The sequence below is a fragment of the Serratia sp. 4542 genome (assembly GCF_016805595.1).
Lineage (GTDB): Bacteria > Pseudomonadota > Gammaproteobacteria > Enterobacterales > Enterobacteriaceae > Serratia > Serratia nevei.
Genome location: NZ_RXKV01000008.1, coordinates 55,814 through 113,484, shown reverse-complemented (window position 1 = coordinate 113,484; position 57,671 = coordinate 55,814). Strand labels below are relative to the sequence as shown.

46 protein-coding genes and 1 tRNA gene (2 of these 47 running past the window's edge) are annotated in these 57,671 nt (G+C 59.9%); 34 read left to right on the top strand and 13 right to left on the bottom strand.

Going from position 1 to position 57,671, the window contains the following annotated elements; translation table 11 throughout:
* A protein-coding gene (gene acs / locus EKL15_RS10730) for an acetate--CoA ligase (RefSeq protein ID WP_084826977.1) crosses the window boundary here: on the bottom strand, window positions 1-731 show its 5' end (the start). Its footprint begins 1,228 nt before the window's first position; only the first 731 of its 1,959 coding nucleotides appear in the window; it begins with the start codon at window positions 729-731; its stop codon lies off the left edge, out of view.
* Between the two features lie 900 nt (window positions 732-1,631).
* Here acs and gltP point away from each other — a divergent pair.
* Both gltP and EKL15_RS10720 read left to right on the top strand, forming a co-directional pair.
* Window positions 1,632-2,948 carry a glutamate/aspartate:proton symporter GltP gene (gene gltP / locus EKL15_RS10725; RefSeq protein ID WP_015376334.1) on the top strand — a complete coding sequence of 439 codons (1,317 nt, stop codon included), beginning with the start codon at window positions 1,632-1,634 and terminating at the stop codon, window positions 2,946-2,948.
* A gap of 275 nt (window positions 2,949-3,223) precedes the next feature.
* On the top strand, window positions 3,224-4,567 hold the full coding sequence (locus tag EKL15_RS10720) for a condensation domain-containing protein (protein WP_084826976.1): 1,344 nt from the start codon (window positions 3,224-3,226) through the stop codon (window positions 4,565-4,567).
* Window positions 4,568-4,609: 42 nt separating this feature from the next.
* Here EKL15_RS10720 and EKL15_RS10715 read toward each other — a convergent pair whose 3' ends face one another.
* Together EKL15_RS10715 and EKL15_RS10710 are read right to left on the bottom strand one after the other, a co-directional pair.
* Window positions 4,610-7,705 carry an amino acid adenylation domain-containing protein gene (locus EKL15_RS10715; protein WP_203089455.1) on the bottom strand — a complete coding sequence of 1,032 codons (3,096 nt, stop codon included), beginning with the start codon at window positions 7,703-7,705 and terminating at the stop codon, window positions 4,610-4,612.
* A gap of 64 nt (window positions 7,706-7,769) precedes the next feature.
* Window positions 7,770-9,380 carry a condensation domain-containing protein gene (locus EKL15_RS10710; RefSeq protein WP_203089453.1) on the bottom strand — a complete coding sequence of 537 codons (1,611 nt, stop codon included), beginning with the start codon at window positions 9,378-9,380 and terminating at the stop codon, window positions 7,770-7,772.
* A 534-nt stretch (window positions 9,381-9,914) separates the two neighbouring features.
* Between EKL15_RS10710 and EKL15_RS10705 the strand changes: the two genes are divergently transcribed.
* From EKL15_RS10705 to EKL15_RS10695, 3 genes are all read left to right on the top strand, one after another.
* The gene (locus EKL15_RS10705) at window positions 9,915-12,008 is read left to right on the top strand and encodes a TonB-dependent receptor (RefSeq protein WP_025304960.1); all 2,094 of its coding nucleotides are present in this window, start codon (window positions 9,915-9,917) and stop codon (window positions 12,006-12,008) included.
* A gap of 78 nt (window positions 12,009-12,086) precedes the next feature.
* Entirely contained in the window at window positions 12,087-14,996 is a 2,910-nt protein-coding gene (locus EKL15_RS10700) for a condensation domain-containing protein (RefSeq protein ID WP_203089452.1), read from the top strand.
* 47 nt (window positions 14,997-15,043) lie between these two features.
* Window positions 15,044-16,276 (top strand): YncE family protein, encoded by a 1,233-nt coding sequence (locus EKL15_RS10695; protein ID WP_038879328.1) that lies wholly within the window; start codon window positions 15,044-15,046, stop codon window positions 16,274-16,276.
* A 56-nt stretch (window positions 16,277-16,332) separates the two neighbouring features.
* Here EKL15_RS10695 and EKL15_RS10690 read toward each other — a convergent pair whose 3' ends face one another.
* Window positions 16,333-18,615, bottom strand: a complete 2,283-nt coding sequence (locus tag EKL15_RS10690; protein ID WP_060425198.1) for a TonB-dependent siderophore receptor — start codon at window positions 18,613-18,615, stop codon at window positions 16,333-16,335.
* 284 nt (window positions 18,616-18,899) lie between these two features.
* Here EKL15_RS10690 and fes point away from each other — a divergent pair, with 284 nt between their 5' ends.
* The 11 genes from fes to EKL15_RS10635 all read left to right on the top strand — a co-directional run bounded on the left by fes (window position 18,900) and on the right by EKL15_RS10635 (window position 33,178).
* Window positions 18,900-20,279, top strand: coding sequence for an enterochelin esterase (fes, locus tag EKL15_RS10685; RefSeq protein ID WP_072271055.1), 1,380 nt, complete (start codon window positions 18,900-18,902; stop codon window positions 20,277-20,279).
* Window positions 20,254-20,460 carry an MbtH family protein gene (locus tag EKL15_RS10680; protein WP_048325765.1) on the top strand — a complete coding sequence of 69 codons (207 nt, stop codon included), beginning with the start codon at window positions 20,254-20,256 and terminating at the stop codon, window positions 20,458-20,460. The genes fes and EKL15_RS10680 overlap by 26 nt, the downstream gene beginning before the upstream one ends.
* Before the next feature lie 32 nt (window positions 20,461-20,492).
* A complete protein-coding gene (locus tag EKL15_RS10675; protein ID WP_203089451.1) occupies window positions 20,493-24,437 on the top strand; it encodes an enterobactin synthase subunit F in 3,945 nt (1,314 codons plus the stop codon).
* 176 nt (window positions 24,438-24,613) lie between these two features.
* Window positions 24,614-25,870, top strand: coding sequence for an enterobactin transporter EntS (gene entS, locus EKL15_RS10670; protein WP_047729313.1), 1,257 nt, complete (start codon window positions 24,614-24,616; stop codon window positions 25,868-25,870).
* A gap of 212 nt (window positions 25,871-26,082) precedes the next feature.
* The gene (locus EKL15_RS10665; RefSeq protein ID WP_203089450.1) at window positions 26,083-27,288 is read left to right on the top strand and encodes an isochorismate synthase; all 1,206 of its coding nucleotides are present in this window, start codon (window positions 26,083-26,085) and stop codon (window positions 27,286-27,288) included.
* Window positions 27,289-27,295: 7 nt separating this feature from the next.
* The gene (locus tag EKL15_RS10660) at window positions 27,296-28,924 is read left to right on the top strand and encodes a (2,3-dihydroxybenzoyl)adenylate synthase (RefSeq protein ID WP_100397132.1); all 1,629 of its coding nucleotides are present in this window, start codon (window positions 27,296-27,298) and stop codon (window positions 28,922-28,924) included.
* 3 nt (window positions 28,925-28,927) lie between these two features.
* Window positions 28,928-29,788, top strand: coding sequence for an isochorismatase (locus EKL15_RS10655; protein ID WP_100397131.1), 861 nt, complete (start codon window positions 28,928-28,930; stop codon window positions 29,786-29,788).
* A 60-nt stretch (window positions 29,789-29,848) separates the two neighbouring features.
* Entirely contained in the window at window positions 29,849-30,913 is a 1,065-nt protein-coding gene (locus EKL15_RS10650) for a YncE family protein (RefSeq protein ID WP_060425210.1), read from the top strand.
* A 121-nt stretch (window positions 30,914-31,034) separates the two neighbouring features.
* Entirely contained in the window at window positions 31,035-31,652 is a 618-nt protein-coding gene (locus tag EKL15_RS10645) for a DUF2238 domain-containing protein (RefSeq protein ID WP_100397130.1), read from the top strand.
* 229 nt (window positions 31,653-31,881) lie between these two features.
* A complete protein-coding gene (locus tag EKL15_RS10640) occupies window positions 31,882-32,706 on the top strand; it encodes a winged helix-turn-helix domain-containing protein (RefSeq protein WP_232734452.1) in 825 nt (274 codons plus the stop codon).
* Window positions 32,687-33,178, top strand: a complete 492-nt coding sequence (locus tag EKL15_RS10635; protein WP_100397129.1) for a hypothetical protein — start codon at window positions 32,687-32,689, stop codon at window positions 33,176-33,178. The genes EKL15_RS10640 and EKL15_RS10635 overlap by 20 nt, the downstream gene beginning before the upstream one ends.
* 72 nt (window positions 33,179-33,250) lie before the next feature.
* Here the strand turns inward: EKL15_RS10635 and EKL15_RS10630 are convergent, their stop codons facing one another.
* Window positions 33,251-34,006, bottom strand: coding sequence for a winged helix-turn-helix domain-containing protein (locus EKL15_RS10630; RefSeq protein ID WP_100397128.1), 756 nt, complete (start codon window positions 34,004-34,006; stop codon window positions 33,251-33,253).
* Between the two features lie 418 nt (window positions 34,007-34,424).
* Here EKL15_RS10630 and EKL15_RS10625 point away from each other — a divergent pair, with 418 nt between their 5' ends.
* The 9 genes from EKL15_RS10625 (at window position 34,425) to EKL15_RS10585 (ending at window position 42,503) form a co-directional block, all read left to right on the top strand.
* Complete coding sequence (locus tag EKL15_RS10625) at window positions 34,425-34,985, top strand: fimbrial protein (protein WP_100397127.1); 561 nt, start codon at window positions 34,425-34,427, stop codon at window positions 34,983-34,985.
* A gap of 85 nt (window positions 34,986-35,070) precedes the next feature.
* Complete coding sequence (locus EKL15_RS10620; protein WP_100397126.1) at window positions 35,071-35,616, top strand: fimbrial protein; 546 nt, start codon at window positions 35,071-35,073, stop codon at window positions 35,614-35,616.
* A 29-nt stretch (window positions 35,617-35,645) separates the two neighbouring features.
* Complete coding sequence (locus tag EKL15_RS10615; protein WP_100397125.1) at window positions 35,646-38,210, top strand: outer membrane usher protein; 2,565 nt, start codon at window positions 35,646-35,648, stop codon at window positions 38,208-38,210.
* 30 nt (window positions 38,211-38,240) lie between these two features.
* A complete protein-coding gene (locus tag EKL15_RS10610; RefSeq protein WP_100397142.1) occupies window positions 38,241-38,990 on the top strand; it encodes a fimbria/pilus periplasmic chaperone in 750 nt (249 codons plus the stop codon).
* A gap of 122 nt (window positions 38,991-39,112) precedes the next feature.
* Window positions 39,113-39,652, top strand: a complete 540-nt coding sequence (locus EKL15_RS10605; RefSeq protein WP_369804004.1) for a fimbrial protein — start codon at window positions 39,113-39,115, stop codon at window positions 39,650-39,652.
* The gene (locus tag EKL15_RS10600; protein WP_203089449.1) at window positions 39,645-40,235 is read left to right on the top strand and encodes a fimbrial protein; all 591 of its coding nucleotides are present in this window, start codon (window positions 39,645-39,647) and stop codon (window positions 40,233-40,235) included. The genes EKL15_RS10605 and EKL15_RS10600 overlap by 8 nt, the downstream gene beginning before the upstream one ends.
* A gap of 4 nt (window positions 40,236-40,239) precedes the next feature.
* On the top strand, window positions 40,240-40,743 hold the full coding sequence (locus EKL15_RS10595; protein ID WP_100397122.1) for a fimbrial protein: 504 nt from the start codon (window positions 40,240-40,242) through the stop codon (window positions 40,741-40,743).
* Between the two features lie 136 nt (window positions 40,744-40,879).
* Entirely contained in the window at window positions 40,880-41,866 is a 987-nt protein-coding gene (locus EKL15_RS10590) for a PapG chaperone-binding domain-containing protein (protein ID WP_157800504.1), read from the top strand.
* A 91-nt stretch (window positions 41,867-41,957) separates the two neighbouring features.
* Window positions 41,958-42,503, top strand: a complete 546-nt coding sequence (locus EKL15_RS10585; protein ID WP_100397121.1) for a response regulator transcription factor — start codon at window positions 41,958-41,960, stop codon at window positions 42,501-42,503.
* Between the two features lie 946 nt (window positions 42,504-43,449).
* Here the strand turns inward: EKL15_RS10585 and EKL15_RS10580 are convergent.
* The 6 genes from EKL15_RS10580 to aspA all read right to left on the bottom strand — a co-directional run bounded on the left by EKL15_RS10580 (window position 43,450) and on the right by aspA (window position 49,297).
* Window positions 43,450-43,525 (bottom strand) — tRNA-Phe (locus EKL15_RS10580).
* Window positions 43,526-43,685: 160 nt separating this feature from the next.
* A complete protein-coding gene (locus tag EKL15_RS10575; protein ID WP_016929381.1) occupies window positions 43,686-44,261 on the bottom strand; it encodes a transcriptional regulator in 576 nt (191 codons plus the stop codon).
* Between the two features lie 39 nt (window positions 44,262-44,300).
* The gene (locus EKL15_RS10570; RefSeq protein ID WP_203089448.1) at window positions 44,301-46,025 is read right to left on the bottom strand and encodes a protein-disulfide reductase DsbD; all 1,725 of its coding nucleotides are present in this window, start codon (window positions 46,023-46,025) and stop codon (window positions 44,301-44,303) included.
* Entirely contained in the window at window positions 46,001-46,324 is a 324-nt protein-coding gene (gene cutA / locus EKL15_RS10565; protein WP_004929657.1) for a divalent cation tolerance protein CutA, read from the bottom strand. The genes EKL15_RS10570 and cutA overlap by 25 nt, the downstream gene beginning before the upstream one ends.
* A gap of 109 nt (window positions 46,325-46,433) precedes the next feature.
* Window positions 46,434-47,735 (bottom strand): anaerobic C4-dicarboxylate transporter, encoded by a 1,302-nt coding sequence (locus EKL15_RS10560; protein WP_038879248.1) that lies wholly within the window; start codon window positions 47,733-47,735, stop codon window positions 46,434-46,436.
* 125 nt (window positions 47,736-47,860) lie between these two features.
* On the bottom strand, window positions 47,861-49,297 hold the full coding sequence (gene aspA, locus EKL15_RS10555) for an aspartate ammonia-lyase (protein WP_004929659.1): 1,437 nt from the start codon (window positions 49,295-49,297) through the stop codon (window positions 47,861-47,863).
* A gap of 369 nt (window positions 49,298-49,666) precedes the next feature.
* Here aspA and EKL15_RS10550 point away from each other — a divergent pair, with 369 nt between their 5' ends.
* The 5 genes from EKL15_RS10550 (at window position 49,667) to EKL15_RS10530 (ending at window position 54,703) form a co-directional block, all read left to right on the top strand.
* Entirely contained in the window at window positions 49,667-50,155 is a 489-nt protein-coding gene (locus EKL15_RS10550) for an FxsA family protein (protein WP_019453406.1), read from the top strand.
* Between the two features lie 189 nt (window positions 50,156-50,344).
* On the top strand, window positions 50,345-50,638 hold the full coding sequence (locus tag EKL15_RS10545; protein ID WP_004952634.1) for a co-chaperone GroES: 294 nt from the start codon (window positions 50,345-50,347) through the stop codon (window positions 50,636-50,638).
* 44 nt (window positions 50,639-50,682) lie between these two features.
* Window positions 50,683-52,329, top strand: a complete 1,647-nt coding sequence (gene groL / locus EKL15_RS10540; protein WP_004929662.1) for a chaperonin GroEL — start codon at window positions 50,683-50,685, stop codon at window positions 52,327-52,329.
* 225 nt (window positions 52,330-52,554) lie between these two features.
* Window positions 52,555-54,180, top strand: a complete 1,626-nt coding sequence (locus EKL15_RS10535; RefSeq protein WP_084826952.1) for a methyl-accepting chemotaxis protein — start codon at window positions 52,555-52,557, stop codon at window positions 54,178-54,180.
* Between the two features lie 178 nt (window positions 54,181-54,358).
* Window positions 54,359-54,703, top strand: a complete 345-nt coding sequence (locus EKL15_RS10530; protein WP_025305007.1) for a DUF4156 domain-containing protein — start codon at window positions 54,359-54,361, stop codon at window positions 54,701-54,703.
* A gap of 82 nt (window positions 54,704-54,785) precedes the next feature.
* On the opposite strand, the gene epmB is transcribed toward EKL15_RS10530, so the two are convergent.
* Window positions 54,786-55,814, bottom strand: coding sequence for an EF-P beta-lysylation protein EpmB (gene epmB / locus EKL15_RS10525; protein WP_033636765.1), 1,029 nt, complete (start codon window positions 55,812-55,814; stop codon window positions 54,786-54,788).
* 42 nt (window positions 55,815-55,856) lie between these two features.
* Between epmB and efp the strand changes: the two genes are divergently transcribed.
* The 4 genes from efp (at window position 55,857) to sugE (ending at window position 57,387) form a co-directional block, all read left to right on the top strand.
* The gene (efp, locus tag EKL15_RS10520) at window positions 55,857-56,423 is read left to right on the top strand and encodes an elongation factor P (RefSeq protein WP_004929666.1); all 567 of its coding nucleotides are present in this window, start codon (window positions 55,857-55,859) and stop codon (window positions 56,421-56,423) included.
* Between the two features lie 70 nt (window positions 56,424-56,493).
* On the top strand, window positions 56,494-56,625 hold the full coding sequence (locus EKL15_RS10515; protein ID WP_004929667.1) for an entericidin A/B family lipoprotein: 132 nt from the start codon (window positions 56,494-56,496) through the stop codon (window positions 56,623-56,625).
* A 121-nt stretch (window positions 56,626-56,746) separates the two neighbouring features.
* Window positions 56,747-56,878 carry an entericidin A/B family lipoprotein gene (locus tag EKL15_RS10510; RefSeq protein ID WP_033636766.1) on the top strand — a complete coding sequence of 44 codons (132 nt, stop codon included), beginning with the start codon at window positions 56,747-56,749 and terminating at the stop codon, window positions 56,876-56,878.
* 191 nt (window positions 56,879-57,069) lie between these two features.
* The gene (gene sugE / locus EKL15_RS10505; protein WP_004929669.1) at window positions 57,070-57,387 is read left to right on the top strand and encodes a quaternary ammonium compound efflux SMR transporter SugE; all 318 of its coding nucleotides are present in this window, start codon (window positions 57,070-57,072) and stop codon (window positions 57,385-57,387) included.
* On the opposite strand, the gene blc is transcribed toward sugE, so the two are convergent.
* Window positions 57,381-57,671: the 3' portion of an outer membrane lipoprotein Blc gene (blc, locus tag EKL15_RS10500; protein ID WP_087763025.1), read on the bottom strand. It continues 243 nt past the right edge of the window; the window shows 291 of its 534 coding nt (coding positions 244-534); the start codon falls outside the window, past its right edge; its stop codon occupies window positions 57,381-57,383. The genes sugE and blc overlap by 7 nt on opposite strands.

Sequence of the window (57,671 nt, the reverse complement as noted above, 5' to 3'; positions counted from 1 at the left end):
ACGCCCTGGGTCAGTTCATGCCACCACAGATCGCGCCCTTCCTGCCAGTAACCCGGTTTGCCGGTGCGTTGGAATACCACCACGTTGGCCACGCTGACCACGCCGGGATTTTTCAGCGCATCGTCGACGTTCTTTTTCAGCGGCACGGCGCGGCCGGCGCGCAGGCCTTCATCGGCGGTAATGACCAGTTTGGCGTTGGAGTCGATAATGCGTCCGGCGACCGCTTCCGGCGAGAAGCCGCCGAAGATCACCGAATGTACGGCGCCGATGCGCGCACAGGCCAGCATCGCGACCGCCGCTTCCGGCACCATCGGCATATAGATAGCCACCACGTCGCCTTTTTTCACGCCAAGCTTTTTCAGCACGTTGGCGAACTGGCAGACGTCATGGTGCAGCTGTTTGTAAGTCACGTTCTTGGATTGGGTTGGGTCATCGCCTTCCCAGATAATGGCGGTCTGGTCGCCGCGCTCAGCCAGATGGCGGTCCAGACAGTTGGCAGACAGGTTCAGCGTACCGTCTTCAAACCAACGAATGCTGACGTGGCCGGGATCGAACGACGTGTTTTTAACTTTGGTATAGGGTTTGATCCAGTCCAGGATTTTGCCATGCTCACCCCAGAAAGCCTCTGGGTCTTGAACCGACTGTTGATAATACTGTTGGTATTGTGCCGGATTAATCAGGGCGCGCTCTGCAATTGCAGAAGGAATAGCGTGTTTATGCAGTTGGCTCATAGCTTTTCTCCTTGAAGTTGTTAATGATATGTCAACTGAAGGTTAAGTATAGTTTGCTACGATTCTTTGTTTCTTTTTTGCGCGGCAGATCACGCAACAAAGATATTGATTTGTAATAGTTCTGTCGCATTTGCGGGACGTATCTATCTCTTTGGCGTTTAATTCATCATAAACCCGCGTTTTTAGCCAAAAACACTTATCTAAAGAACAAAAAAGAATAAAAAAAGACGAGACTGTTTGCCTCGTGATTAATCGCGTGGGAAAGGCCTGCGTTATTTCACGCTATAAATCTTTTTGGATTATTTTCCGCTATTAATATTCGAAGTTGGTATTAACGCGATATAACGATGGACGGCATATCGTGAAATAACGTTTTATTAACCTTTAATTCCTGATGAAAGGTCGGGTGATATCCTAGGGCATTCACTCTGCGCCATCGTTCGATTTTTAAGCTAAATATAAAGCGGTGCTGCATTTATGGTCGAAAATGTCACTCGGTCAATTCTCATTTATTTGACTTTTGCATAACAAAATATAAACATTTGATGCGGATTAAATATGCAGAATGGACGAAAAATAACGCATTTTAATGGCGTTCAAAAAAACGTCGTCGGCGCGGTTATGTGCTTCATTGCATGAGAAATTATGTTTTTAATAACAAGCAATTATGCCATTTGAAATAGTAACGCGAAATTTTTGTTATTCGATTCAGCGCTCAACCCTGACAAATCAAGGCTTGCAGAGTATGCCGCCCGGATGATACAGATTTATACTGCGTTGCACCCAGGGCAGGTGAACGCTTCCACTGAATTAACATAAGCCTGTAATAAATGATTAAGTATTCTTTTCTCCGTGTTGCGACTTTGTACGGCGAAAAGAGTCTTTGAGGACTTTTTGGGTATGAAAAGTGTAAAAATTAGCCTGGCTTGGCAAATCCTGATCGCGTTGGTACTGGGTATTATTGTTGGCGCGGTATTGCACAACCAGACAGAATCTCGTGAGTGGCTGGTCAGCAATATTCTCAGCCCGGCGGGTGATATCTTTATTCGCCTGATCAAGATGATTGTGGTACCGATCGTTATTTCCACGCTGATCGTCGGTATTGCCGGCGTGGGCGATGCGAAAAAGCTGGGCCGCATCGGATTGAAAACCATTATTTACTTCGAAGTGATCACCACCGTTGCCATCGTGGTGGGGTTGACGCTGGCCAACGTATTCCAACCCGGCCACGGCATCGATATGTCGACGCTGACCACGGTGGACATTTCGCAGTATGAGAAAACCACCGAACAGGTGCAAAGCGGTTCGCACAGTCTGGTGGCGACCATTCTGTCGCTGATCCCGTCGAACGTCTTCTCGTCGATGGCCAAGGGCGACATGCTGCCGATTATCTTCTTCTCGGTGCTGTTCGGTCTGGGGCTGTCGTCGTTGCCGAAAGAGACCAAAGAGCCGCTGCTGAAGGTGTTCAAGGCGGTGTCCGAGAGCATGTTCAAAGTCACCCACATGATCATGCGCTATGCGCCGATCGGGGTGTTTGGCCTGATTGCGGTCACGGTAGCCAACTTCGGTTTCGCCTCGCTGCTGCCGCTGGCCAAGCTGGTGGTGCTGGTGTACTTCGCCATCGCGTTCTTCGCCCTGGTGGTGCTGGGGGCGGTCGCCCGGCTGTGCAACCTGCGCATCTGGACGTTGATCCGTATCCTGAAAGACGAACTGATCCTGGCTTATTCCACCGCCAGCTCGGAAACGGTGCTGCCGCGCATCATCGAAAAGATGGAGGCCTACGGCGCGCCCAAGTCGATCACCAGCTTCGTGGTGCCGACCGGCTACTCCTTTAACCTGGATGGCTCGACGCTGTACCAGAGCATTGCCGCTATCTTTATCGCCCAGCTGTACGGCATCGAGCTGTCGTTGGGGCAGGAGATCGTGCTGGTGCTGACGCTGATGGTCACCTCGAAAGGGATCGCCGGCGTGCCGGGCGTCTCGTTCGTGGTGCTGCTGGCCACGCTGGGCAGCGTCGGCATTCCGTTGGAAGGCCTGGCGTTCATCGCTGGCGTGGACCGTATCCTGGATATGGCGCGCACCGCGCTGAACGTCGTGGGTAACGCGCTGGCGGTGCTGGTGATTGCCAAGTGGGAGCACCAGTTCGATCGCAAGAAGGCGCTGGCCTACGAAACGGAGTTTCTGGCGCAGAAGGTGAAGCCGGCCAATCAGGCCTAATCACCGAGCGTCGCCGACGTTAAAAACGCCCCGGGCAGCGGTGCCGGGGCGTTTTGTTTTTAGCCGTCTTCTCTCCGCCACTTTCTTCTCTCCGTCCCCACTGCGCGACTTGCATCCCCGCTTAACAGAATCTAAAGTGTTACCAAATTAATAGAAATGATAATAGATGTTATTATCATTTTCATTTGATGATGTATGGAGACACGCAAAAGCCGCTGAACGGCGGGGTTACGCCCGTTCGGCGTCTTTATTCGGGCTTATCAAAGGTAGGTAACATGTCGGACACTGCTTTGGCCTCTGAATGGTTGCCGCTGGCGCCAGCGCAGCTTGATTTCTGGGAAGAACACACCTTGCACCCCGGGCAGACCCTGTCCACCGTCGCACACTGCACCGAACTGTGCGGCGCGGTAGAGGAAGAGACGCTCTGCCGGGCGATCGCCACCACCCTCGCCGAGACGCAGGCGTTTGCCCTGCGCTTTGGCGAGCGGCATGGCGACTCTCCTCCGCCGTTACGGCACGATCCACAGCGTATACCGCCATTGCAACGCATCGATCTACAAACGCACGGCGATCCCTGGCAGGCGGCGCAAAACCTGATGCGCGAAGATATCGCGCAGCGCCGGGCGCTGCACTGCGAGCCGTTAGCCGCCGCCTGGCTGCTCAAGCTGGGGCCGGAGCGCTACCTCTGGTACGTGCGTGCGCACCATATTCTGGTTGATGGTTTCGGTATGGCGCTAATTGAACACCGCTGCGCCGCGTTGTATGCACACTATCTGGGTGAAGGCAGCGCGGGTATGCCTCTGGGTGCCTTCGACGCCTTTCAACAGGCTGAGCTGGCCTACGCGGGTTCTGAGCGATGCGAGCGCGATCGGCGCTTTTGGCAGAGCTATCTGCCGCCGTCGCAGGCGCTGCCGACGGTGCGCAAGGGCGGTGAGGCCTATGGCGTGCGGCGTCTGAGCACCCACCACCGGCTGCCGGCGGCGGTATCGCAACGACTGGCGCAGCTGGCGGAGCGCAGCGGCATCAATTGGCCCGACTTGCTGGTGGCGCTGTCGGCGGCCTGGCTATTTCAGGTAATGCCCCGCGACACCCGGCAGGGCGAGGCGTTGCCGATGTGGATGCCGGCGATGAATCGCCGCGGGCAGGCCGCCACCAACGTGCCTTCGTTGGCGGTCAACACCCTGCCGCTGCTGGTGTCACCGCCGCAAGCGGAGACGCTGGGGGGCTTTCTCACCACTCTGACGCAGCAGCTGCGCGAGCTGCGCAGCCACGCCGGCTACCGCCTGCGCCAACTGGCCGCCGATCGCGGTGTGGATCCTGACTCGCGCTTCTTTATTTCCCCCTTCATCAACGTGCAACCCTTCGATGCGCCTCGTTTTGTCGGCTGTAGCGGCACCCGCCGCGTATTGGCCGGCGGCTCGGGCGACGGTTTTAACCTGACTTATCGCGGCCGCACCGACGCCCGCGATCTGCAGGTGGATATCGATATTTATCTGGAGCAGTTCCCGACGGAGGATGCGCTGGACTATGGCGAGGCGCTGCAGGAATTCCTGTTGCGCGCGCTGCAGTGGGAAGCCTGGGAGCAGCCGCTGGCGGCCCTGACGGCGTTGCCCGCCTGATAAAATGTGGGCGGGGGATGTCCCCGCCCGAGTGGTGTGGTTTCAGTTGGCCAACAACGCCGCCACTTCGCGCGCGTTCTTGCACGGCAGGAGCGAACTGCTCACCAGCCGGGTGCCGAAAGCGTCATTGAGGCGTTCCGCCACCTGTTTGATATGCGGCAGCTTCAGCCCCATGGCGATAAATGCCGTCTCTTCTCCCCATTCCGGGCGCGGCGCCACGCCGATCGCCTGCCAGTAAATGGTCAGGATCTCTGCGCTGCGCGCCAAAGGCGCGTTCGGCGGTGGGGCCGCACAGGCGTTCAGCGCCGGCGCGGTTTGCTGGTGGCTCAGGTCGGCACGGATGCGATGGCGGTCGGTTTTGCCGTTGGCGGACAGCGGCAGCGCCTCGGCATGGATAAAGCGTGTCGGAATATGGGTACAGGGCAGATAGCCGGTGGCGAAGGCGCGGATCTCGGACAGCGGCAGCGGTTTGCCGTCGCGGGTCAGATACAGGGCACCGAGCGCCGCCTCGTTGTTCTCTCCGCTGGGGTAATCCACCACCACCATGTCCTGGATCGCCGGATGGCGGCGCAGCACGTCTTCGATTTCCGGCAACGAGACGCGCACGCCGCGGATCTTCACATAGCCGTTCACCCGGGTGGCGAACATAATGTTGCCGTCCGCCCGGTAGTAGCCCTGATCGCCGGTGCGAAAAGCGCGCAGCGGTTGCCCATCCGGCCCTTCGAGGGTAACGAAATCGTGCTGCTTCAGCTCCCCCTGCTCCAGGTAGCCCAACGCCAGGTTGATCCCGGCGGTATGGATGCGGCCGACCACGCCGGCCGGGCAGTGGCTGCCGTCGTCATGGCAGATGAAGTAGCGGTTGGCCGGCAGTGGGCGGCCGTAAGGCACGGTGCCGTTCTCCTGCGGGGCGATCGGGTGCCAGATGCTCCAGATGGTGGTTTCGGTCGGTCCGCCGAGCGAGAACAGCGCGAGATCCGGGCGCAGGGTACGCAGGGTTTGTACCGTCGCCGGCTTGATGTAGTCGCCGCCTTGCGCCACCAGGCGCAGCGAACGCAGGCTGTCGGCCGTTTTGCAGGTGAGCAGCATCTCCAGAATCGCGGGCACCGAACACCACAGGGTGACCCGATGCTTTTCCACCAGCTGGTTCCAACTGATGGCGTCCTTTTCCTGATGCGGCGCCGGCAGCACCAGCGTGGCGCCGGCGCACAGCGAACCAAACAGATCGAACATCGACATGTCATGGTGCGGCGGCGTGACGGAAATGAAGACGTCGTCGGCGGTGACCGCCCAGCGCTGCTGGGTCTGGTGGACGACGTTGGCGGTGGCGCGGTTGTTGAGCACCACGCATTTGGGTTTACCGGTGGTGCCGGAGGTATACAGGTAGTAGCTCGCGGCCTGGCTGGCGCTGCGTTCAACCAGCGTCTGCTCATCCGGCAGCGCAGGCGCGCGATCCGTCGGCGCCAGCAGGGTCGCCGGCGTCACGCCGATCGGCGTCTCCAGATCGCCGCCGTGCACCACCAGCGTCGGCCGGCAGTTTTCCAGCAGGTAGGCGGTGCGTTCCGGCGGCGAGTTGATATCGACAGGCACCCAGATCACGCCCTGCAGGGCGCAGGCGAGGCTGAAGATGATCTGTTCCGGGCTGCGCGGCAGATACAGCGCGACCACGTTGCCCGGCTGCACGCCGAGGCTCTCCAGATTGGCGATCGCCGTGGCGATCCGCTGGCCCAGCTCGCGGTAGGTCAGCGTCTGTTCGCCGCAGATCAGCGCGTTGCCGCCGCCTTGCGCGCCGAACAGCCGCTCGGCCAGCTGTGCCAGATAAGGATAAGGTACGTAATTCGCTTCGCTGTCGTTGTGGCGGTAATGCGCCAGATCGATGAAGTCCCGCGGCGCGATCGCCAGGTCGGCCCGTTGGCAGCTGTGCAGGATGCGTCGCTGCAATGCCGCCAGCATGGCTTCTACCTGTTCACCGTGCAGCGCCTGCTCGGCGTAGTCCACGCACAGCTGCAGGTTTTTTTCGCTGTCCAGCGTCAGGCGAATGTCGATGGCGACCTGCGGCGTTTGGGTCAGGCCGTCGTGGAAGCGCACCGGCGCCTCGGCCGGCAGCGTCTCCCAGCCCAGGCAGTTGGTCAGGATCACCGGCAGCGCCGGGCCGCCCTGGCTTTGGCCGAGCAACTGCCGCGCCAGATCGACGCCGGAAAACGTCAGGTGGTCGAGCGCGCCGAGCACGTCGTCCTGCAAGGCTTGTGCGCGCTGGATAAAATCTTCGCCGTGGCGCGAATAGCGTACCGCTACGAAGCTGGAGGCGTTGCCCAGTGCACCGTCGGCGGCGGGGAATGCCACCGGCACGCCGACGCACAGCTCGCCGTCGGTGGTCCAGTGGGCCAGCGTATCGAGGATCAGCGCCGACAGCAGGCTGTTACGCAGCAGCGCATGTGGCGATCCCAGGCGGCCGAGCTGTTTTATCGTATCGCGCGGCAGCGTCAGGGTGGCGCGGCGATAGCGCGACGAGGTGAGATTGGCGAGCGGGGCGCGCCACGGTAACGCTGACGGGGTGGTGACATCCTGCAGCTTGTCGCGCCAGTAGGCGGCATCGGCCTGGCGCTGCGCCGCAGGTGCAGCAGGGGGCGGCAGCGCAGCGGCGGTCGGCGCCAGAGGGCGATCGTCAAACAGGCGCGCGATCACGGTGGAGATCCCCTGGCCGTCGAGGATCAACGCATCGAAGCTGGTGAAGATCAGCGTATCGTACGGCGATCCCGTCGGATCCTGCTGTTCGGCAAGTTGGAGCACGGCGATGCGCCACAGCGGTTGGCTCGGATCGTGGCGCTGGTGGGAGTAACGCGCGCGCAGCTGTTCGATCTGGCGCTGCGCCGCTTCGCCATCAAGGGCGCGCAGATCGTGGCGATCCAGATGCAGCGTCACCTCCGGGCGTACGTGCTGCGTGCCGCGCTGCACATTGATGCAGGTGCGCAACGCCGGGTAATGCTGTACCAGCTCGGTCAGGCGCGCTTCAAGGCGCGGTACGTCCAGCTGCCGGGCGTGGTATTCGCGAAAGTCGTGCATCGCCACGCCGCCGAGCGGCCATCGATCGCTGCGGCCCAGAAGATAGGCCTGCTGCAGTGCGGTTAAAGCTGTCTCCATGGTACTTCCCTATAGTCGCTAACCGATTAAAACGAGCCGGGCGCTGCGCGCCCGGAAACCGATCTCAGTGCTGCGGCGCCAGCGCGGCGAGCAGCGTTTTCGCATGCCTTCCTGCCTCGGGCGAGCGTTGGCAGATCAATGCCGCCAGCGCTGCAGGGGAGGAATGCGCCGCCAGATCCTGCGCCGTCAGCCCCGCCGTCAGATACTTGTTGAGCACCGTCAGCAGCGCGTTCACCCCGGCATCCGGCAAGGCCAAGCGGCGGATATCGTCGTGGTCGCGCAAGCCGGCCTCGGGGGCCACCCGCGCCAGCAGCCGATGCAGCACCTGGCGCACCGGCGCCTGCTGCGCCAGCGCCTCGGGCGTGCATTGCGCCAGCAGGTGCGACAGCGGGCGATCGAACGCCGCCGTTTGCCGCGCGGCCAGGTGCAGCAGCGCCCGGTAACAGGCCAGCAGGCGTGGCAGCACCTGCTCGGGGAACGCGTCGAGCCGCACGTCCCAGTTGATCAGAATGCCGTCGTCGACGTGGGCGACCTGCGCATCCAACGCCACCTGCGGCCCCTGAGAGATGACCCAGCCGAGACGGCCGAAGGTGTCGGTGACCCGTTCGGAAAACAGCGTCTTGCCGCGGATGCCGAAACCGGCGGTAAACACCACCGGCGAAGGCTGCAGGCTGCCGTGCAGGCGCGACAGATCGCGCATCACGCTCACGCCGGGGTAATCCGCATGCTCGATCAGCTCCGCCAACTGGGTCATCAGGCGCCGGCAGAAGGCGCTCAGGTTTTCCGTCGGGTTCAGCTCCACGCCGAGCAGCACCAGGTTAGAGAAATCGCCGATGAGGCGATGCGCGTCCTCCCGTTCGCTCTCGCGGTGGAACAGCGGCACGTTGAGCCGAAAGCGCGTCATGTTCCACCCCTGGCCGACGGCCAGGGCGAACAGTGCGAGAAACAGCGTCGAGAGCGAGGTGTGGTGCCGTTTGGCGACGTTCTCCAGCGCGCGGCTTTCCTCTGCGTCCAGCTGTATGGCCAGGCGATCGCTGCGGCAGCGGTCCGGCGTGCGCAGCAGGCGCGGCGCCGGTGGCACCTGCGCCAGGCGCTCACGCCACCAACGCTGGCCGCGTTCGCGCCGCTGGCGCAGCGCCTCGTCGGCGTCACGTTGTGCGAGGTGATCGAAGTAGGCCGGCGGCGCGTCATGGGAGGGTACCGGTGGGCACTGGTGATAAAACGCCGTCAGATCTTCCATCAACAGGCGAAAGCTCATGGCATCGCCGGCGATCATATCGAGATCGACATGCAGGCGGCTGCGCCCTTCCGGCAACAGGCTCAGGCTGATATCGCAGGGCACGCCCTGTTCCAGCGGCAGCAGCTGGGTACTTTTTGCCTGGCGTTTGGCGGCGAGCGCGGCTGCCAGCGTCGCTGTATCGGCGTGCCGCCAGTCGTCGAGATGCAAGGTGTGCCGGGGGCCGGGAGGCGCGATCGTCTGCCGGCCATCATCGGTAATGCGCAGGCGTAACAGCGGATGACGCAGGTACAGCGCATCGACGGCCTGGCGCAGTCGGGCGAGATCCAGCTCGCCGCCGTCGAATTCCGCATACAGGTGGGCGGCCATGCCGCCGAGGGGAGGAGCGGACTGTCGGCCTACCCAATAGGCGGCCTGCATCGTGGTCAAAGCTTTCATCGGGTATCCATTTTGATTCAGCCAACGAGACTGCAAGAATATATCCAAATGTTAATAGGAATGAAAATTATTATTATTTAATCCATTTGACGCGAGGGTGCTATCTATAAGGGGTTTTAGCGAGGGCGGACGGGCGTATCGTTGGGTGTGAATAATTTATCTATATTATTCTTAGCATTGTAATGATTGCTTGTTATTGCAGCGCCTGTTTTACCTGCGAAAGTATAAGGTTTTCTGTCTGTTATCGCGGCTTTCCTCACACCTTTATTGATAATGATTTGCATTAGAAAATGCAAAATATTATCATTCTTAACATTATTTTACGTTTTTATACAAGCCGCCGGCCGCTCCGCCGGCGGCTTGGCCGTGGACGGGGCCGCGCCCGTTCGGCCGCGCAAGGCATGGGTTTGCCGCAGGGATAAGCAACAGAAAGGTCGGGAAGGCCGGAGCGTCATGGTCTGTGTGAGTGTCGATGTAGGTTGTGTAAAAAAAATCAAATTTTGTGCACCTCTGGGATGAAAGGAGAAGACATCTATGGGCAAGCATTTTGCGGCTCAACGGCATGAAAGCGTAGGAAACGGGGAAAAAGCGGGGTTGAAAGCCATTGGGGCGTTTTCCTCCGTATTTTTAGGGGTATGTTCACTGGCGATCGGTAACGTCAACGCGGCGGAAACCAAGAGCAACGAAACCTACCAGGACGCGGAAACGCTGCTGGTCACCGGTGAGAAGATCAAACGTTCCATTTTCGACACCGGTTCCAGCGTGCAGGTGTTCGACAGCAACCGCATCGCCTCGATGCCCGACGCAGTGCAGATCCCCGATCTGCTGCGCATGACCCCCAACGTGGTGGATCTGGGCATCGGCAACGAACTGCCGACCGTGCGCGGCATCGACGGCTCCGGCCCGAACGTCGGCGCCAACGCCTTCCTCAGCGGCACCCGCCCGCGCCTCAATCTGTCGTTGGACGGCCGTTCGCTGACCTATAACGAACAGGCGTTCGGCCCGCAGTCGCTGTGGGATCTGGATCGCGTCGAAGTGTTCCTCGGCCCGCAAAGCTACATTCAGGGGCGTAACGCCATCGCCGGCGCCATCGTTATGGCCAGTAAAGATCCGACCTTCGAATGGGAAAGCGCCTTCAAGGGCGGGGCCGGCAACCAGCACTCTTCACAGCTGGCCGCCATGGCGTCCGGCCCGCTGGTGGAAGATCAGCTGGCGTTCCGCGTCAGCGTCGATCGCCAGCGCCGCCGCAGCGAAGCCGATCTGCCGGCCTATGCGCCAGTGGGCGACCCGCGCGAAGTGGAAGCCACCACTGCCCGCGCCAAGCTGTTGTTCAACCCGGCCGGCCTGCGCGATCTGACCACCAAGCTGACCTTTAACCACTTCGGCAGCACCGCGCCACAGAACGAAAGCCTCAACCCGCAGCCGCACCCGACCAATCCGCGTCACGATCCGCGCCGCGCCGTGTTCAAAAGCAACATGAACAGCACCATCTGGGATCTGGCCTGGGAGGCCTCCGATGCGCTGACGTTTGAAAACCGCGTTATCTATACCGACTTCAATATCAATCGGCCGACCGCTTACAACATCCAATACGCCGAGATCGACGGCCAGGAAGTGCACGTAGAACCGGTGGTGCGCTTTGGCGGCGCGGACAGCCGCCTGCATGGGCTGGCGGGGCTGCGTTATTTCCACGGTACGCAGGATGAGTTCGTCAACATCTTCGGCGGATCGACCTTCAAAGATAAAACCGATACCCATTCGGCGTTCGCCGAGCTGACCTATGCGCTGACGCCGCAGGTGGACGTGACCGCCGCCAGCCGTCTGGAACGCGAACACCGTCGCCGCGACGGCGGCAGTCAGGCGGTGCGCATCGACTTCGACGAAACCTACACGGTGTTCTTGCCGAAGCTGGACGTGGCCTGGAAACCGACGGATACCCAAACCTACGGCGCCAAGATCGCCCGCGGCTATAACGCCGGCGGCGGTGGCATCACGATCGGTACGCCGGTGGTCAGCTATACCTACGGTTCCGAGTATGTGTGGAACTACGAGCTGTACACCCGCCATCATCTGAAAGATGCCAACGTGGTGCTGACGGGTAACATCTTCTACAACGATTACAAGGATATGCAGCTGCCTTATTCGTTGGGTGAGAACTCCAGCGTGATCCGTAACGCCGACAAGGTGGAAACCTACGGCGCGGAAATCGGCGCCACCTGGCAGCCGCGTTGGGACTTCGAGCTGTTCGGCAACCTCGGCCTGCTGAAAACCGACATCAAGAAGTTCTCGGGCAGCGGCGTGGAAGGGCATGAGCTGGCGCGCGCACCGGCTTACACCGCCAACATGGGTGCTAAATATCAGTTCCTGAAAGGATGGGAGCTGAGTAGCAACGTGGCGTTTACCGACTCCTACTATTCGCAATACGACAACGACTCGCGCGGGCGCATCGGCTCCTATTGGACGGCCAACGCCCAGCTGGCTTACACCTTCGACTACGGTCGCGCCACGCTGTATGCGAAAAACCTGTTTGATTCAGACCGCCGCGAGATGGTCAGAAGCAACGACATCTACACGGCGACTCTTCAGCGAGGCCGCTTGGTCGGTGCAGCAGTTGAGCTGAATTTCTAACGCTATCGCGATGACGGGGGACGAATGTCCCCCTTTTTATGCGCTATCCCGGCACGGCCGGGCAAAGGAGATAACGCAGTGATCGGTGATTTTGACAGCATTCTGAGCGATGAAGAGGCCCAGCGGCTGGAGAGCGCGTTTCAGGCGCTGGGCGCGGCGTCGGCGGACGGCGAACGGCCGGTAAGCGAAGCCGAAGAGCGGGCGTGGTTCGCCCATCTGCAGCAGGGTGACGCACGCGGGCAGCGGGCGCTGGCCTGGCGCCTGACGGGGGACGTGGATATCGCCCGGGTGACGGCGGCGCTGCAGGCGCTGGTGCGGGAAACGCCGGGAGTGGACGTGCGCTACGTTTTTGATGACGAAAACGGTCTGGTGAAACGCCCAGCCGGTTCGGCGCCGTTGCCGGTGAGCCTTCGTCAGGTCGCGGACGAACAACATGCCATGGGTTGCCTGCTACAGGCGCAGGCGGTGCCGTTTGAACTGGAAAGCGAAGCGCCGCTGCGCTGCCTGCTGTTGCTCACGCCGGGCGATGACGTGATTTTGGGCGTGGTCTTGCATGACATCCTGGCGGAAACGCTGCCGTGGCGCCACCTGCCGGCGATGCTGTCCGCCCGTTACAACGGGGATGTGATGCCTCTGCCTTTCGCGGTGGCGCCGGTCGAGCTGGCGGAAACCCCGGAGCCGCAGCTGCCGTGGGTGCGCCAGGCCGTCTCGCTGCAGGATTACCGCAGCCCGGCGCAGCGCGCTGAAGCGTTGCCGCCGGTGGGCTCGCGCGTGGTCACGCGCATTGCTCGCTCGCTGTTGCCCGCCAACGACACGCCGCGGACCTTGCTGGCGGCGGTGGCGGCACGGTTTGCCGAGTTCGTCGCCGCGCAGGCCGGCGGCCAAGCGGTGCAGCTGTGCGTGCCGGCCGCAGAAACGGCGGAGTTCGTCGGCCTGGAGCTTGGCCTGACGGCGCCGCCGCTGATGCGCCTGACCGTGCAGCATGGCGAGAGCGACGTCGGGCAGCGGCTGCTGGCGCAGGCCGTGGCTGAACAGCCGGACTCGCAGCGAGCGCAGCTGCTGGTGGCCTGGCGCGACGATCTGGCCGCAGAGTGGCGGCTGGAAGGGGTTCACGCCGAACGACTGTTGCTGCCGCCGCTGCATACGCCGTTTGAACTGGCGCTGCTGCTGGGCTTGCCCGAGGCGGAAGCGCTGACGCTGGAGCTGGTCACCGACCCGCGCCTGTCTCCCCATGTGGCGCCTTTCCTGCTGGAGCAGTTCAGCGCGTTCCTGGCCGGGCAGCGGATTGCCGTCGCCTTGCCGGCGGCTGAGGCCGCTTCTCCGGCGATGGCCGCGCCGGCGGCGAACGGCGACGCGGACGAAAGCGTTGCACCGCTGATTTTGCAGGAGTTCCGTGAGGCGCTGGTGGCGCCGGAAATGACCCTGGATGAAGACTTCTTCGATCGCGGCGGCCATTCGCTGGTCGCCACCCGGGTGATCGGCCGTTTGCTGAGCCTGCATCAGATCGAAATCAACATTAACGATCTGTTCAGCCATCCGACGGCGCGCGGGTTGGCGGGCTACGCCAAACGCCTGAACGTCGCGCAGCCGAATGCCGCGGTGGCCACCGCCGACGATCATGATCGCGCGCAGGCGCCGCTGTCGCTGGCGCAGGAATCGCTGTGGAAGGTGTATGAAGCCTTCGGCCATGACGAGATTTTCAACCTGCCGTTCTCTCTGCGCTTCTTCGATGCGGTGGATGAAACGGCGCTGCGTCAGGCGTTTATCGACGTCATGACTCGCCATACCGTGCTGCGTTCACGCTTCGTCGAGCAGCAGGGTGAGGTGGTGCAGGTTGTGGTGCCGGCTGCCGAACTCTCGGACTACTCGTGGTTCCGCTTCTCCCACGAGACGCCGGCGGGCAACGCCGCCGCCCTGTTGGCCGATGCCGGCCAGCACCGGTTCGATCTGGCCGCCGAGCTGCCGCTGCGCGTCACGCTGCTGCGCGATGCGGACAACGGCCAACAGCTGCTGTCGCTGTTGTTCCACCATGTGGTGCTGGATGAATGGTCGCTCAACCTGATGATGGATGAGCTGGGCGTCGCCTATCGCCATCGCGTCGTCGGCCAGGCGCCGCAGTGGAGCGGGCAACCGCCGCAGTTCCACACTTTCGCCCGGCAGCAGCGGGCCTCCGGGGTGCAGCAGCAACATCTGGACTACTGGCTCGACGCGCTGCGCGGCGCGCCGGTCGGCCAGCCGATCTTCCGGCAAGAGCCGTCCACCCATCCGGCGGTGCCGGCACCGGCGGACGTCAACGGCGGCTGGCTGGAGTTCGAGGTCGACCCTGCCGTGGCGGAAGGCCTGTATCAGCTCGCCCGCCGCAACAACGCTTCGCTGTTCAACGTGGTGTATGCCGGGATTACCTCGGCGCTGCGCCTGCTCGGCGGCCCGGCGGATCTGCTGGTGGGCACCTCGACCTCCGGCCGTAACGACGCCGAGTTCTTCGATACCGTCGGCTACTTCACCACCGTAGTGGTGCACCGCGTGCGCTTCGACGAGGGGCTGACGGTGGCCGGGTTGGTCAGCCAGGTGAAAAACACCATCAATGGCTCGCTGCCGTACACCGATATTCCGATCGATCTGGTGGAGGAAGGGCTGTTCGGCGTGGACGCCGACCGCAAGAACCACATGTTCGAAGTGTTTATCCAGATCCACAGCCGCATCAAGCTGAACGGCGAGTTCCGGCTGCAGGACGGCAGCGCGATCGCCTACCGTCAGGTGGAGCCGGAGAAAGCCGAATCGCTGCTCGGCCTGCAGTTTGAGGTGATGGAAGACGATCTGGCCGGGAAGAAATCCCTGCGGGTGATGATGACCTACCGCCAGGACCACTACAGCCGGGAGCAGGCCAATCTGATCGCCGACGGCGTTCAGCACGTCTTTACCCAGTTTGCGCAGCACATCGCTGGCGATATCGCTCTGGCGGCGCTGCCGCCCGGGCCGCAGGCATGACGTTGTTTCACTCTAACCGAAAGCATGATTTTCAAGGAGATAAAAGGATGTCTGGAACCCTAGCAACCCCGCGCGCGTTACTGTCGCTGCTGGTGGCGGCCTCTCTGGTGGTCGCCGGTGCCGCGCAGGCGGACGATGTCGGCATCAAACCGCAGGACATCAAGCGCGAGGCGCTGTCATCGACGGTGGTGGAGATGGCCTACAGCACCTCGCAACAGGCGCTGTTCGTCAGCGCGCCGGACTGGAAGGAAGAGGCGCGCTCCCGCGTGCTGCGGCTGGATCCCAACACCCTGGCGATCAAGGCGGAGATCCCGCTGCAGGTGAAAGGCTTCGGCGTGGCGCTGAACGATGCGGGCAATCGCCTGTACCTGACGCAGGCTTTCAACGGCGAAGTCGGGGTGGTGGACACGACCACCAACCACGCGCTGGGCAGCATCAAGCTGCTGGACAAAGCGGTGCTGGAGCAGGCTTACAAGCAGGCGGGCATCAGCGGCAAGCGTCTGGATTTCCTGTTGGCGGAGCTGAAGAAGTTTAAAATCACTGAGGACTATCTGTACCGCCTCCGCGAGATCAAATATGACGCGCAAAGCGGCCGCCTGTTCCTGCCGGGCCTGGGCTTCGGCGTCGACAGCGTGCTGTACGTGGTCGATACCAAAGCCGGCAAGCTGGAGAAAGTGATCCCGGGCTTCGGCTACAACGCGGTGGGTATCACGCTGGATGAGAAGGGCCGCCGGGTGTTCGTCTCCAACATGCAGGGGCAGGTGATCACCCTGAACGCCGACACGCTGGCGATCACCGCCACGCATGAAGTGCAGGCCGATCAGCTGCTGAATCTGGTGTATGACCCGGCAAGCAATCGCCTGTTGGGCGTCGATCAGGGCATCGATCGCGACGACTACCGCAACCATCATCTGGGGCACGACTACGTGAAGCGCAGCAGCGGCCACCGGGTGTTTGCGCTGGATGCGGACAGCGGCAAGGTGCTGGCCAGCGAGCTGACGGATGAGGTGCCGATCGGCCTGCTGCTCGACGAGCGCAGTCAGCGGCTGTATGTCGCCAACCGCAAAGGCGTGCGCGTGGATCATGGCGCCGGGACGCTGACGGTGTTCGACGCCAAGACGCTCAAGCGCCTGCAAACCGTAGACCTGCCGCCGCACCCTAACAGCCTGGCGTTGGATCCGAAAGGCGACGCGCTGTTCGTGACGGTGAAAAACGACGGCGCTTCCACCAAGGCCGGTAAGCCGGAAAGCGTGGTGCGCATTCAGCTGCATACCAACTAACTGAATATCAATATAAAAAAGGGCGCCTCGGCGCCCTTTGTCGTTGGGTCATGTCATCAGAAGTGGGTGTTGATGCTCATGTAGTAGGTACGGCCCGGTTCGTTGTAGGTGGCCGCGCCCGCGCCGGCGATGTTGATCGCGCCGGTAATCGGGTCGCCCACGTTCTGCGCGTTACCGGCGCGGAACTGGCGTTTGTCGAACAGGTTGTCGATGCCGGCGGTGACGCTGACGTTTTTGGTCAGGTCATAGGTCGCGCTGGCGCCGACGACGGCATAAGGGCTGACCTCGCGGGTTTCGCCGCCGGTGGCCGGTTTACCCTGGTAGTTGTACTTCTTCGGCTTCTGACGGCCGTACCAGGTCAGGGTGGACTGCATCGACAGATCCTGCGTAGCCTGCCAGCTGAGGGTCGAGTTGACGGTGAACTTCGGGATCACCGACAGGTAATCGCCGGTGGTCTTGTTCTTGTTCTCGATCATGTAGGTGGCGTTGTTGCTCCAGGTGACGGTCTCGCTGACCGGCACGTTCAGCGAGCCTTCCAGCCCCTGCACCACCGCTTTCGGTACGTTCTCCCACTGATAGACCGCCGTACCGGTGCTGCTGGTGGCGATGCGCGAGTTACCCGCTTCAATCTTGTTGTGGTAATCGTTGCGGAAGTAGGTTACGCCGGCCAGCCAGCCTTCGTTATGGAACTCCAGCCCGATCTCTTTGTTGACGCTGGTCTCCGCCTTCAGATCGTCGTTACCCAGCAGGTAGCAGCCGTTTCTGACATCGCTGCCCGCACACCCTTGGCCTTTGCTGTACAGCAGGTAGTTGCCGTTGGTCTGGTACAGGGTCGGTGCCTTGTAAGAACGGGCGATGCCCATTTTCAGCGTGAAGTAGTCGCCCAGTTCCTGCGACAGGTTCAGCGCCGGGCTCCAGTTGTTGCCGGATTCTGAATGCAGATCGTAACGCAGACCCGGCGTCAGCATGGTGGTGTCGGTCAGCTCAATGTTGTCTTCGGCGAACAGCGAGAAGATATGCGCGGAAGCGTAAGGGCTGCGCGTGCCGTTGCCCATGCCGGGAATAGTGCCGCCCATCAGCGTTTGGCTGGTGGAGGTGCCGTCTTTCATCCGCTGTTGGGTCCACTCGGTACCCAGGGTGGCGGTCTGTGAAACGCCCAGCTCAAACGGCACGCTGACTTCGCTGTGCGCCAGGAAGTCGTCCAGCTTGGTGGTGCCGAAACCGGTATTTTTGGTGTCGAAGATGCCTTCGGTTCCGCCGGCCAGGCCTTCGTTCAGGCGGGTATTGCGGGTGCGCTCGAACTGCACGTAGTTGTTGGTGCTCACGCCGTTGTCCCAGGCGCCGCGGTGGGTCAGGCCGAAGGTTTCACGGTAGATGCGGTTAGTCTCTTTGCCGTAGTTGCTCTGCACCAGGGCATTGGTATTGGTGTTCTGGGTATCGCCGGAATACAGGTTGCCCTGACGGCCGTAGGCATACTCGAACTCCAATGACTGCAGATGGGCGAAGTCCCAGTGCAGCAAGGCGTCGATGTTTTTATCGACCACCCCTTCGCGCCCGGCGGGCAGGCTGTTGGCGTAGGCGCCTACGCGTTCGGATTTATGCGATTCGTTAATGTCCCAGGCGTCGGCCTGCGTTTTGCTGTAGCCGCCGAACAGGCGGAAGCTCAGGGAATCGCTCAGCGGGCCGGACAGGCTGAAGTCGGTGCGCTTGGTGGCGCCCTCCTGCTTGTGCTGCGGCACGTTGAAGTAGCCGTTCAGCGAGCCGTGCAGCGCATCGCCGGCCTTCTTGGTGATGATGTTGACCACGCCGCCCGCGGCGCCGTTGCCGTAGCGCGCGGCGGCCGGGCCGCGCAGCACTTCGATGCGTTCGATCATTTCCGGCGGCACCCAGGCGGTATCACCGCGCGAGTCGCGCTCGCCGCGCCAGCCCTGACGCACCGAGTTGCGGCTGGAGGCCGGTTTGCCGTCGATCAGAATCAGGGTGTTTTCCGGGCCCATGCCGCGGATATCGATCTGGCGATTGTTGCCGCGCTGGCCGCTGGTGGAGTTGCCGGTCAGGTTAACCCCGGGCATGGTGCGGATCAGTTCGCTGATGTCGCGCGCCGGCGGGCGTTTTTTGATCTCTTCGGCGGTGATGGTGGACACCCCCGGCGCCTGCAGGTTCTGCCGGGCGGCGGTCACGACGATGGTGTCTTCGCCGCGCGGCTTTTTATCCGTGGTGCCGCTGTTTTCTTCCGTGGTGGTGGTGTCGGTCTGCTGCGCGGCGTTGGCGAACGCGGACGCGCCCAATCCCAAGCCGATAAGAGTGGCTAAAGAATAACGTGATAGCTTGCTTTTCATCTGAGTGTCCTACCTTGCTGCCATCCCTCGCCGAACGGGGGGAAGGGCGGTTGTAGTTTTTGTGTAGTCGGAAATAGAAAATCGGCTGCGGCAAGGGATGCCATTGATGTATCCCCGATCCCTGTCCGTTGCGCGCAATACCAGCACGATCTCCAAGCCTTACACACTATTGCAAATGCAAATTATTATCAATAGTATTTGGCGTACAGTGCGTTCGGGCGGTGGCCGGCGATAGGGAAAAGTCGACGTTCCCGGTGCCGCCAACTACAAAATGGGTAGGCGTTGTGAATACAGAACTACAGTCAGAAAGCAGCAGATTATTGGCCAGCAGCAATGCGGGCAGTCCAGGGTGGTGGTTGACGGTGGCACGACGCGGTACGCCATGGGTAGAACCGGCGGGTAACGGCCGTTGGCGAACCACCTTTTTCTGGCGCGATCCTCAGGGATGCGAATTGACCTCCGCCTACCGTCGCGTGTGGATCAACATCAACTGCCTGACCGACCATCATCAGCCGAATCCGCCGCAAAGCCTGCAGCGTTTGGCCGGCACCGACGTGTGGTACTGGCAGACCGAGCTGAGCGGCGCCTGGCGCGGCAGCTACTGCTTTATCCCCTGCTTTGACGAGCGGCCGCCGGCGTTCAGCGGCGACGATGCGCACGCCAACATGCACAACCTGCGCCACTGGTGGCACCAGGTGTTCGCCAGCGCCACCCCCGATCTGCTCAACCCGTATCGCTCCTGGCAAAGCGCCAGCGGCCACAGCGTCTCCGGCCTGCACATGCCGGATGCGCCGCCGCAGCCGGTATGGCGCTCGTTCGACGAGTACGAGATCGCCAGCGGGCGCTGTACGCCACCGCTGCCGGCGCGTTTGCAGCGCCATACCTGGCAAAGCGAGCGCCTGGGCAACAGCCGCGATGTCTGGATCTACACCACCGGTGACAGCAAGCCGGCCGAGCGTCCGTTGGCTATTCTGCTCGACGGCCAGTTCTGGGCGAAGCAGATGCCGGTTTGGGAGCCGCTGATGCAGCTGACCCGTGAAGGGGCATTGCCGGAAGCGGTGTATGTGCTGATCGACATTATCGATCTGCCGCACCGGTCGCGCGAACTGACCTGCAAGGACGACTTCTGGCTGGCGGTGCAGGAAGAACTGATGCCGCAGCTGGCCGACTGGGCGCCGCACAGCGACAAACCGGCCGATACGGTGGTGGCGGGGCAAAGCTTTGGCGGCCTGGCTTCCCTGTATGCCGGGCTGCGCTGGCCGCAGCGCTTCGGCGCGGTGATCACCCAGTCCGGTTCCTACTGGTGGCCGCGGCGCGACATGCTGCAGTTGCCGAGCATTCCCGACGATGCCTGCTGGCTGATGCAGCAGGTGGAACGACACGGCCTGGGCAACCACGGCGCGCTGAAGGTATTTATGGAAGCCGGTTCGCAGGAAAAGCTGGTGCACCGGGTCAGCGGCGAAATGGCGGCGCGCCTGAGCGACGCCGGCCATCGGGTGCACTACCGGGTGGTGGAAGGCGGGCACGACGCGCTGTGCTGGCGCAGCGGCCTGACCGACGGGCTGCAGGCGGTCTGGGCTTCCGCTTTCGCCACCGCTTATCCGGCATCGGCGACGGCAACGGCACGAGGAACACATGATGGAAAGCCTGAATCCGTTCGATGATCAACAGCAGCGCAGCCTGGTGCTGCGCAACGTACAACAACAATACAGTTTGTGGCCGGATTTCCGCGCCATTCCGTCCGAGTGGACGATCGTCTTCGGCCCGGCGGCGCGCACTGCGTGCGCCGAATGGCTGGAGCAGCATTGGCAAGACATTCTGCCGGTCGCAGCACGCGAGGCGTGACCGGCGCCAGGTAATCACGGGAGCAATAAGCAGTGTCACACACCCCTAACTCTCTCAGCGGCCCGGCGCTTGCGGGCGAATGGCCGCTGGTCGCGGCGCAACCCGGCATCTGGGTCGCCGATCAAATTTCCCCGCATCCCAATGCCTACGCGGTGGCCCACGCCATCGAACTCAACGGCCCCATTGCCGTAGAGCCTCTGCTGCAGGCCATTACCCAGGGCTTGGGCGAGGTGGACATGCTGCGCCTGCGTTTTGCGGAACGCGACGGCGTGCCGGTGCAATGGCTGGACGACGCGCTGGCGGTGCACGAGCCGGAACTCGTCGATCTGACGACGTCGCCGGACCCCGAAGCCGCCGCGCGCGCGCTGATGGATATCGATCTGGCGAGCGATCTGCGCGCCGGCAGCGGCGCGCCGCTGTATCGCCATGTGGTGATGCGCCTCGCGGATGACCGCTGGTTCTGGTATCAGCGCTATCACCATCTGCTGGTGGACGGTTTCAGCTTCACCGCCATCGCTCGCCGCGTGGCGGCGATTTACACCCATCTTTGCCACGGCGACGCGCTGGAACCGACGCCTTTCACGGCGTTCAGCGACGTGGTGGCGGAATACCAGGCTTACCGGGAGGCGCCGGCCTGGCAGCGCGACGCCGATTTCTGGCTCGAAAAAGCGCGGCAGCTGCCGCCGCCGGCGACCCTTTGCCCGCAGCCGCTGGCCGGGCAAACCCCCACGCCGCGCATCCACCGGCTGGAACAGCGCTGCGATCCGCAGGCCTTTGCCGAACTGGTGCAGTGCGGCGCGCAGCAGAAGCTGAACGCCGCCGATATGGCGGTGGCGCTGGTGGCGCTGTGGGTGTCGCGCCTGAGTGGCCAACCGAGCTTCAGCGCCGGTTTTATCTTCATGCGCCGTACCGGATCGGCCGCCCTGTGCGCCGCCGGCCCGGTGATCAACGTGCTGCCGATGGAGATGCACCTCGAGCCGCAGGCCACGCTGTATGAGGCCGCCGCCCGCATCAGCCGCGAGCTGAAAACGGTGCGCCGCCATCAGCGCTACGACGCCGAACAGGTGCAGCGCGATCTGGGGCGCATCGGCGACGGCGAACCGCTGTACGGCACGGTTTTCAACTTCAAAATGTTCGATTACCAGCTGGACTTCGCCGGTATCGAAGGCATCACCCACGATCTGGCCTCCGGGCCGGTGCGCGATCTGGAGATTGCGCTGTTTATCGACGAGCACCATCACCTGAAGGTGGAACTGCTGGCCAACGCCGAGCGATACAGCCGCCAGGAACTGCAGGCGCACCTGCAGCGGCTGCCGCTGCTGCTGGCGCAGTTCGCCGCGCAGGCAACGTTGCCGATCGGCGAAGCCGATATGCTGACCGCCGACGATCACGCGCTGCTGGCGCGGGTCAACGACACGGTGCACCCGGTGCCGGCGACCACGCTGAGCCAGCTGCTGGCGCAGCAGGCGCAAACCACGCCAGACGCGCCGGCGCTGGCGGATGGGCATTTCAGCTTTACCTACCGCGAAACGCGCGAGCAGGTCACGGCGCTGGCGCGCGAGCTGGTGGCGCAGGGCGTGCGGCCGGGCGACATCGTGGCGGTGGCGCTGCCGCGTTCGGTGTTCCTGTCGCTGGCGTTGATGGCGATCGTGGAAGCGGGCGCCGCCTATCTGCCGCTGGACACCGGTTATCCGGACGAGCGGCTGGCGATGATGCTGGAAGACGCCGCGCCGCGGCTGGTCATCACCAACCCGGCGCAGCAGGCGCGTTTCGCCGACAAGGGCGAAATCTTGCTGTATGACGCGCCGCTGACGGCCGATCACGCCGCCGGGGTGGCGATCGCGGGCCCGACGCCGGACCATGCGGCCTATATCATCTTTACCTCCGGCTCCACCGGGCGCCCGAAAGGCGTGCTGGTCGGCCATCAGGCGATCGTCAACCGCCTGCTGTGGATGCAACACCAGTATCCGCTGGGGGCGGACGACGCGGTGCTGCAGAAAACGCCGTGCAGTTTCGACGTCTCGGTGTGGGAATTCTTCTGGCCGCTGATGGTGGGCGCCCGGCTGGTGATGGCCCCGCCGGAGGCGCATCGCGATCCGCAGCAGCTGCAACAGCTGATCGCGCAACACCGCATTACCACGCTGCACTTCGTGCCGTCGATGCTGGCGGCTTTCGTGGCCGCCCTGGACGACGACGCGGCGGTGGCGAGCTGCGCCGCGCTGCGCCAGGTGTTCTGCAGCGGCGAAGCGCTGCCGGCGGAGCTGTGCCGCCTGTGGCAAAGCCGCACGGCGGTGCCGTTGCACAACCTCTACGGCCCGACCGAAGCGGCGGTGGACGTGAGCTGGCATCCGGCCTACGGCGAGGCGCTGGCGAAGGTGACCGGCGCCAACGTGCCGATCGGTCTGCCGGTGTGGAACACCGGGCTGCGCATTCTTGACGCGCGCCTGCGGCCGGTGCCGCCGGGCGTGGCGGGCGATCTGTATCTGACCGGCGTGCAGCTGGCGCACGGCTACCTTGGCCGGCCGGATCTGACCGCCAGCCGCTTTGTCGCCGATCCGTTCGGCGAGGGCGGGCGCATGTACCGCACCGGCGACGTGGCGCGCTGGCTGCCGGACGGCGCGGTGGAATATTTGGGCCGCAGCGACGATCAGCTGAAGATCCGCGGGCAGCGTATCGAGCTGAGCGAAATCGACCATGCCTTGCTGTCGCTGCCGGGCGTGCGCCAGGCGGTGACGCACGCGCTGGTGCTGCAGGGCACGCCGGTGGACGCCGGCGGCGATGCGCGCCAGCTGGTAGGCTATCTGGTGATGCAGCCTGGCGCGAACTGGGATGCGGAAGCCCTGCGCGCGGCGCTGGCCGACCGCCTGCCGCCGCACATGGTGCCGGTGGCGCTGGTGGAAATGAGCGATTTGCCGCTGAGCGCCAACGGCAAGCTGGATCGCAAGGCCTTGCCGCAGCCGCAGGGCGGTGAACGCAAGGCAGGACGGCCGCCGCAGGCCGGGCTGGAAAGCGAGATCGCGGCGGTGTTCGCCCGCTTGCTGCAGCGCGAGCAGGTGTTCGCCGACGACGATTTCTTCGCGCTCGGCGGCCATTCGCTGCTGGCGATGCGTCTGGCGGCAGAGCTGCGCCGCGATCTGGGCAAGGCGGTGTCCGTCGGCCAGGTGATGGTGGCGTCGCGCGTTGAGCAGTTGGCGGCCTTGCTGGCGGAAGATCGCACGCAGGAAGAGGCCGATCGCAGCGGATTCGACAGCGTATTGCCGCTGCGCGTCACCGAGGGGCCGACGCTGTTCTGTCTGCACCCGGCGTCCGGTTTCTCGTGGCAGTTTAGCGTATTGCCGCGCTATCTCGATCAGCACTGGTCGCTGGTCGGTATCCAGTCGCCGCGGCCGGACGGCCCGCTGGCGCTGAGCGAAGATATGGATCAGGTGGTGGATGCCCACCTGCAGACGGTGTTGCAGGTACAGCCGCACGGGCCGTACCACTTTATCGGCTACTCGCTGGGCGGCACGCTGGCGCAGGGCATCGCCGCCCGGCTGCAGGCGCGCGGTGAGCAGGTGGCGTTCCTCGGCCTGCTGGATACCTATCCGCCGGAGACCCAAAACTGGGACGTGATGCTGGATGACAACGTGTTGAAGGAAGTGCAGCGCGAGCGCGAGCAGTTCCTGGCGGTGTCGCAGGATACGCTCGATCCGGCGCTGGGCGAGACGCGCACCGCGATGTTCGACAACATCGAAGCCAACTACGCCGATTCAGTGCGGTTGCTGTCGCACACGCGCACCGCCCGCTTCCGCGGTCAGGCGACGCTGTTCGTCGCCAAACGTACGTTGCAGGAAGGCATGGACGTGCAGCAGACCTGGTCGCAGTACGTCGATGCGCTGCAGGCGCACGAGCTGGACTGCGCGCATGTCGATATCGTTTCGCCGGCGTCGTTCAAAGTGCTGGGGCCGCTGCTGAACCGGATCTTGCGCACGCTGTAATCGCGCCGGTCATCTCGCCGCCAGGCACGGGGATTACCCCGCGTGTGGCGGCGTTTCTTGCGGTTGCTCACAGTTGAATATCAATGAGTTTTATTATCATTATTGATTTCGCCATCTGTGCTAGCATAGCGCCCCGCAACTGCAGAATCCCCGTTTAAAGATGTGGTGAACAACCGATGAGTAGCAAACCCTCCATCCTGCTTGATTTTAGCCTGCTGAAAACCAACCGGGCTTTCCGCGCGGTATTCTGCGCGCGCTTTATCTCCATTGTGGCGCTGGGGCTGATGGCGATCGCCATCCCGGTGCAGATCCAGGCGCTGACCGGTTCCACCCTGCAGGTCGGGCTGGCGGTGACGCTGGCCGGCGGCGGCATGTTCGCCGGGCTGCTGATGGGAGGCGTATTGGCCGATCGCTATGAGCGGCGCCGGCTGATCCTGTTCGCGCGTTCCACCTGCGGCGTCGGCTTCGTCGGCCTGTGCCTCAACGCCCTGTTGCCGTCACCTTCGCTGGCGGCCATTTATCTGCTGGCGGTGTGGGACGGCTTCTTCGGCGCGGTGGGGGTGACGGCGCTGCTGGCGGCCACGCCGGCGCTGGTGGGCCGCGAAAACATCGTGCAGGCGGGCGCCATCAGCATGCTGACGGTACGCTTCGGCTCGATTCTTTCCCCGGCGATTGGCGGCCTGGTGATTGCCCATATGGGCATTGCCTGGAACTACGGCCTGGCGGCGTTTGGCACCCTGTTGACGCTGCTGCCGCTGCTGAGCCTGCCGCAGCTGATGCCGCCGCCGCAGCCGCGTGAACACCCGCTGCGCGCGTTGGCGGGCGGCTTCGCCTTCCTGTTCCAGAACAAGGTGATCGGCATGGTGGCGCTGATCGGCGCGCTGCTGACCATGGCCAGCGCGGTGCGCGTGCTGTACCCGGCGATGGCGGAGAGCTGGCACATCGACGCTGCCCACCTCGGCTATATGTACGCCGCCGTGCCGCTCGGCGCGGCCATCGGTGCGTTCACCAGCGGGCGCGTGGCGCACGTGGCGCGCCCCGGCTGGGTGATGCTGCTGACGGCGATCGCGGCGTTCGCCGCCATTGGCCTGTTCGGCCTGATGCCGTGGTACAGCCTGGCGTTGCTGTGCCTGGTGGCGTTCGGCTACCTGAGCGCGCTGAACTCGCTGCTGCAATACGGCCTGATCCAGAGCCTGACGCCGGACAACTTCCTCGGCCGCATCAACGGCCTGTGGACGGCGCAGAACGTGGTGGGCGATGCGCTGGGCGCACTGCTGCTGGGGGCGATGGGCGCCTTCATGCTGCCGGCGATGAGCGCCAGCGGTTTCGGCTTCGGCGCGGCGGTGCTCGGCATCCTGTTGCTGTTCGCCATGACCGGTTTGCGCCAGGTGACGCTGCACAAACCGGAGCCGCAGCCCGCCACAGAAAAGTAGTCGAACGCGTTAAGACAACGCTGTGGGATCAAATAGCAATGCTTATCATCGGCATGCGTAAAACCCACAGCGTTTATGTCATGATTTCGAAATGAAAGAAGTGCTTACGTTTATTGACATAGCAAATATCGGCGAGTAATTTAGCGCGGAATTAACTCAAATGATAATCATTATTATATTGGTTATCACTTCAAATCCTTGAGGGCGAAGCGATGGATACTGCCGTGAACGACATCAATCGAAAGGAAATGCAGGAGCGCGAAGAACATCGGTTCGCCGCTGATTTTTCTCCGGCGTCGGGCTTCTTCTTTACCTCTCCTTTCCGCAGCTTGACCACCACCGGTTGTTTCAGCCGCATTCGCCTGCCGGCCGCAGACGGCGCCGACCTGAACGGCGAGTTCCAGCGCAGCGTGCGGCAGGCGTTTGCCGAGGCCCGTCAGGCTGGTATCAAAAAACCGCTGCTGTGCGGCGCCATCCCGTTCGATACCCGGCAGCCTTCGGCGCTGTTTATTCCGCAGCAGAGCCGCTGGTTCGATCGCGCCGCCTTTATGGCCGGCGTTCGGCCGCCGGCGAACGGCCCTGAACTGGCCGGCGTGACGGAGCTGCCGCCGCAGCAGCCGTTTATGAAGATGGTCAGCGACGCCGTCGACGCGATGAAGGCCGGTGAGCTGGATAAAGTGGTCTTGTCGCGCCTGCTGGAGATCGAAACGCGCCAGCCGGTGGATCGCCATGCGCTGATGGCGCGCGTGATTGCCCAGAACCCGCACGGTTTCCATTTCCATGTGCCACTGGAGCAGGGTGCGCTGTTGGGCGCCAGCCCAGAGCTGCTGCTGCGCCAAGACAACGGCCGTTTCTATTCTAACCCGCTGGCCGGTTCCGCCCGGCGCGAGGCCGACCCGCAGCGCGATCGCGAAGTGGGAGAGCGGCTGATGGCCTCGGCGAAAGATCGCCACGAGCATCGCATCGTCACCGAAAGCATGCGTGACGTGCTGGCCGGCCGCTGCCGTTACCTGAACGTGCCGCACACCCCTGAATTGTTGACCACCACGACGCTGTGGCATCTCTCTACGCCGATCGACGGCGAGGCGGCGTCTCCAGACGAAAATGCTCTGTCGCTGGCCTGCCTGCTGCACCCGACGCCGGCGCTGTGCGGCATGCCGACGGCCGAGGCGCACGCCCTGATCGGCAAGCTGGAGCCGTTCGATCGCGGCCTGTTCGGCGGCATCGTCGGCTGGTGCGACGACGAAGGCAACGGCGAGTGGGTAGTGACTATCCGCTGCGGCACTGTTGACGGCAACCGGGTGCGGCTGTTCGCCGGCGCCGGCATCGTGGAAGACTCTTCACCCGAATCTGAATGGCATGAAACAGGCACCAAACTCAGCACCATTCTGCGTGCCTTTGGTATGAATCAAGGATAACGACAAGATGAGCATTGCCTTTACCCCCTGGCCGGCGGAGTTCGCCAGCCGCTATCGCGAACGCGGCTACTGGACTGACAAGCCGCTGACCGAGATCCTCGATCGCCAGGCCAACAACGACGCCCCGGCGATTATCGACGCCCAGGGCAGCCTGACCTACCGCGAGCTGCAGCAGCGCGCCGATCGCCTGGCGGCCGCTCTGCTGCGCCGCGGCGTGAAATCCGGCGACACCGCGTTGGTCCAGCTGGGCAACGTGGCGGAGTTTTATATCGTGTTCTTCGCGCTGCTGAAAATTGGCGTGGCGCCGGTCAACGCGCTGTTCAGCCATCAGCGCAGCGAGTTGAACGCCTATGCCGAGCAGATCAAACCGGCGCTGCTGATCGCCGATCGCCAGCATGCGCTGTTTGCCGACGATCAATTCCTGAACGCCTTCCGCGATGCGCATCCTTCGCTGCGGGTTGTGGCGCTGCGCAGCCAGCCCGAGGGCGAGCTGGCGCTGGCCGCCTGGCTGGACGAGGCGAGCGACGGTTTTGTCGCGCAGCCTTCCGCGGCCGATCAGGTGGCGTTCTTCCAGCTTTCCGGCGGCAGCACCGGTACGCCGAAGCTGATCCCGCGCACCCACAATGATTACTACTACAGCATTCGCCGCAGCGTGGAGATCTGTCGTTTCGACGCGCAGACCCGTTATCTGTGCGCGCTGCCGGTGGCGCACAACTACCCGATGAGTTCGCCGGGCGTACTGGGCGTGTTTTATGGCGCCGGGCTGGTGGTGTTCGCCGCCGATCCGGACGCCGGGCAGTGCTTCCGCCTGATCGAACAGCACCAAATCAACGTGACGGCGCTGGTACCGCCGGCGGTCACGCTGTGGCTGCAGGCGATCGAAGAGTGGGGCGGCAATGCCCAGCTCGCCAGCCTGAAACTGCTGCAGGTGGGCGGCGCCAAGCTGGGCGAAACGCTGGCGGCGCGCATTCAGAACGAAATCGGCTGCCAACTGCAGCAGGTGTTCGGCATGGCGGAAGGGCTGGTGAACTACACCCGGCTGGACGACGACGAACGCCACATCCTGACGACGCAAGGGCGGCCGATGTCGCCGGACGACGAAGTATGGGTGGCGGATGACGACGGCAATCCGTTGCCGGCGGGCGAGGTCGGGCGGTTGATGACGCGCGGGCCTTATACCTTCCGCGGTTACTACCAGAGCCCGGCGCACAACGCCGACGCCTTCGATGCCGACGGTTTCTACTGCTCCGGCGATCTGATCAGCATCAGCGAAGACGGCTACATCACCGTGCAGGGGCGGCAGAAAGACCAGATCAACCGCGGCGGGGAAAAGATCGCCGCCGAGGAGATCGAGAACCTGCTGCTGCGTCATCCGGACGTGATCAACGCCGCGCTGGTGTCGATGCCGGACGCGCTGATGGGGGAGAAGAGCTGCGCCTATATCATCGCCAACGCGCCGCTGAAGCCGGTGGTGCTGCGTCGCCACCTGCGCGAGCAGGGCGTGGCGGACTTCAAACTGCCGGATCGCTTTATTCAGGTGGACAGCCTGCCGCTGACCCCGGTCGGCAAAGTGGACAAAAAACGGCTGCGCCAGCAGCTCGACGCGCAACTACAGACTCAGGCTCAGGGAGATTAATCGATGGCCATTCCAAAACTTAATGATTACGCGCTGCCGACGGCGGACGAACTGCCGCAAAATAAAGTCACCTGGCAGGTAGAACCGCAGCGCGCCGCGCTGCTGATCCACGACATGCAGCAGTATTTCCTCAATTTCTGGGGCGAAGACAGCGCGCTGATTAAACAGGTGGTGGAGAACATCGCCAACCTGCGCCGCTACTGCAAACAGCAGGGCATTCCGGTGTTCTATACCGCGCAGCCGAACCAGCAGAGCGATGAAGATCGCGCGCTGTTGAACGACATGTGGGGGCCGGGCCTGAACAAACACCCTGAGCAGCAGGCGGTGACCGCCGCGCTGGCGCCGGACGAAGACGACACGGTGCTGGTGAAATGGCGCTACAGCGCCTTCCTCCGCTCGCCGCTGCAGGAGATCCTGCAGGAGTCCGGCCGCGATCAGCTGATCATCTGTGGCGTGTATGCGCACATCGGCTGCCTGACCACCGCCATCGACGCCTTCATGCGCAATATCCAGCCGTTCATGGTGGCCGACGGCCTGGCGGACTTCTCGCGCGACGAACACCTGATGGCGCTGCGTTACACCGCCGGCCGCTGCGGCCGGGTGGTGACCACCGCCTCTCTGTTGCCGGCTGCCGGTATCGCCAGCATCGATGCGCTGCGTCAGCAGATCCTGCCGCTGCTTGACGAAGACAGCGAAGACATGGGCAACGATGAGAACCTGATCGATTACGGTCTGGATTCGGTGCGCATCATGGAGCTGGCGACCCGTTGGCGCAAGATCCGCGGCGACATCGACTTTATCGCGCTGGCGCGCAACCCGACCATCGACAGCTGGTGGGCGCTGCTTTCCGAAGAGAAAGCCTGATTTTAATAACGAAAGAGGGCGGCCGAGCGGCCGCCCCGTTGGCTCTATAAGGAGATTACGATGAATACTTTGATAACCAAGGGAAAACGTGCGGCATTTCCGCTGATGCTACTGTCCACGCTGTTGTTCTCTAACTCGTTGCTGGCGCAGACCGCGCCGGAAGTGCTGCGCAAGCCGGTTGGCAAGGGCGCCTATGAAATGGCCTACAGCCCGAGCGAGAACGCGCTCTACCTGGCGACGTCGCAGAGCCGTAAGCTGGACAAGGGCGGCATCGTTTACCGTCTGGATCCGACCACGCTGGACGTGACCCAAATTATCCATAACGACATCAAACCGTTCGGCGCCGCCGTCAACGCCAAGACCGGCACGCTGTTCTTCGGCAACACCGTCAATAACTCGGTGACCGCCATCGACGCCAAGACCGGCGACGTGAAAGGCCGCCTGGTGCTGGACGCGCGCAAGCGTTCCGAGACCGTCAAGCCGCTGGCGCCGCGCGAACTGGTGGCGGATGCCGACAGCGATACCCTGTACATCACCGGGCTGGGTGAATCCAGCGTGGTGTGGGTGGTGGACGGCAAGGATCTGACCCTGCGCGCCACCGTGACCGACACCGGCAAATACGGCACCGGCCTGGCGCTGGACGCCGCCGCCAAGCGCCTGTACGTCACCAACGCCGACGGCGAGCTGGTGACCATCGACACCCAATCCAACAAGGTGCTGTCGCGCAAGAAGCTGGATGAGTCCAAAGAGCACTTCTTCCTGAACATCAGCCTGGATACCGCTACCCATCGCGCGTTCATCACCGATTCCAAGCAGCCGCAGGTGCTGGTGGTGGATACCCGCAACGGCAACATCCTGAGCAAGATCGACGTGCCGGAGTCGCTGGCGGTGCTGTTCAACCCGGCGCGCAATGAAGTTTACGTCACCCATCGCCAGGCGGGCGAAGTGAGCGTAATCGACGCCAAGAGCTACAAGGTGCTGAACACTATCAAGACGCCGACCCACCCGAACAGCCTGGCGCTGTCGCCGGACGGCCAGACGCTGTACGTCAGCGTCAAGCAGGCTTCCAGCCGCGAGAAAGAAGCCACCGCGCCGGACGACGTGATCCGCGTAGCGCTGAAATAATCCCGCTCAGGGTAAGCGCACACCGAACAGGCGAAGCGGCGACGCTCCGCCTGTTTTTTTTCGCCCCAGGATCTGCGGTATAAAGTGTGCATTGATCCGTTAACCCGAAGGAACGTTGGTTATGCCCGCCTCGCGCACCCCGCTGTTGTTGTCCATTATCACCCTGCTGCTGCTGGCCGCGCTGATCCACAGCGGCATCCGCCCTTACGATCGCACCACCTGGCTGATGGAGGTGGCGCCGGTATTGATCGCCTTGCCGCTGCTGTGGCTGACCCATCGCCGTTATCCGCTGACGCCGCTGCTCTATACGCTGATTTTCTTCCATGCGCTGATCCTGATTTTCGGCGGCATGTACAGTTACGCCCGCGTGCCGCTGGGGTTTGAGGTGCAGCAGTGGCTGGATCTTGGCCGCAACCCGTACGACAAACTGGGGCATTTCTTCCAGGGGCTGGTGCCGGCGCTGGTGGCGCGCGAGATCCTGCTGCGCGGCGGCTATGTGCAGGGCCGCAAGATGCTGGGCTTTGTGGTGTGCTGCATCGCGCTGGCCATCAGCGCCGTGTATGAGCTGATCGAGTGGTGGGCGGCGCTGGCGCTGGGCCAGGGCGCCGACGAGTTTCTCGGCACCCAGGGCGATCCGTGGGATACCCAGTCCGACATGTTCTGCGCGTTGCTCGGCGCGCTAAGCGGTTTGCTGCTGTTCGCCGGTTGGCAAGACCGGCAAATTCGCCGCCTGCGCTGAGTATTTTCCGACGTTGCTCAGGCCCGCCTTATGGCGGGTTTTTTTATTTATGCTCAGTTTGTTAATCCACTTTATGCGTGCATTGAATTAGAAAAAGGCTGCAAAATTCACTCTGTGAATTGTATGGTGAGATTGAATATGTATTTGTTTTTATTGTATTTTATTCCTTCTGTTAAGAATTTTCTTATCATTTGCGCTATGCTAATATTGCCACGTTTGATAGGGGCTAATGGGCGTTAACCAGTTTATCGCGCAGGGAATTATGAGATACATAATTAATAATAATATTAAATATCATGAAGATAGATCGGAGCTGATCTCGCTGCATGACGACATTCCGCCGATTGTGCTGACGGCCACGCTGAACCGCCTGCTTTCCGCCCTGGTGCGCAACAATAACCTGGTGCTTTCCCGCGATACGCTGCTGACACAGGTGTGGGAGGCGCATGGCCAGGTCGCTTCCGGCAACAACCTCAACAACACCATTTCGATTCTGCGCAAAGCATTCTCTTCGCTCGGCGAGGAAGAGATTATTGCCACCCTGCCGCGGCAGGGTTTCATGTTTACCGCCCGCGAGCTGAAGACGACAGATAGCCAGGCGGAGGCGCTGATGGTGCAGAACGCGGCGCTCGTCGGCGAGGCCGCGCCTGCTGCAGAGCCTGCGGCTAGATTGACGCGCTTCAAACGCATTGGGCTGAGCGGGTTGCTGCTGTTGGCCGCAGGAAGCGGGATCTGGGCCTGGCAGGAAACGGGATATCCTGCGGCAAGTTTGATGACGGTGGGAAAAATAGGAAGCTGCGATGTGCAATTTATTACCTCCTATCACAGTGTCGGTCCCGGCGAGATCGACCTGAACCACCTGAAGAGGATGTTGCAAGAAAAGAAAACGGCAACTTGCGGCGAACCGGCGACGTTGCTTTATTATGACAGTCAGGCATTGGTGCCCAATGCCAGCGGGCGTGTCAGGGCGTCTTATTTCTATTATTGTCCGCAGGAGGCGATGACCTCTGGCAGGGTACAATGCGAGAACTACTATGAAAGCTGGGGTTTATAGCTCGGCATATCGCCATCGTTACGCCATAGTTGCGGCGGTGGCTGTGCTTGTTTGCTGCGTTTCTACTTATTTTTTATTTTTTAAACCGCAAATTCCGCAATGTACGGCGGTTGAACGTTTCGTCAACCAATATGAAGGAAAAATGCTGGAGAGAACGCTGTTGGTGAGTGTGGTTCCTGATGGGGTGAGGCATGCCACCATATTGTTTAATGGTAGCGTGTTGTACGATGGTAAGCGTTATATCATTGAGCGTTCCCTGGGGATAGACTACCGAAAGTGGGGGGGGAACTACGAATTTCGGGTCCGGGAAAATATCAAAAAACCGCCGGACACGCTACAAGACGAGGCGTTGAACCGCAGTTTGCCAATGGAAGGGCAGACGATTCACTTGCGTATTGAAAAAATGGACGCACGCCATTATCTGTTTGTGGATAACCATGCGCCATATTATGTCTGCGTGACATCCTCATAAGAACAACCTGTACCCCCGGCACGATCGGGGGCAAGGTTATGATTCATAATCCCGGGTGATTTATTAATTAATTTAGATGTCGTTATTATCTATAAGCTTATTGACACAGGGGCCGTTGATATCTCGTGGGCAAAAGGTCAATTGTTCCTTGCCGCTTTTTGAGTCTTCACTGCGGATATTATCGTAGTAATAAACGTCGGCGCGCGTTTGGCAACTGAAACCAGCGCGTTGTATGACCCGTTTGATTTGACCTAAATCGCCACTGCCTAACGTCATGCTGTAAATCTGGCAATTCCCGAAGCTTCCCAAAGGATAAACATTAATGCGCGTGCTGTTTTGATACAGTACGATGGCAGCAAAAGGTACCAGACAGGCCGCCATGATCATAATTAATCTCTGTAGCGAGCGCCGGATACCCGGCTGTTTATTTTCCGGTGGCGGAATGGTGGTGGTTTCCAACGTGTTTTTATGATCTTTCTTATATTTCCCCTGATTTGAATCTGTCTCGTGAATACTAATGGCGCTGAATTTAAACCCCTGGCGGGGATAAGTCACGATAATATCTTCTGTACCGCATTGCGCCAAAGACTTCCGCAAACCGGAGACGTAATTATTAAGGTTGTTATTCGAAGCCTTCAGGCCATGTTCGACCCACACTTCATTAAGCAATCTCTCCCGCAGCAACAGATTGTTATTATTACGAATGAACATCGATAACAGCCTGGCGCTGGGCTTAAGTAAAGCTATTTTATTGCTGGCGTTATCGATATGCGCCAATGTGCCGTCCTCCTCATTATAAAGGACGATGTCATTTATGATGAAAATCATTTCTCTTTCCCGTCAACTTTCCTGTCGAGAGATTATTCTGATGGCTGCATGTCTTTTTTTCAATCCTCTTACCTGGTCGTAAATAGGATTTTTCTCTCTATTGTTATAATAGAGGTGAAATATTTGTTTGTTTACAAGTTTTTTAAAATAAATATCGATAATTAAAATCTATTTTTTGGATTTTAAATCTATTTAATTTGTATTTTTTAGATTTAAAAACTGTGTTTTTGTCTATTTTAAGCATAACGTTTCATTTGACGATGTGAGGATGTAAATTTGTTCCCACTGATACGGGGCGCCAAATGCAGCGTATTAGCCATCGAGGCAACGCACAGAAAATGAAAACACTGCCGCATTGCCTCGGTGACTTACGGATTTAATTTACTCCACTGTTTACTAAGGAATGTAAGGGACTTATATGAAACTGAACAAAATTATGATTGCCGCCGTGCTAGCTTTCGGCACTTCTTCCATGATGGCCCAGGCAGCGAACCAGGGTAGCGGTACCATCACTTTCACCGGTGAAATCATCGATGCGCCATGCTCTATTGCACCGGGTAATATCGATCAAACCATTCCTATGGGGCAAATCTCTAACCTGAGCCTGAAAGACGGTCGCGCATCTGAATTAAAACAGCCGGTTAAGATCGAGCTGGAAGACTGTACCAGCGCCACGCAGAAGACAGTGCAAACGACCTTCACCGGCCAGCCTGGTGGCGCAACCGGCACCGATAATAAAATGATCGGGCTGGGCAGCGGCAGTACTGCCAAAGGCGCAAGTATCGTTATGACCGATAATGCAAACAGCAATGCCGTGGTTGAGCTGGGCAAAGCGACTGCGGGCCAGGGTATTAAGGCAGGTCAAGAGAAAGCAGTTCTGGAATTCACCGCCTTCCTGAAGGGTAACGGTGGTGCTTTGGATACCATCGTCCCTGGCGCATTCAGCAGCGTAGTTAACTTCGCGCTGAACTACCAATAATCGCTTTATTTGGATAATGCCAGCATGCGGGCTAACCCGCATGCTTTTTCCCTGAATGAATTCCTGTTTACAAGGGATAATCTCTATGGCCCTTATTGGCAAAAAATTAGTGGCGCCTTCCCTATTGGCAGCGATTTTTACGGCTCAGGCGATGCCGACGATGGCCTCGGTTATTGGCTGGGGAAGAGTCAATATGGAAGGCGCTATTGTTAATGCGGCCTGTGCCATTGAATCGGGCAGCCGCGATCAAACCATCGACATGAAAACTTTGCCGGTGGAGGAAATTTCCCGTGACGGGCATGGGTTGACCCGCCCTTTTACGCTGAAATTAGTGAACTGCGGGTTATCGGGTGATAACACCGCTAATTCCGGGCGTCAGCATTTCCGCATGATATTTGACGGCAATGCCGAGGGGAAATCCTTTGGCGTCATCGGTAATGCTCGCGGTGTTGCATTACGTATTGCCGACAGTATCGGTCAAGAAATTTATCCCGGGGTGCCGATGTCAATAGAAAACTCCCTGACAAAAGATTATCGCTTGAATTATTCAATGCAGCTGGTGGCTAACCGCCAGGTATTGCGCGCAGGGGATTACCGCTCCGCCATTCGTTTTAAATTGGATTACTACTAATTATAAATAAGTTAAAGGTTGGCGGAATCATGGATGCGAGAAAATTTAAATCGGGTGCGCTCCCGCTAAGTTTATTAGGGATATGTATTTCTCTGGCTCTCTGCGGCATGACATTTCAGGGGCGAGCGGATGATGCGATTCAATTCAACACCGACATCCTGGATATCAACGATCGCAAAAATATCGATCTCAGTCGCTTTTCCAAAGGCGCTTTTATTATGCCGGGCAAGTACAGCATGACGGTATTGATGAACAAACAGTCATTGGATGAACAGCAGGTGGCTTTTTATCCGCCGGAAAATGATCCCGAGGGCAGTGCGGCCTGCGTGTCGCCGCAGCTGGTTGAAAAAATGGGCTTTAAAACCGAGTTTCTCAAGCAGCTGCGCTGGTGGCATAGCGAGCAGTGCCTGGACTTGACCAGCCTTGAGGGTATCGAGGCCAGGGGCGATCTGGCGGTGTCGGCGTTGTATCTGAACATTCCCCAGGCTTATTTAGAGTACTCCTCGCCGGATTGGGATCCGCCGGCGCGCTGGGATAACGGCATTCCCGGTTTGCTGCTGGACTACAACCTGAACGGCCAGGCTCAGAAGAGCCGCAACGGTGGGGGGCAGACGCAGCGTCTGAGCGGCAATGGCGCAGTGGGCGCCAACCTGGGCGCCTGGCGGCTGCGGGCAGACTGGCAGACCAGCCTCAATCACCAGACCGGCTCAGGGGAATCGAGCCAGAAAACGTTTGACTGGAGCCGCTATTACGCCTTTCGCGCGTTGCCGAAGTGGGGCGCGCGTCTGGCGCTGGGGGAAGATTCTCTGCAGAGCAATCTCTTCGACAGCTTCCGCTTTACCGGCTTCAGCCTGGTATCGGATGACAACATGCTGCCGCCTAATCTGCGCGGCTATGCGCCGGAGGTGGCCGGCATCGCCAAAACCAACGCTAAAGTCACCATTAGCCAGCAGGGGCGAGTGCTGTATGAGGCGCAGGTTGCCGCCGGGCCGTTCCGCATCCAGGATTTGAGCGACTCCGTGATGGGCAAGCTGGACGTTAAGGTTGAAGAGCAAGACGGCAGCGTGCAGCAGCTCCAGGTGGATACCGCCAGCATTCCTTACCTGACGCGCCCCGGCATGGTGCGCTACAAGTTCGCCGGCGGCCGGCCGTCGAATTGGGAGCACAATTTGCAGGGGCCAACCTTTGGCACCGGCGAATTCTCCTGGGGGGTCAGCAATGGCTGGTCGCTGTACGGCGGGGCCATCGCCGGAGGGGATTATAACGCGCTGTCGCTGGGGGTGGGGCGCGACTTGCTGGTGTTTGGCGCGCTGTCGTTCGATACCACGCACTCGCGGGCAAGGTTGCCGATCGAAGACGGTACCAAAAAAGGCGGCTCGTACCGGCTGAGCTACTCGAAAAGCTTTGATGAATACGACAGCCAGGTCACCTTCGCCGGTTATCGCTTCTCGGAACAGAACTTTATGACCATGAGCGAATACCTGGACGCGCGCTATCACGGCTTGCAGAACGGCAAAAGCCGGGAGATGTACACCATCACGTTCAACAAGCAGTTCCGCGATTTGGGGCTCAGTACGTATATCAACTACGACCACCAGACCTACTGGGATAAGCCGACCGGTGAACGCTACAGCCTGGCGCTGTCACGCTATTTCGATCTGGGTTCGTTGAGAAACATGAGCGCCTCATTGACGGCCTACCGCAACAAGTCCAGGGGGACCAACGACGACGGCATGTACCTGAGCCTGACGGTGCCGTGGGGGGTGAATACCAACCTCAGCTACAGCAGTTCGTGGAACCGTAACAATAACAGCCAGCGGGTGGGGTATTACCAGCGGTTGGATGAGCACAACAACTATCAGCTGACCGCCGGCAGGTCGCGCAGCGGCGAATCCGCCAGCGCGTTTTACAGCCACGATGGCGATGCGGCGCGTATCGACGCCAACGCCAGCTATCAGAGCGGCGAGTATTCCTCGGTAGGCATGAGCCTGCTGGGCGGCGTCACGCTGACTGGCCAGGGGGCGGCGCTACACCGCAGCGGGGGCGTTGGCGGTACTCGCCTGTTGCTGGACACCGATGGCGTGGCCGGGGTGCCGGTGCGCGGTTATGGCGCCACGACTCGCACCAATATGTTTGGCAAAGCGGTAGTGACGGACGTCGGCAGCTTTTACCGCAGCCGGGCGAGTATCGATCTGACGCATTTATCTGACGACGCCGAAGCGATGCAGTCGGTGGTGCAGGCGACGCTCACCGAAGGCGCCATCGGCTACCGGCGCTTTAACGTGATTTCCGGCCAGAAAGCGATGGCGGTGATCCGCCTGGCGGACGGCAGCACGCCGCCGTTTGGTGCCGAGGTGTTCAACCGCCGCAAGCAGCAAACTGGGATTGTGAACGATGGCGGCAGCGTCTACCTCAGCGGTATCCGCGCCGATGAACAAATGACGGTGCATTGGGAAGGGAAGGCGCAATGCGAAATCACCCTGCCGGCGGTGCGTACGGATATCGCTCTGAACGATTTATTGCTGCCGTGCCGGCGAGTGGCCGCAGGCGCTGGAAATGAAGGCCAGGCGGCGGATGCCCCGGAAAACCCGTAAATGCAATTTTTGACCAAATGGAACCTTATTATGCGAAACAACACTGTAAAAACGCTGTCGGTAGCCGGCCTGCTGACCACCACTTTGCTGAGCGGCCAGGCGCAGGCCGCCATCGCGCTGGATCGCACCCGCGTGATTTTAAACGGTGGCGATAACTCGGTCAGCATGAGCATCACCAATAAAAACACGCAGCTCCCTTATCTGGCTCAGGGCTGGCTGGAGAATGAGCAGGGGGAAAAAATCACCAGCCCGCTGATCGTGTTGCCGCCGGTGCAGCGGGTAGAGCCGGGCGCACAAAGCCAGGTCAAAGTGCAGGCGCTGCCGGCCGCCAAGGCGCTGCCGCAGGATCGCGAGAGCTTATTCTACTTCAACCTGCGCGAGATCCCGCCAAAGAGTACCAAGGCTAACACGCTGCAAATCGCGCTGCAGACCCGTATCAAGCTGTTCTATCGCCCGGCAGCGATCGTGCCGAACAAAAACGCCGCGTTCAGTCCGTGGCAAGAGCAGTTGACTCTGACTCGCCAGGGCGAGGGCTTTAGGGCCAACAACCCGACCCCGTATTACATCACGCTGGTTGATGCTCGCAGCAGTAAGAATGGTAAAACCGCCGCCGGTTTTGAGCCGCTGATGGTGCCGCCAAAAGGCAGCGTCGCGTTAGGGGCCTCCGGCTTGGGCAGCGCACCGGTGCTGACTTATATCAACGACTACGGCGGTCGCCCGGATCTGACCTTCAAGTGTGGCGCCGGCGATTGTCAGGTCGTGCCTGAGAAGCAAGGGTAACCGGCGCAGGTAGCGGCGTCCCATCAGTTGAGGCGGCAGGGAAAACAATGCAAAGAATCGGTACGGGCTGCAACAGCCAAGGGAGAGGCGCTTTAACGCGACGAGCAGGCCAGGCGGCGCTATTGGCGCTGGTTTTGATGGCGAGCCAGCAGAGCCAGGCAGAGCAGGGTAATAGCGGCGTGTTGTTTGTGCATGGCGCATTAACCGAAGGCGCCTGCCGGCTGGAGATGTCTTCGGCTTATCAAGATATCTGGCTGGGTGAAACCACCACGGGCAGCCTGGCGGTGCCCGGCAGCCGCGCGCAGCCGGTGGCCTTCAAGCTGCGGCTGCGCGACTGCACGCGCATGGGGGCGGCCATCAGAGATCCTCGCTTGGGTTACCGGCTGTGGGATGCCTATCAGCCGGCCGTGACGGTGAGTTTCACCGCCCCTGCTGATGCGGATAATCCACAGTTGGTACAGGTAAAGGGGGCCAGTGGCTTGGGATTGCGCGTGTTGGATGCCGATCATCAAGATGTGCGGCTGGGAAGCCGCAGTCGGCCGCAGTTGTTGACGCAGAGTGACAATGGTCTGCAATTTTATGTGATGGCGGAGCGTACGCGGGCCCCTTTGTTGGCCGGTGCGTATCGCGCCGCGATCGATTTTCGGATGAATTATGACTGAGATGAGCGGTATGGGCGATTTCTCATGGCGGCGTAGGTGGCAAACCGGCAGTGAATATTTCCTCTTGGGAGGCATGCTATTGCTCACCGCCGCTGCCACGTCGGTGTTAACCCTCCTGGTCATGTTGATCGTGAGCCACCCTGCCCACGCCGCCTCGGTGGACGTCACGGTGAAAGGCGTTATCACCGCAAAACCAAAATGTGAAATCAATGGTGGCAAAGATATAGACGTGTTATTCGGCGAGTTGAATATCGCGGACATTGATGGCGTTAACTATGGCAAGCGCAAGATCCCCTATCAGGTGGTTTGTGATGGTGATACTTCCGGGATGAATGGATTAATGAAGGTCAAGTTGCAGGGCATCAGTCCAAACTTTGGTGACGGTTTGTTGCGCACTGATAATAACGACCTGGCAATCAAGTTGCTGCAGCAAAGTAATCAGCAGTTAAAACTGAATGAGTGGCTGAATTTTTACTATCCCTATATCCCGGAATTACAGGCTGTGCCAATAAAACGTAACGGCGCCACCTTACGCGGTGGGGATTTTTCAGGCGCCGCGACATTACTAGTAGAAGTTCAATAAGGAGATGGACATGAAGCGTTTTACAGGATTGGCTGCCTTGGCTTTTATTGGGGTATTGGCCAACGGAACGGCACAGGCGATAAATGTGAACTTTACCGGTAAGCTGGTAGAGCAGCCTGACTGCATCCTCAATGCGGGTAAAGATATCACCGTTAACTTTGATAACGTCGCCGTTAAAAAAATTGACGGCGTCGGCTATAAGAAAATGGAGATCCCTTATAGCGTTTCCTGTTCAGGCGGCACGCCGAACACCGGGCAGCTTAAGGTGATGTTGGACTTTGTCGAGGTTTCCTGGGGGGATTACAGGCCGCTGCAATCCAACATTCCTAATCTTGGGTTGCGTATCACTCAGGGCGCGGGGGATACGACTTACGCCAGCAAAACAAAACTGGATATCGATGAAAAAAACCCGACCAAGCTGTATGCCGTGCCGATCGCGCGCCCTGGCGCTTCGCTGGTCGGCGGTGATTTTACCGGTTCGGCGACCATGACCGCGATGTATGAATAGTGCCCTACCTGCACCGGGGAATACTCCCCCGGTGCTAATTAAGAGCGCTAAATAAAACGGCTGCGGTGCTGCGGAAAATCCTGAGGGATGATGCTGCGTTTTAAACTTAATGCGTTTCTGGCGATTAAGAGGTTTTATGACTTTTCGGAATAACTGTTTTTTTAATGACAAAATAGCCTGGCTAATTAAAGGATTGTCTTTTTTATCCGTCGCTTTATTTTTAAGTTTTTCTCATCTGGCCACGGCGGGGATGGTTTGGCAGACTACGAATGCGCCTATCAATAAGGATGGATCTATTGTTATTGCAAACTCCAAGGCTGCTGGCGCTACGGGAGCCGCTGTAAGCATTGATTATAATGACCCAACGCCCAACCCTTGCCATCGAGAGAAGTCCTGTAAAGTTGTCGTCGGCGTTTCACATAATCGCGAATTACAGTCCGCGTGGCCGTATGTGGAATCCACTTTGAACACACAGTGGGCTGGGAGTGGGGGGACTGGGGCGTCTACCGTAATCCCTGCAATGCTGGATGCTAAAACAATGGGGGAGTTGTATACCATTTTACGTTCTCATGGACTTTTTGCCGGCTTAAGCGTGTCGGGGTATTCTGTTCCATATTATTGCGATCCGGTGTTGCCGGGCGCGAAGTGCAACGTTAAAAACAGATGGGAAGCCTATTCAAAGGTGTGTTATGCATTGGCTTACATGACCTATTCAAGTGCATATTATATATCGATGCCAGGGCAAGGATGTATTGGCCCTACCCCCCCAAACAATGAGTGCAAGGTCGATACCGGTTCGGTGATCTTAGATCATGGCGAATTGACGGCTGATGCGGTAAATGGCCACAGAAAAAATGAAAGCGTGCGTATTTCTTGCACTTACCCCGCCAACGCCAATTTGGCTGTTTACAGTAAAGATGCCAATGAAAAAATTATGCTGAAAGCTGATGGAAGCCTATATTCCACAGTGACTATTGATGGCGTCTCTGGTGTTTCTGGCAAGACAATAAATATTCCTCAGGGTGGCGCTACGATTAATCTGGAGTCCACGTTACATACTCTTGGCAAGGTTGAGGCCGGGCCTTTTAGTGGAAGTGCCATTCTGGTTGTAAATAATTACTGACAATGCCGCGCATCGTTTAATTCAATGTTTTTTTATGTGGAAGTATCCAGCCAGGTTGCCCGTTAGCCATTTACTTTCTATGAGGTTAAAAATGAAACCCGTCAAAATCATTATCGATGACGAAAACCGCTATTTCGCCGCGGGTTTACGCCACAGCATCACGGAATATGCACGGGCCAACAAGAAGTCGGTGTATTTTTTAACGATGGGGAGTATGGCCCCCCCCGATATCGTGCTGACGTCGGTACGACGCCGCGCTCAGCGCTGGCGCCGGGCGGGCAATGGTGCGTCGGTGGCCTCGATTGTCATGATTAAGGAAAGGCCGGTTAACTCCGCCGGTGACATTAACGGTGTGCTCTATCGTTCGGATAATCAATGTCGCCTGTTTGAATTGCTGACTGAAATCTTGTCCAGCGTTCAATATCCAGTGAATGAACGCCGTACGTTGACCGCGCGTGAGCGACAGGTGATGGGGTATATGCGGCACGGTTTTGATCAGTCGCAGGTTGCCAGAATTATGGGTGTGAGCGTTAAAACGGTGCATAGCCATAAGCGTTCTGTCATGGGAAAGTTAATGCTCTGTCGCAATCATGAGTTGCTGTATTGGCTTTTGTCGCATGAAGGAGAATTATCTTAACCTCAACGAGGGATTTTCTATTTCCTGTATTTTGTTAAATTCTGGCAGGTAAAGTCTAGCGTATCGGGCATTAATTAATAAATACTGCTGATATTTATTTTAAATTTATTAGTTGAACGTAATTAATTACGCTCAGGCGCCCCTATGCCTCAGTCACGCACCGGTGAAATAAATCGGTGAATCAAGGGAGTTTAGTTATCTCTGTTGTCTCACCGGTTTTGTTGTGAGAGGCGGGGAGTTTTTTGCGAATGCGTGTTACCCAACCAGCAGGGATAGCCCTGCTTTTTTTCGTCCTTTGTCAGCCAGGGCTGTTGATGAGGCTCTATTGATAACTTAGGGAAATAATACCGCGCTGATACCGGGAGAGGTGCACTACTGGCAGGTTGCGCCTCTGTGCCGGGCAGCACAGGGAGGTCATGTGGATCTGTTTTTTCTGGCAGTATTTCTGTTTTTTTTGAGCCTTTATTCGTTTTTTCAGCACGCGAAGCGCATGAAGAAAAGACGACTGACCATTCAGGAAAATATGACCGGCAGGAGAGCCTGGCGGTGGTGGGACTAGGTTTGCTCTGTCAGGTGATACTCAGCTCAGAATAATGAAACCCGCCATAGGCTGGGTTCTCTCAATAGGGCGACCGGACTCGGACAACCGGCGCTTGCGCCGGGTTGAACAGCGCTTCAGCGCTGGCCCGCAGGGTGAGGCCTTTGGCCGAATAATCGAACGTAGTTCGATGGAGAGTCCGTACCCCGGAAAGCGAAAAACCCGCCATAGGCGGGTTCTTCTGAATAGGGCGACCGGACTCGGACAAGCGGCGCTTGCGCCGGGTTGAACAGCGCTTCAGCGCTGGCCCGTAGGGTGAGGCCTTTGGCCGAATAATCGAACGTAGTTCGATGGAGAGTCCTGTCCCTGAAAAGCAAAAACCCAGCCATAGGCTGGGTTCTCTAAATATGGTGCCCGGACTCGGAATCGAACCAAGGACACGGGGATTTTCAATCCCCTGCTCTACCGACTGAGCTATCCGGGCAACGCGCAGCATTAAACCGTATTGGCCGATGGCCGTCAACGGCTTTATGCGTGAAAGACGTTAAAATGCCTCCGGTTGCTGGCTTTTCAGGCAAAGGGCGCAAAAAATGCGCCTGCTGTGGCTATCACCTTGGGTTGGCGGCGCCGTAAGCGCGGCTCGCTCAGCTTAGCGCCCCGTTGCGGCGGCACTGTGCCACCTGCAAGATGTCTTCCGCCAGCCGTTTGGCGACCGATACGTCCTGGAGTTGGCGTTTTACCAGCAGTTTGCTCAGGCAGCCTTCCTGAATCAATTCCATTTGCTGCGCCACCATGTCGGCGTCGTCGGCGTCCATTTCACGCAGCAGTTCGCGGGTCAGCTCCAGTGAGGTCAGCTTTTGCTGCTCCGCCAACTGATGGATCGGGTGATCCGTTTCCGGGAAGAAGCTGCAGGCGGCGATAAACAGGCAGCCGGGGTAGCGGTCTTGCTGCACGTATTCCGCCAGCACGTCATAGCGCGCCAGCAGCTTTTGCTGCGGGCTCAGGTTTTCGTCCAGCAGCAGCTGGCGGCGCCAGGTGTCAATCTGTTGGCCGTGGTAGCGCAGGCAGTCGTACAGCAATGCTTCGCGATCCGGCCAGAACCGTTTGAGATCGCCGGGCTGAACGTCGAGTTTTTCCGCCAGCATCTCTAATGTGGCGGTCGCCAGGCCCTGTTGTTCCAACAGGCCCAGCGCGGTATCAAGGACGTGTTCACGTTGCACTTGTGCTTCCTCCCATTCGCTTCCGATCTTCAGTGTCATTTATCGCATCACTTTCTGCAAATGCGCGTTGAAGGCTTCCGCCTTCATAAAACCGGTGACCCGCTGGGCCGTCAGCTCCTGGCCGGCCGGATCGAAGAACAGGATCGTCGGCAACCCCAGCACCTGCAGATGCTTCAGCAGCGCCGCCTGTTCCGCACCGTTGGCGGTGACGTCCGCCTGCAGCAGCACCGCGTTGGCCAGGCTCGCCTGCACCGCCGCATCGCTGAAGGTGTATTTCTCGAACTCTTTACAGGCCACGCACCAGTCGGCGTACAGGTCCAGCATCACCGGCTTGCCCCGCGCCTGTTGCAGCGCGAGATCGAGCTGCTCGACGTTGTTGATGCGGGTAAACGTCAGGTGCGGCTGAGCCGCCTGCTGCGCCTGGTCGGCGCCGAAGGCCCAGTCCTGCAGCGGCCGCGCGGCGATCACCGCCGCCGCCAGCAGCAGAAGCTGCAGGGCGCGTGCCCAGCCGCGCGCGCTTCTCAAGCTCAGGGCGAAGGCCCAACCGAAGAACGCCAGGCCGAGCAGGCTCCACAGGCGCAGGCCCCACAGATCGCCGATCACCCGCTCCAGCAGGAACACCGGCAGCGCCAGAATGACGAAGCCGAAGGCCTCTTTCACATACTGCATCCACGGGCCGCTGCGCGGCAGCAGGCGGTTGCCGAACAGGGTGACGATCACCAGCGGAATGCCCATCCCCAGCGCGTACAGGTACAGCGTGCCGCCGCCGGCCCACAGGTTACCGCTCTGGGCGATATACAGCAGGATGGCGCTGAGCGGCGCGGTGGTGCAGGGGGAACAAATCAGCCCGGCCAGGGCGCCCATCAGGAACACGCCGGTCAGTGAGCCGCCGCGCTGGGTATTGCTCCAGTTCGCCAGCCGGGTTTGCAGCGCCGAGGGCAGCTGCAGGGAATAGAGGCCGAACATCGACAGCGCCAGCGCGATGAACAGCACCGACAGGCCGATCAGCACGTAAGGGTGCTGCAGCGCCGCCTGGAACTGCAGGCCGGCGGCGGCCACCACCAGCCCCAGCAGGGTGTAGGTGAGCGCCATGCCCTGCACGTAAACCACCGCCAGCGCCAGAATGCGGCCGCTGCTTTGCGGCCGGTCGCGGCCGAGGATGATGCCGGAGATCAGCGGGTACATTGGCAGCACGCACGGGGTGAAGGCGATGCCGATGCCGATCAGCAGCGCCCACAGCGGCGAGAACGGCAGGCTGGCCGGCGTAGCGGGCTGTTCGGTTGGTGCGGTGTCAACCGCCGGGAGCGGGGCGGCCGCGCCGGCGCTGACCGCGTCCAGCGGGATGATCCGGGTTTCCGGCGGATAGCAGAAGCCGGCCTCGGCGCAGCCCTGATAGGTGACGCTGAGGCTGGCGTTGGCCGCCGCCTGTTGCAGCGGCACCTGCAGATTCAGCTGCTGTTTGAAAATCGCCACTTCGCCGAAGAACTCGTCCTTGTGGCTCAACCCTTCGGGCAGGGTAAAGGCGCCGAGCGTCGCCTGCTGCGGCACCAGTTTGATCTGCTGGCGATACAGGTAGTAGCCGGGGCGGATCTGCCAGTTCAGCGTTACCTGGCTGCCTTGCTGTTTGAAATCGAAGGCGAAGGCCTGATCGACAGGCACGAACTGGCTGCCGCCCTTCGGCGCGAACAGCGAAGCCTGCGCCGCCTGCGGCAGGAAGAACAGGCTGCACAGCAGCAAAATCAGTTTAAGGAAGCGTTGATCCATAACAGGTAGTCTTTATCTCCGGCCATCACCGGCAGCACCAGCAGCTCGGGCGTCTGGTAAGGGTGATGTTGTTTCAGGGTGTCGAGCAGGGCCTGCTGACGGCGGCGATCGCTTTTGAACAGCATCTGCACTTCGTATTCCTGTTCCAGTTTCCCTTCCCAGTAATACAGCGAGGTAGCGCCGGGCAGCAGCGTGGCGCAGGCCGCCAGTTTATCGCCCAGGACCCGCGCCGCCAGTTCCTGGGCGCTGGCTTCATCGGGTGCGGTACAGAGTATGACGACAGCTTCGCAATCAGACATCTTCAGCCCTCTCATCGGTTCGAATGGGCACTATACCCTGAAGGCGGATTGGCTAGAAGGCGAGTTTATCGCCAGAAGGAAAACCGGGGCCGCAGCCCCGGTCGGAGCGTTACAGCATGATGCTGCCGAGCAGGAAGCCGAATACCACGGCGAAGATCACGCCCATGGTGCCGGGAATGAAGAACGGATGGTTGAACACGAAGCGGCCGATGCGCGTGGTGCCGGTATCGTCCATCTGCACCGCGGCGACCAGCGTTGGGTAGGTCGGCAGGATGAACAGGCCGGAGACGGCGGCGAAGGAGGCGACGGCGGTCAGCGGCGATACGTTCAGCGCCAGCGCCATCGGCATCAGCGCCTTGGCGGTAGCGGCCTGCGAGTACAGCAGCGCCGAGCAGAAGAAGAAGATCACCGCCAGCAGCCACGGGTGCGCCTGAATGACGCTGCCGGCCGTCTCTTTGATCCAGTCGATGTTGGCCTGCACGAAGGTATCGCCCAGCCAGGCGACGCCGAGGATACAAATACAGGCGCTCATGCCGGCCTTGAAGGTGCTGGAGTTCAGCACCATGTCGGTGTCGACGCGGCACAGCAGGGTGGTCAGCGTGGCGACGCTCAGCATGATGATCAGGATGGCGTTGGTGGTGTTCATCAGCGGCTTGGCCACCAGGCCCAGGCCCGGGCTGTTGATGATGGCGTAAGCCACCACGCACAGCACGCCCAGCAGGAACAGCAGCACCGAGGCTTTGGCGCGCGGTTTGATCGCCAGCGCGTTGTTGCCGCGCAGGGTGATCAGGCCTTCTTCCAGGCGTTTCAGGTACACCGGATCGTTAGACAGCTTGGAGTCGAACAGCCAGGTCACCAGCAGCGACATCACCAGCACGGCGCAGAAGGTGGACGGGATCACCACCATCAGCAGGTGCAGGTAGCTGACGCCGTGGCCTTCCATCACCGAAGACATGTACACCACCGCGGCGGATATCGGCGAGGCGGTGATGGCGATCTGGGCGGACACCACGGCGGTGGACAGCGGCCGGCAAGGCTTGATGCCCTGTTCTTTCGCCACTTCGGCGATCACCGGCAGCGCCGAGAGCGAGATGTTGCCGGTGCCGGCGAAGATGGTCAGGAAGTAGGTGACGATAGGGGCGAGAATGGTGATGTGCTTGGGGTTCTTGCGCAGCAGCTTTTCGGTCTGCTGCACCAGATAGTCCATCCCCCCGGCGACCTGCATCGCGGAGATCGCCGCGATCACCGCCATGATGATGGAAATCACGTCGAAGGGAATGCTGCCCGGCTTGACGCCGATCAGCGCCAGGACCAGAACGCCCAATCCCCCCGCGAACCCGATACCGATACCGCCCAACCTGGCCCCTAAAAAGATGGCCAGCAGAACGATAACCAATTCCAAGGCTAGCATAGTGTTTACTCCTTAAAATGAGAGAAATTGAAAATTAAACGTTAAAATTTTGTGGGCGCCGGAAAGTAAAAAGGCACGCTATCCAGAGGATTTAGCGTGCCTTTCAGGGCTACCGGGTAGGTCTGTTATTGTTCATTTTCATCCGTATAGCGTTTGGCTTTATAGGCCGGGTGCATCAGGTTCTCCACGGAGAAGATGTCATCCAGCTCGGCTTCGGTCAGCAGGCCGCGTTCCAGCACCACTTCACGCACGCTCTTGCCGGTTTCGGCGCAGATCTTCCCGACGATGTCACCGTTATGGTGGCCGATGAACGGGTTCAGATAGGTGACGATACCGATCGAGTTGAAGACGTAGTGTTCGCAGACTTCTTTATTCGCGGTGATGCCGTTAATGCATTTTTCCAGCAGGTTGTAGCAGGCGTTGGTCAGGATGTGGATCGACTCGAACATCGCCTGGCCGATCACCGGCTCCATCACGTTCAACTGCAGCTGGCCCGCTTCGGCCGCCATGGTAACGCAAGTGTCGTTGCCAATCACCTTGAAACACACCTGATTGACCACTTCCGGCACGACCGGGTTCACTTTGGCCGGCATGATGGACGATCCCGCCTGCAGCTCAGGCAGGTTGATTTCGTTCAGGCCGGCGCGCGGGCCGGAGGAGAGCAGGCGCAGGTCGTTGCAGATTTTGGACAGTTTCACCGCCAGGCGTTTGAGCGCGCTGTGCACCATCACGTAGGCGCCGCAGTCGGAGGTGGCCTCGATCAGGTCTTCCGCCGGCACCACCGGCAGGCCGCTGACTTCCGCCAGTTTTTGCACCGCCAGCGGCTGATAGCCTTCCGGGGTGTTGAGTGCGGTGCCGATGGCGGTGGCGCCCAGGTTCACTTCCAGCAGCAGCTCCGCGGTGCGATGCAGGTTGCGGGTCTCTTCGTTCAGCAGCACGCTGAAGGCGTGGAACTCCTGGCCGAGGGTCATCGGCACTGCGTCTTGCAGCTGGGTGCGGCCCATTTTCAGGATGGTTTCGAACTCTTTCGCCTTGCGGTCGAAGCCTTCACGCAGCTGGTTGATGGCGTCGATCAGTTTCTGGTTGGAGGCGTACACCGCGATGCGGAACCCGGTCGGGTAGGCGTCGTTGGTGGACTGGCACTTATTGAGGTGATCGTTCGGGTTCAGGTACTGGTATTCGCCTTTTTGGTGGCCCATCAGCTCCAGGCCGATGTTCGCCAGCACTTCGTTGGTGTTCATGTTCAGCGAGGTGCCTGCGCCGCCCTGGAACACGTCCACCGGGAACTGATCCATGCATTTGCCTTTATCCAGCACCTCGTCGCAGGCCTGGATGATCACGTCGGCGATTTTGCGCGGGATGGTTTTGAGTTCTTTGTTGGCCATCGCCGCGGCCTTTTTCACCATCACCATGCCGCGAACGAACTCGGGGACATCGCTGATTTTGCTGTTGCTGATGTAGAAGTTTTCAATCGCACGCAGAGTGTGAACTCCGTAGTAAGCGTCTGCGGGGACTTCACGTGTTCCTAACAGGTCTTCTTCGATACGAATGTTGTTTGACATGAGAACCTTCTCTATGTGTTGCTGCCGAATTAATAATTTGTCAGGTCAAGGCTAGTAAGGGCACAGCCTAAATTAATATTGCCGAAGGCTTGGGGCGTGAAACGATTAACCAAATCGCCCGTTGCTGCCCAGATCATATGCTGGTTGGTAAGAAATGACTGAATCCAGATCACCTTATGGTGTTTAAGGATATGCCCTTTTCCGGTTCTGTGACTTCTTTCACGTTTGTGAACTTTAGCAATAAAAACCGGCTCTCGGTTGAAATGGTGGGGTGATGCCCTCATTGTAATGGTGTCGGCCGTTTACGGCCTCTTTTTTCGCGCCGTCGCCCCGTGGCGGCCGCGCTTTACCTACCGATAGGAGAACCAGGTGCGCTGGTTACCGCTACTGCTGATATTTCTGCTGGCATACATAGAAATATCCATCTTTATCAAAGTCGCCGCCGTGCTCGGCGTGGCTGTCACCCTGCTGCTGGTGGTGTTCAGCTCCTGCGTCGGCATCTCGCTGGTGCGCAATCAGGGCATGAAAACCTTCGTGCAGATGCAGCAAAAACTGGCGGCCGGCGAAAGCCCGGCGGCGGAAATGGTGAAAAGCGTTTCGCTGGTGCTGGCGGGCTTCCTGCTGCTGATTCCGGGCTTCTTTACCGACTTCCTCGGCCTGTTGCTGCTGCTGCCGCCGGTGCAAAAATCGTTGACGCTGAAGCTGATGCCGCACCTGTCGGTTTATCGCCCCGGCGGTTGGACGGGCGGCGACGCCGCCAACGGCAACACCTTCGACGGCGAATTCCAGCGCAAGGACGACGAACGCCCGGTGCTGGAACACCGCCCGGACGAGGAGCGCAAGCCTCACGATCGTTAAGCAAACGCGGCTCAGGCCGCGTTTTTCATCTCTGTAGCACCCGCGCGACCAAAAATGCGAAATTTTTTTCGTTAGCCCCCTTGAAGGGGGCTGGAACGCCCCCATCTCAAATCCCACGAGGCCGGTAATAACAACCATCCGGTGTACAACCCTAAATCTGATAGAGACCTTCTTACAGGAGAGCGTTCAATGAGTATTCGTCCATTGCATGACCGCGTTATCGTCAAGCGCAAAGAAGTTGAATCAAAATCTGCTGGCGGCATCGTCCTGACTGGCTCTGCGGCGGGTAAATCCACTCGCGGTGAAGTGGTTGCAGTGGGTAAAGGGCGTGTGCTGGAAAGCGGCAACATCCAACCGCTGGATGTAAAAGTTGGCGATATCGTGATTTTCAACGACGGCTACGGCGTGAAAGCAGAGAAGATCGACAATGAAGAAGTGTTGATCATGTCCGAAAGCGACATTCTGGCAATTGTTGAAGCGTAATTGCGCTTTATCTTCTGAACTGAACGAGTTGAAGGGAAATACCAATGGCAGCTAAAGACGTAAAATTCGGCAATGACGCTCGCGTGAAAATGCTCCGCGGCGTGAATGTTCTCGCTGATGCAGTAAAAGTGACTCTGGGCCCGAAAGGCCGCAACGTAGTGCTGGATAAATCTTTCGGCGCACCGACCATCACCAAAGACGGCGTTTCCGTTGCGCGTGAAATCGAACTGGAAGACAAGTTCGAGAACATGGGCGCACAGATGGTGAAAGAAGTGGCCTCCAAAGCGAACGACGCGGCGGGCGACGGCACCACCACGGCAACCGTACTGGCGCAATCCATCATCACCGAAGGCCTGAAAGCGGTTGCTGCAGGCATGAACCCGATGGACCTGAAGCGCGGCATCGACAAAGCGGTTGTCGCTGCGGTTGAAGAACTGAAAAAACTGTCCGTACCTTGCTCCGATTCCAAAGCTATCGCTCAGGTAGGCACCATCTCCGCCAACTCCGACGAAACCGTGGGTAAACTGATCGCGGAAGCGATGGAGAAAGTGGGCAAAGAAGGCGTTATCACCGTTGAAGAAGGCACCGGCCTGCAAGACGAGCTGGACGTGGTTGAAGGTATGCAGTTCGACCGCGGTTACCTGTCCCCATACTTCATCAACAAGCCGGAAACCGGTTCTGTTGAGCTGGAAAGCCCGTTCATCCTGCTGGCTGACAAAAAGATCTCCAACATCCGCGAAATGCTGCCGGTGCTGGAAGCCGTTGCCAAAGCAGGCAAACCGCTGCTGATCATCGCTGAAGACGTAGAAGGCGAAGCGCTGGCGACCCTGGTGGTCAACACCATGCGCGGCATCGTGAAAGTGGCTGCCGTTAAGGCGCCTGGCTTCGGCGACCGCCGTAAAGCCATGCTGCAGGACATCGCGACCCTGACTGCCGGTACCGTTATCTCTGAAGAGATCGGTCTGGAGCTGGAAAAAGCCACCCTGGAAGACCTGGGCCAGGCAAAACGCGTTGTGATCAACAAAGACACTACCATCATCATCGATGGCGTGGGCGACGAAGCGACCATCCAGGGCCGCGTTGCTCAAATTCGTCAGCAGATCGAAGAAGCGACCTCTGACTACGATCGTGAAAAACTGCAGGAGCGCGTAGCGAAACTGGCCGGCGGCGTTGCCGTTATCAAGGTTGGCGCAGCCACTGAAGTTGAAATGAAAGAGAAGAAAGCCCGCGTTGAAGACGCCCTGCACGCGACCCGCGCTGCAGTGGAAGAAGGCGTGGTGGCCGGCGGTGGCGTAGCGCTGATCCGCGTTGCAGGCAAAATCGCCGCGCTGAAAGGCGACAACGAAGACCAGAACGTGGGTATCAAAGTTGCGCTGCGCGCAATGGAAGCCCCTCTGCGTCAGATCGTGGTCAACGCCGGTGAAGAAGCTTCCGTTATCGCCAACCAGGTGAAAGCGGGCGAAGGCAGCTACGGCTACAACGCTTACTCTGAAGAATACGGCGACATGATCGCGATGGGTATCCTGGATCCAACCAAAGTGACCCGTTCTGCTCTGCAGTACGCGGCTTCCGTGGCTGGCCTGATGATCACCACCGAATGCATGGTCACCGACCTGCCGAAGGCTGACGCACCGGATCTGGGCGCAGCAGGCGGCATGGGTGGCATGGGTGGCATGGGCGGCATGATGTAATCATCCCCCACACGCTTGTGTGCTGAGAACCCCGGTCAAACGACCGGGGTTTTTTTTATCTTAAAAATCAATAAAAAGAATGTTTATTTAGCTTGTTATTAGTTCACTGAATGAATTATTGCATTATTTTGCTTTTACCCTAAACCGTTGTCGTTTCGTACCGATATAGCCCCTACCAGGCGGGGAATTTTCCCTCGCCGGTGTGACTGTCAACGGAGACGACTTATGCTGAAAAATATGAAAATAGCCACCTGGCTGATGTTGATGCTGTTGCTGTTGGGCTTGATGCCCATGGGAACCGGCGCCATCGCCTTCTATTTCATGCAGCAAAACGGCAACAGCATCGGCAGGATGAGCACTTTCTCCGACGAGGAAGCCGCGCTGAACCGCAGTTGGCGTGCTTTGCTGCAAACGCAGACGCTGATCGACAACATGGCGTTCGAGCGCATGGCGCAGACGGACGCCGCCGATATCCGGCAGGGCATCATTGAGGCACGTAACGAGCTGCGCAGCGCCGACGTCGCGTTCAACCTGTTCTGGGAGACGCCGGGCCTGACGGTATCGCGCCCGGATCTGGGCGAGGCGATGAAAAAGGTCTACCTGGCGCAGCAGGCGGTGCTGAAGCAAGAGCTGACGCTGTTGGCCGACACGCCGCAGGTGGCGCTGATCGAGCGGCTGCACGCCATGGCGGCAGAGAAGCGCCAGGTGCGCCAGCGGCTGGATAGCCAGTTTGCCGACTACATGCGGGCCACGGTGGCCGCCCATCGTCTGGCGGTGGAAGAGGCGGAGCAGACCCAAAAAGTCTTTGCACGCCTGCTGAGCGGCACCCTGGCGGCGATCCTGCTGCTGCTGGTCGCCGTGCAACGTGATTTCCGCCGGCGCTTGATCCTGCCGCTGCGCCAGATCGCCGAACACTTGCAAAAGGTTGGGCGCGGCGATCTGCGCTGCGAGATCGCGGTACGCAACAACAATGAGATCGGCATGCTGTTTGCCAGCCTGCGAACGATGCAGCAGGAACTGAGCGCCACCGTGCAGCAGGTGCGTGACGGCGTGGAGTCGATCAACCACGGTACGCACGAGATCGCCGTCGGCAACGCCGATCTTTCCAGCCGCACGGAAGAACAGGCCAGCGCGCTGACGGAAACCGCCGCTAGCATGGAACAGATCACCGCGACGGTGCGGCAAAACGCCGATAACGCCAACCAGGCCGCCGGGATGGTCAATCAGACCGCCGGCATTGCCCGCAACGGCGAAACGCTGATGGCCAGCGCGGTCGACAAGATGCGGGCGATCAACGACAGCGCGCGTCAGGTGGGGGATATTACCAGCGTGATCGACGGCATCGCCTTCCAGACCAATATCCTGGCGCTGAACGCCGCCGTGGAGGCCGCGCGGGCCGGTGAACAGGGGCGGGGTTTTGCGGTGGTGGCCGGCGAGGTGCGCAATCTGGCGCAGCGCTGCGCGACTTCGGCCAAGGAAATCAGCAGTTTGGTCGACGGCGTGACCGGCGATATCGCCGCCGGCGTGCGCTTGGTGGAGCAGGCAGGCGAGACGATGAATGCCATCGTTGGCTCGGTGAACCAGGTGACGTCGCTGATGGATAACATCTCGTACGCGTCGGAAGAGCAAAGCAAGGGCGTCGAGCAGGTCGGGGTAGCGGTGACCCAGATGGATCAGGTGACCCAGCAGAACGCCGCGCTGGTGGAGGAGGTGGCGACCACCGCCGTCGGCGTGGAGGAGCAGGCGGCCCTGCTGGCGCAGGCGGTGGCGGTATTCCAACTGGCGGAGGGGGAACCGCACCAGGGCGACGTGGAGGCGCAGGCATCGGCGGCCGTTGCCGCTTGGGCCTAACGCCGCCGCACTGTATTTGATGATATTTTTGCCGCCCGGGGCGATTTAGCTGGTAAACTGGTAAGTCATCAGCTGTCGCTCAAGACGTTGGCCCGCTCGCGTGGCAACGGATGCTTAAGAGATGGCATCGCTTTCTGATAAGCTTTTGCGTAATTCTCAACATCGAATGGGGAACAAGATGCGGATTAAAGCCTTACTGGGTCTCTCGGCAGCGATGCTGCTGGCGGGTTGCAGCACCACTCATGAACTGACCGCTGCGGGTCAGCAGATCAAGTTCACCGACAGCAAGCCGGCGGCGGAATGCCAGCTGCTGGGGGAAGTGACCGGCACCCAGAGCAACTGGCTGTCCGGCAACGGCGGTGAAGGCAGCTCCATGCGCGGTGCGGCCAACGATCTGCGCAACAAGGCGGCGGCCATGGGCGGCAACGTAATCTACGGCGCCAACAGCCCGAGCCAGAATCTGCTCTCCAGCTTCGCACCGCTGGACAGCAAAATGGTCGGCCAGGTTTACAAGTGCCCGTAAGGCGCTGAGGCCGGAGCCGCAAAGAGATAAAAAAAGAGGAATGCCACGGCATTCCTCTTTTCGTTGGGGGACTTGGCGCGCGTCACTCCTGCATCAGGCGCAGATCGATCGGCGTTTTGCTCGGTTCGCCGCCCACTTCGCGCGTCAGGCGCGGCACCAGATAGCCGGACACCTTGCTCAGCAGCGCTTGCATGATGGCGCGCGCTTCATCGTCGCTGACCATGAAGTGCGCCGCGCCCTGCACCTTGTCCAGCACGTGGATGTAGTAAGGCAGGATACCGGCGTCGAACAGCGCGTTGCTGAGCGCCGCCAGCGTGTCGGCATCGTCGTTGACGTCGCGCAGCAGCACGCTCTGGTTGAGCAGCGTGACGCCGGCGAGGCGCAGCTGCGCCATGGCGCTTTGCAGATCGCGGTCAATTTCGTTGGCGTGGTTGATGTGCGTGACCATCAGCACCTGCAGGCGCGAGGCCGACAGCAGGCGGCACAGCGCCGGCGTGATGCGCGCCGGGATCACCACCGGCAAACGGGTGTGAATGCGCAGGCGTTTCAGGTGCGGGATGGCCTCCAGTTCGCCAACCAGCCATTCCAGCTCGCTGTCTTTGGCCATCAGCGGATCGCCGCCGGAAAAAATGATCTCGTCCAGTTCCGGGTGTTGGCGGATATAATCCAGTGCCTGCCGCCAGTTGTTCTTATTGCCCTGATTATCCTGATAGGGGAAGTGGCGGCGGAAGCAGTAACGGCAGTTGACCGCACAGCCGCCCTTGACCAGCAGCAGTGCGCGATTGCGGTATTTGTGCAGCAGGCCCGGCACCACGCTGCGCTGCTCATCGAGCGGATCGGTGGTGAACCCTGGGGCGTTGATGAACTCCTCTCTGGCGGTCAGCACCTGGCGCAGCAGCGGGTCGTTGGCATCCCCGGGGCGCATGCGTGCGGCGAAGGCGCGCGGCACGCGCAGGGCGAACAGCCGGCGGGCATCGCGCCCCTGCGGCAGTTCCGGGTGCGTATTCAGTGACAAAAGCTGCAGTAATTCATCAGGATCGGTAATAACATCGGCGAGTTGATGCAACCAATCTTCTCTATGTGCCGTACTTTGGGTTATAATGTGTGCCATTTTTTTGGCTAAGCTACCAGTTCAAATATTCAGAGGGCCATCATGGCGACTTATTCTAGCAACGATTTCCGTCCGGGTCTTAAAATCATGTTCGAGGGCGAACCTTACGCCGTCGAAGCCAGTGAGTTCGTTAAGCCGGGCAAAGGCCAGGCGTTTGCACGCGTGAAAATGCGTCGTCTGCTGACCGGCACCCGCGTGGAAAAAACCTTCAAGTCTACCGATTCTTGCGAAGGCGCAGACGTGATGGACACCAACATGAACTACCTGTACAGCGACGGTGAGTTCTACCACTTCATGCACCCTGAGTCTTTCGAACAGCATCAGGTTGACGGCAAAACCGTAGGCGATGCGGCCAAATGGCTGCAGGACAACGCAGAGTGCATCATCACCCTGTGGGATGGCCGTCCAATCGCCGTTCAGCCGCCGAACTTCATCGAAGCGGAAATCACCGATACCGATCCGGGCCTGAAAGGCGATACCGCAGGGACTGGCGGCAAGCCGGCGACCCTGAGCACCGGCGCCGTGGTTAAAGTGCCGTTGTTCGTCCAGATCGGCGAAGTGATCAAAGTTGACACTCGCTCTGGCGAATACGTCTCTCGCGTTAAATAAGTTTCAAAGCAGAGGAACCCCCGCGGTTCCTCTGTTTTATCCCATCCCCGTTCGTTGGCAGAAAACCCGCATGTTCAAGAAAACGTTGTTGGCCGTGCTCTCCCTGTTGTTCCTTTTCTCCCTTAGCAGTTGCAATACGTTTCGCGGTTTCGGCGAAGACGTTCAGCATCTCGGCGGCGCCATCTCCCGCACGGCCAGCTGATCCCGTCCTTTAACCCGATGTATTTGCGCCACAAAGCCGGTGGCGATCCCACTCTCTGCGCCAATTTTGACTAAGCTTAGAAAGCCGTACTTTTTCATCAACGACAAATAAGGACTTTCTTATGCTGAAGAAAAGTATTATCGCGATCTTCTCTTTGATGATTTTGACCTCGTTGACCGCCTGTAACACCACCCGCGGCGTGGGTGAGGACATACAGGCCGGCGGCAAGGCCATTCAGCGCAGCGCGGAATAATCCGTTCTCCACCCGGCGGCGTTCCGCGCGCGGAGGGCCGCCGCATTCCTCCTCTTGCCTGAGCGTTAACGCTGCTGCTATCCTGCCGCAGTGCGGGTGAGGTTACCCGCCGTTCATCACCCCGCTGAACGGGACGACCCGTTTACGCGTCATTATATCGGGGACGACCCCAGTGGTAGGGAGGCCGTCTCATGGCCTGGATTATTCTGCTTATCGCCGGTTTGCTCGAAGTGGTTTGGGCTATCGGTCTGAAATACACCCACGGTTTTACCCGGCTGACGCCGAGCATCATCACCATCGCCGCGATGGTGGTCAGCATGTTGCTGTTGGCCAACGCCATGAAAACGCTGCCCGCCGGCACCGCCTATGCGGTGTGGACCGGCATCGGCGCGGTGGGCGCGGCCATCATGGGCATGGTGCTGTTGGGCGAGTCGACCAATATCGCGCGTATCATCAGCCTGTGCCTGATCGTGGTCGGCATCCTGGGGCTGAAGTTCAGCAGTCACTGATCGGCGGACTGTTGCACCCAGATCAGCGCATCGGTGGCGAAACCGTAGCCCTTGGCCGTCTGTAATAAGCTGTCGCGTACGCCGGCGTCAAGCGTCGGGGTGCGCGACAGGATCCACAGATAGTCGCGGTTTGGGCCGCAAACCAGCGCGTAGCGGTAGTCCGGGTCCAGGGCAATCACGTTATAGCCGCCGTAGAAGGGGCCGAAGAACGACACTTTCAGCGCCGCGATCTGCGGTGAGCCGATAAAGTAGGCTTTGCCTTCGCTTTCTTGCCATTGCTGTTT

What these genes read in the sequence shown, in the direction of transcription:
- gltP (WP_015376334.1), top strand. Translation starts at nt 1,632, where the DNA reads ATGAAAAGTGTAAAAATTAGCCTGGCTTGGCAAATCCTGATCGCGTTG.
- EKL15_RS10720 (WP_084826976.1), top strand. Translation starts at nt 3,224, where the DNA reads ATGTCGGACACTGCTTTGGCCTCTGAATGGTTGCCGCTGGCGCCAGCG.
- EKL15_RS10715 (WP_203089455.1), bottom strand. Translation starts at nt 7,705, where the DNA reads ATGGAGACAGCTTTAACCGCACTGCAGCAGGCCTATCTTCTGGGCCGC.
- EKL15_RS10710 (WP_203089453.1), bottom strand. Translation starts at nt 9,380, where the DNA reads ATGAAAGCTTTGACCACGATGCAGGCCGCCTATTGGGTAGGCCGACAG.
- EKL15_RS10705 (WP_025304960.1), top strand. Translation starts at nt 9,915, where the DNA reads ATGGGCAAGCATTTTGCGGCTCAACGGCATGAAAGCGTAGGAAACGGG.
- EKL15_RS10695 (WP_038879328.1), top strand. Translation starts at nt 15,044, where the DNA reads ATGTCTGGAACCCTAGCAACCCCGCGCGCGTTACTGTCGCTGCTGGTG.
- EKL15_RS10690 (WP_060425198.1), bottom strand. Translation starts at nt 18,615, where the DNA reads ATGAAAAGCAAGCTATCACGTTATTCTTTAGCCACTCTTATCGGCTTG.
- EKL15_RS10680 (WP_048325765.1), top strand. Translation starts at nt 20,254, where the DNA reads ATGGAAAGCCTGAATCCGTTCGATGATCAACAGCAGCGCAGCCTGGTG.
- entS (WP_047729313.1), top strand. Translation starts at nt 24,614, where the DNA reads ATGAGTAGCAAACCCTCCATCCTGCTTGATTTTAGCCTGCTGAAAACC.
- EKL15_RS10665 (WP_203089450.1), top strand. Translation starts at nt 26,083, where the DNA reads ATGGATACTGCCGTGAACGACATCAATCGAAAGGAAATGCAGGAGCGC.
- EKL15_RS10660 (WP_100397132.1), top strand. Translation starts at nt 27,296, where the DNA reads ATGAGCATTGCCTTTACCCCCTGGCCGGCGGAGTTCGCCAGCCGCTAT.
- EKL15_RS10655 (WP_100397131.1), top strand. Translation starts at nt 28,928, where the DNA reads ATGGCCATTCCAAAACTTAATGATTACGCGCTGCCGACGGCGGACGAA.
- EKL15_RS10650 (WP_060425210.1), top strand. Translation starts at nt 29,849, where the DNA reads ATGAATACTTTGATAACCAAGGGAAAACGTGCGGCATTTCCGCTGATG.
- EKL15_RS10645 (WP_100397130.1), top strand. Translation starts at nt 31,035, where the DNA reads ATGCCCGCCTCGCGCACCCCGCTGTTGTTGTCCATTATCACCCTGCTG.
- EKL15_RS10640 (WP_232734452.1), top strand. Translation starts at nt 31,882, where the DNA reads ATGGGCGTTAACCAGTTTATCGCGCAGGGAATTATGAGATACATAATT.
- EKL15_RS10635 (WP_100397129.1), top strand. Translation starts at nt 32,687, where the DNA reads ATGAAAGCTGGGGTTTATAGCTCGGCATATCGCCATCGTTACGCCATA.
- EKL15_RS10630 (WP_100397128.1), bottom strand. Translation starts at nt 34,006, where the DNA reads ATGATTTTCATCATAAATGACATCGTCCTTTATAATGAGGAGGACGGC.
- EKL15_RS10625 (WP_100397127.1), top strand. Translation starts at nt 34,425, where the DNA reads ATGAAACTGAACAAAATTATGATTGCCGCCGTGCTAGCTTTCGGCACT.
- EKL15_RS10620 (WP_100397126.1), top strand. Translation starts at nt 35,071, where the DNA reads ATGGCCCTTATTGGCAAAAAATTAGTGGCGCCTTCCCTATTGGCAGCG.
- EKL15_RS10615 (WP_100397125.1), top strand. Translation starts at nt 35,646, where the DNA reads ATGGATGCGAGAAAATTTAAATCGGGTGCGCTCCCGCTAAGTTTATTA.
- EKL15_RS10610 (WP_100397142.1), top strand. Translation starts at nt 38,241, where the DNA reads ATGCGAAACAACACTGTAAAAACGCTGTCGGTAGCCGGCCTGCTGACC.
- EKL15_RS10600 (WP_203089449.1), top strand. Translation starts at nt 39,645, where the DNA reads ATGACTGAGATGAGCGGTATGGGCGATTTCTCATGGCGGCGTAGGTGG.
- EKL15_RS10595 (WP_100397122.1), top strand. Translation starts at nt 40,240, where the DNA reads ATGGACATGAAGCGTTTTACAGGATTGGCTGCCTTGGCTTTTATTGGG.
- EKL15_RS10590 (WP_157800504.1), top strand. Translation starts at nt 40,880, where the DNA reads ATGACTTTTCGGAATAACTGTTTTTTTAATGACAAAATAGCCTGGCTA.
- EKL15_RS10585 (WP_100397121.1), top strand. Translation starts at nt 41,958, where the DNA reads ATGAAACCCGTCAAAATCATTATCGATGACGAAAACCGCTATTTCGCC.
- EKL15_RS10570 (WP_203089448.1), bottom strand. Translation starts at nt 46,025, where the DNA reads ATGGATCAACGCTTCCTTAAACTGATTTTGCTGCTGTGCAGCCTGTTC.
- cutA (WP_004929657.1), bottom strand. Translation starts at nt 46,324, where the DNA reads ATGTCTGATTGCGAAGCTGTCGTCATACTCTGTACCGCACCCGATGAA.
- EKL15_RS10560 (WP_038879248.1), bottom strand. Translation starts at nt 47,735, where the DNA reads ATGCTAGCCTTGGAATTGGTTATCGTTCTGCTGGCCATCTTTTTAGGG.
- aspA (WP_004929659.1), bottom strand. Translation starts at nt 49,297, where the DNA reads ATGTCAAACAACATTCGTATCGAAGAAGACCTGTTAGGAACACGTGAA.
- EKL15_RS10545 (WP_004952634.1), top strand. Translation starts at nt 50,345, where the DNA reads ATGAGTATTCGTCCATTGCATGACCGCGTTATCGTCAAGCGCAAAGAA.
- groL (WP_004929662.1), top strand. Translation starts at nt 50,683, where the DNA reads ATGGCAGCTAAAGACGTAAAATTCGGCAATGACGCTCGCGTGAAAATG.
- EKL15_RS10535 (WP_084826952.1), top strand. Translation starts at nt 52,555, where the DNA reads ATGCTGAAAAATATGAAAATAGCCACCTGGCTGATGTTGATGCTGTTG.
- EKL15_RS10530 (WP_025305007.1), top strand. Translation starts at nt 54,359, where the DNA reads ATGCGGATTAAAGCCTTACTGGGTCTCTCGGCAGCGATGCTGCTGGCG.
- epmB (WP_033636765.1), bottom strand. Translation starts at nt 55,814, where the DNA reads ATGGCACACATTATAACCCAAAGTACGGCACATAGAGAAGATTGGTTG.
- efp (WP_004929666.1), top strand. Translation starts at nt 55,857, where the DNA reads ATGGCGACTTATTCTAGCAACGATTTCCGTCCGGGTCTTAAAATCATG.
- EKL15_RS10515 (WP_004929667.1), top strand. Translation starts at nt 56,494, where the DNA reads ATGTTCAAGAAAACGTTGTTGGCCGTGCTCTCCCTGTTGTTCCTTTTC.
- EKL15_RS10510 (WP_033636766.1), top strand. Translation starts at nt 56,747, where the DNA reads ATGCTGAAGAAAAGTATTATCGCGATCTTCTCTTTGATGATTTTGACC.
- sugE (WP_004929669.1), top strand. Translation starts at nt 57,070, where the DNA reads ATGGCCTGGATTATTCTGCTTATCGCCGGTTTGCTCGAAGTGGTTTGG.